Source organism: Pseudomonas sp. B14(2022) (genome assembly GCF_012030485.1).
Taxonomy (GTDB): domain Bacteria; phylum Pseudomonadota; class Gammaproteobacteria; order Pseudomonadales; family Pseudomonadaceae; genus Aquipseudomonas.
The window spans coordinates 55,334-105,953 of sequence record NZ_JAAUVM010000023.1 but is presented as its reverse complement, the minus strand read 5'-3'; the positions used below and the strand labels follow the sequence as shown (position 1 = coordinate 105,953).

Here is a 50,620-nt window from a genome sequence, read left to right as displayed (position 1 = left end):
CAAGCAATTTGACTACTCGAAAGAGCATCAGATTGCGGTGTGTGAAGACGCAATGAACCGAAAGTTCGATGCTCACAAAACACCGACAGCTGTCACATACCCAATTTGCTGAAGCGAGGCCAACTGGCCGCGACTCAGTACCCGAATTTCTTGACGACCATAGAGCATTGGAACCACCTGATCCCATCCCGAACTCAGTAGTGAAACGATGCATCGCCGATGGTAGTGTGGGGTTTCCCCATGTGAGAGTAGGTCATCGTCAAGATTAAATTCCGAAACCCCATTTGCGAAAGCAGATGGGGTTTTGTTTTGTGCGGTCGAAAAGTGCGAAGAGGCGCCTCGGGGTGGCCTTCAGTGCTAAAGTTCATGCCCTCGATTTTGCTTTTCCCAAGGAAGCCGTTATGCCGGATGCGACGTCCCTCAGCGCTGGATTCATGGTGGTTCACGGCAACCGCTTGGACGAACTGCGCAGCCTGGTGGTGAGTTGGATGCGCCGTTATCCCCTGGCCCCCCTGGAAAACGAAATCGCCCTGGTACAAAGCAACGGCATTGCTCAGTGGCTCAAACTGGCCTTGGCTGAAGACCCGGAAGACGACGATATGGGTGGCTGCGGAATCGCCGCAGCCATTGATGTACAGCTCCCCGGCAGCTTCATGTGGCAGCTCTATCGCATGGTCCTGGGACGTGACGAAATCCCTCCAAAATCCCTGCTCGATAAAGCCCCGCTCACTTGGCGTCTGATGCGCCTGCTCCCGGAACTCATCGATCAACAGCACTTCGAGCCGTTGCAGCGCTTCTTGACCCACGACTCTGACCTGCGCAAACGCTACCAACTGGCGGAACGCCTGGCAGACCTGTTCGACCAATACCAGGTTTACCGCGCTGACTGGCTGGAAGACTGGGCTGCCGGTCGCCACCAATTGCGCAACGGCCGAGGCGAGCCCAAGCCCCTCAACCCTGCCAACTGCTGGCAAGCCGAGTTATGGCGTGCGCTGTTGTTGGACGTAGGTGAAGAAGGCATGGCCGAAAGCCGCGCCGGCGTGCACCAGCGTTTCATCGAACGTATCAATGCCCTTGAGCAAGCACCAAAGGGGCTACCTTCTCGGGTGATTGTCTTCGGCATTTCTTCCTTGCCCGCCCAAGCGCTCGAAGCGCTGGCCGGTCTGTCCCGTTTCAGTCAAGTCCTGCTGTGTGTGCACAACCCGTGTCGCCACCATTGGTCCGACATCGTGGCCGACAAAGACCTGCTGCGTAACGAATACAAACGCCAGGCGCGCAAAGCCGGCATGCCCGTTACCATCGATCCACAAACCCTGCACCAGCACGCCCATCCGCTGCTGGCCGCCTGGGGCAAACAAGGTCGCGACTACATCAGCCTGCTGGACAGTTACGACGATCCCAACAGCTACCGCGCCGCTTTCCGCGATGGTCGAATCGACCTGTTCAGCGACAGCGAACCCACCACACTGCTCAACCAGCTTCAGGACGATATCCTCGAACTGCGCCCACTCAACGAGACTCGCGAACTATGGCCCGCTGTCGATCTAGAGCGTGATACATCCATCCGCTTCCACATTGCCCACAGCGCCCAACGCGAAGTCGAGATTCTCCACGACCAACTGCTCCAACGCTTCAGTGCCGACCCCATGCTTCGCCCAAGGGACATCATCGTCATGGTCCCCGACGTCGATAGCTATGCGCCGCATATTCGCGCGGTATTCGGTCAACTGGATAGAATCGACCCTCGCTTCATCCCCTTCACCCTGACCGATCAAGGCCAGCGCGGCCGCGATCCCCTGCTGATCGCCGTCGAACACCTGCTCAAACTCCCCGATAGCCGCTTTCCCGTCAGCGAGATTCTCGACCTGCTGGACGTCCCGGCCTTGCGCGAACGCTTCGCCATCAAGGAGCGCGATCTGCCGACGCTGCACCGCTGGATCGAAGGCGCCGGTATCCGTTGGGGGCTCAACGCCGAGCAACGTGCGGGGCTCGGTCTGCCGAGTAAGCTGGAACAAAACAGCTGGCGATTTGGCCTTCGCCGTATGCTTCTAGGCTATGCCGTCGGCACCGGTGCGGCCTGCGAAGGCATTGAGCCTTACGACGAAATCGGCGGGCTTGATGCGGCCTTGATCGGCCCGCTGGTCGCTTTACTCGATGCGCTCAGCGATGCCCATCAAGCGCTGTCACAACCCGCAGCGCCCCACGAATGGGGCGAACGTCTGCAACGCCTGATGCAACTATTCTTCCTGCCCAGCAGCGAGCACGACGACTACCTGTTGGGTCAGCTCGAGCAACTCAGGGAAACCTGGTTGGAAACCTGCGAGTCCGTCGGCCTGCAGGATGAGTTACCGCTTACCGTAGTCCGCGAAGCCTGGCTGGCCGGCCTGGACCAAGGCCGTCTGTCCCAGCGCTTCCTCGCCGGAGCTGTCAATTTCTGCACCCTGATGCCCATGCGCGCCATCCCCTTCAAACTCGTCTGCCTGCTCGGCATGAACGACGGCGACTACCCACGCGCCCAACCACCGCTGGATTTCGACCTGATGGGCAGCGACTACCGTCCCGGCGACCGTTCGCGCCGCGAAGACGACCGTTACCTGCTGCTCGAAGCCCTGCTGTCCGCCCGCGACCAGCTCTATATAAGCTGGGTCGGCCGTAGCATCCGCGATAACAGCGAGCGCCCGGCCTCTGTACTCATCGGCCAACTGCGGGACCATATCGCCAGCGGCTGGCACAACGCACAGGAAACACCGCTGCTGGACGCGATGACCCAGGAACACCCGCTCCAACCCTTCAGCGCCCGCTACTTCCACGAAGGTGATCCGCTGTTCAGCTACGCCCGCGAATGGCAGTTACTCCACGCCGCCCCGGATGCCGTTACACAGGAAGACCAACTGGCGCAGCACCAACAGGAGGAGCCCCTGAGCCTCGGCCAGTTACAGGATTTCCTGCGCAACCCGGTCAAACACTTCTTCAGCCAGCGTCTGAAAGTGTTCTTCGAAGCCGCCGAAGTGCCCTTGGCCGATGAAGAACCCTTCGTGCTTGACGCGCTGCAACGCTACAGCCTGAGCGATAGCCTGTTGAACGCTGCGCTGTCCCAACCCGAGCACCTCGACCAGGCCCTTAACGCCCAGGCCCTGCGGTTGCAAGGCAGTGGCCTGTTGCCGATGGTCGGTTTCGGCGAGTGCCTGCGCAACGAACTCATTGAGCCCCTGCCTGATTTGTTGCAACGCTACCAGCACTTGCTGGCTCTCTGGCCAACGCCACACACCGCTGCAGAACCGATCAGTTTCGAGCATCAAGGTATAGCGCTGGAAGGCTGGATCAGCGGCCTGCATCGCCGCAGTGACGGTGGATTGCTAAGTGTCACCACCATCCCCAATAGCATCGGATCGATCAAAACACGCAAATGGCATCGCCTGATACGTCCTTGGGTCAATCATGTGGTGGCCTGCGCCTGCGGCCTGTCGTTGAGCACAGGGCTGGTGGCCAGCGACGATACGTTGCTACTGGCCCCGCTGGATAAGCCCATCGCCCGGGAAATCCTCGGCAACCTGCTGCTGGCCTGGCACAGCGGCATGAGAGAACCGCTCCCGGTAGCCGTCAAGACCGCTTTCGCCTGGCTCAGCCAAACCGATCCGGTCAAAGCCCACGCAGCCGCGAGCAAAGCCTATGAAGGCGACGGCCTGACCACCGATGGCGAGCGCCGCGAAACCCCGGCGCTCACCCGACAGTTCTCCGATTACGCCGCACTGGTCGCCAGCGAAGAGTTCGAAGGCTGGTGCGAAACCTTATATCGACCGCTCATCAACGCCCCATGGCGATCACTCACAGGCGAGGAGGCCGGCGCATGAGCAGCAAACCCTTGGCCCTGGCCTTCCCGTTGCATGGCAGCCAGCTGATTGAAGCCAGCGCCGGCACTGGCAAAACCTTCACCATCTCCGCCTTGTACCTGCGTCTGGTCCTGGGCCACGGTGGCGATGAGTCCGGTTTCGGGCGTGAACTGCTGCCGCCGCAAATCCTCGTGGTCACCTTTACCGATGCCGCTACCAAAGAGCTGCGTGAGCGCATCCGCATTCGCCTGGCCGAAGCCGCGCGTTTCTTCCGCGAGGAGATTGAACAGCCCGACGCGCTGATCGCCGACCTGCGTGCGCAATACCTCCCCGAGCAATGGCCCGCCTGCGCCAACCGCCTGGACATCGCTGCCCAGTGGATGGATGAAGCGGCGGTTTCCACAATTCACAGTTGGTGCCAGCGCATGCTGCGCGAACACGCGTTCGACAGCGGCAGCCTGTTCACCCAGACCCTGGAAACCGACCACAGCGACCTGCTGGGCGAAGTGTTGCGCGATTACTGGCGGTTGTTCTGCTACCCCATGCATGACGATGCACTCAACTGGGTGCGCAGCAACTGGGGTGGCCCCGCGGCGTTGATGCCACGCGTGCGCGCACTGTTCGGCAGCGAACGGTCGCCGGATGAAACCCGCGAACCCGCCGAGTTGATCAACGCTTGCCTGCAAGAACGCCGCGAAGCATTGATAAACATCAAGGCTCCCTGGCAACAATGGGCCGCCGAGTTACGCGAAATCTGCCTGCAAGCGGTGGCCGCCAAAGCCGTCGACGGCCGCAAGATGCAAGCGCGTTACTTCGAGCCCTGGTTCGAAAAGATCAGCGCTTGGGCCGTTGACGAAACCCTGGAACAGTTGGACATCGGCACCGGCTTCACCCGCCTCACTCCCGACGGCATGGCCGAAGCCTGGAAGGGCGACCCGCCGCAACACCCCGGCATCGACGCCATGGCCGGCCTTAAAGCCGCCCTCGACGCGCTGCCAACCCCCGACGCTGCCGTGTTGCAACACGCTGCCGGTTGGGTGGGTAAGCGCTTCGAAGAAGAAAAACGCCGTCGTGCCGAAATGGGCTTTGACGACATGCTGATTCGCCTCAACGCTGCCCTGCAAGCCGATGGCGGCGAGCGCCTGGCCAGTGTGATCCGCGAGCAGTTCCCGGTGGCCCTGATCGACGAGTTCCAGGACACCGACCCGGTGCAATACAGCATCTTCGACAGCATCTACCGCATTGAAGAGAACCACCTCGACAGCGGCCTGTTCCTGATCGGTGACCCCAAGCAAGCGATCTACGCCTTCCGTGGCGCCGATATCTACACCTACTTGCGCGCGCGTAAATCCACGATCGGCCGTCACCACACCCTGGGCACCAACTTCCGTTCCAGCCATGCGATGGTCGAGGCAGTGAACCAGGTGTTCCAGCGGGCGGAAACGGGTCGGGGCGCGTTCCTGTTCCGGGAGTCGAATGGCGACAACCCGGTGCCGTTCCACCCGGTGCTGTCACAAGGCCGCAAGGAAAGACTGCAGGTCGACGGCCAAACGTTGCCGGCGATGAACCTTTGGCACCTGCCCACCGACCAGCCGGTTTCCAACGCGGTGTACCGTCAACAACTGGCTGGCGCCTGTGCCACGCAGATTGTCGAGTTGCTCAACGGCGGGCAGCAAGGTACGGCTGGTTTCCTGCAACCGGACGACAGCTTCAAAGGCGTACTGCCGTCGGACATCGCCATCCTCGTGCGCGACGGCAAGGAAGCCCAAGCCGTGCGCGCCGAGTTGGCCGCCCGTGGCGTGCGTAGCGTGTACCTGTCGGACAAGGACTCTGTCTTCGCCGCCCAGGAAGCCCACGATCTGCTCGCCTGGCTCAAGGCCTGTGCCGAGCCGGATGTCGAGCGGCCGCTACGGGCTGCCCTGGCTTGCGTCACCTTGAACCTGTCACTGCCGGAACTGGAGCGTCTGAACCAGGACGAACTGGCGTGGGAAAGCCGCGTGATGCAGTTCCGTGGCTACCGCGCGATCTGGCGCACCCAAGGCGTGCTGCCGATGCTGCGTCGCCTGCTGCACGACTTCAAACTGCCGCAAACCCTGATCGCCCGCAGCGACGGCGAACGTGTGCTGACCAACCTGTTGCACCTCAGCGAGTTGTTGCAACAAGCCGCGTCGGAACTGGACGGTGAACAGGCGTTGATCCGCCACCTGGCCGAACACCTCGCGTTGTCCGGTCAAGCCGGTGAAGAGCAAATCCTGCGCCTGGAAAGTGATGAGCAACTGGTCAAGGTCGTGACCATTCACAAATCCAAGGGCCTGGAATACGACCTGGTCTTCCTGCCTTTCATCTGCTCGGCCAAGCCGGTCGACGGCAGTCGCCTGCCGTTGCATTACCACGATGAACACGGCAAATCCCACGTCAGCCTGCGCCCGACCGCCGAGTTGATCGCCCAGGCCGACGATGAGCGCCTGGCCGAAGACCTGCGTTTGTTCTACGTGGCCCTGACCCGCGCCAAACACGCCTGCTGGCTCGGCGTTGCCGACCTCAAGCGCGGCAACAGCAACAGCTCGGTATTGCACCTGTCGGCGCTGGGTTACTTGCTCGGCGCGGGTGCTTCGTTGAGCGAATCCGCCGGCCTCGCGCGTTGGCTGCTGGATCTGCAGGACGGCTGCCCGGCCATCCACTACGTCCCTGTGCCCGACGCCCAAGACACCCTGTTCCACCCGCCGCGCAACACCGCCAACTTGCTCGCGTCCTTGTTACCTAAACGCAAGGCCGCCGAGAACTGGTGGATCGCGTCCTACAGTGCCTTGCGCATTGGCGACAGCATGAGCGTCGCCCACCTCGAAGCGCCCGAAAGCCCACAGGCGCAAAAGCTGTTCGATGACGAACGCCTCGATCCCGACGCACCGCGTGAAGTGGCAGCGTCCGGCGCAGACATTCACCGTTTCCCACGTGGTCCGAACCCCGGCACCTTCCTTCACGGTCTACTGGAGTGGGCCGGGGAAGAAGGCTTCAACGTGACCTCGCAAGCGATCGAACAAGCCGTAGGCGCGCGCTGCAATCGCCGTAACTGGGAAGGCTGGATCGTCACCCTCAGCGAGTGGCTGGGCCATCTGCTGCACACGCCGCTGCCGGTGGATAACGACCAGATCGCCCTGAGCAGCTTGCAGCACTACCAGATCGAAATGGAGTTCTGGTTCGCCAGTCATAAAGTCGACGTGCTCGCCCTCGACAAGCTGGTGTGCCAGTACACCCACAACGGTGTGTCCCGTGTCTCTGCCGAACCGGTGCTGCTCAACGGCATGTTCAAAGGTTTTATCGACCTGACCTTCGAACACGATGGCCGCTACTACGTGGCTGACTACAAATCCAACTGGCTCGGCCCTGACGATTCGGCCTACACCCAGGAGGCCATGGAACAGTCGATCCTCGAGCATCGGTACGACCTGCAGTACGTGCTTTACCTGCTCGCGCTGCATCGTCAACTCAAGGCACGCCTGCCGGACTACGACTACGACCGTCATGTCGGCGGCGCGCTGTACCTGTTCCTGCGCGGCACCCAGGCTGTCAGCCGAGGGGCGTTTTTCACCCGGCCTCCACGGGAGCTGATCGAAAGCCTGGACCTGCTGTTCCAGGGCAAGCCCATCCCGCCCAAGGCTGAGCCCGCCTGGGAACAAGGAGTGTTGTTATGAGCCTGTCGCCGTTACCGCTTGAGGCGCTAGCTCCCTTGAGCCGCGCCGCCGACCTGGTGCACCTGCTGGAGCGTTGGGTTGAGCGTGGTTGGCTACGGGCGTTGGACAAGGCCTTCGTGGGCTTCCTGCACGAACTCGATCCGCAGGCCGACCCTTTGGTGTTACTGGCGGCGGCGCTGACCAGCCATCAACTGGGCCACGGCCATGTGTGCCTGGATCTGTTCGAAACCCTTAACGCGCCGGATTTTGCCCTGTCCTTGCCGCCCGAAGGCGACCTGCAAACCGGCGCCATGCTGCTGCCGTCGCAATTGCTCGAAGGCCTCGACGGTGCCCATTGGTGTCATGCACTGGCCGCCAGCCCGTTGGTCGCTCTGGCGGTGGATGGCAGCGAATCGGCACACAGTCGTCCCTTGGTACTGTCGGGCAAACGCCTGTACCTGCGCCGCTACTGGACCTACGAACGGCGCATCGACACCGCCCTGCGCCTGCGTCTCGCCACCCAGGAACGCGTCGCCGCCGATTTGCCCCAGCGCTTGAATAGCTTGTTTGACCAGCCGGCGCCCGATGGCGTGATCGACTGGCAGAAACTCGCCTGCGCCCTGGCCACCCGCGGTGCATTCAGCATCGTCACCGGCGGCCCCGGCACCGGCAAGACCACCACTGTGGTGCGCCTGCTCGCGCTGTTGCAGGCGCCGGCCGTAGAGTCCGGCAGCCCGTTGCGCATCCGCTTGGCCGCGCCGACCGGTAAAGCCGCCGCGCGTTTGACCGAATCCATCAGCCAGCAAGTACTGTCGCTGACAGTGCCGCAAAGTGTGAAGGAAAAGATCCCGACCCAGGTCACCACGGTTCACCGCCTGCTGGGCAGCCGTCCGGGCACTCGGCACTTCCGCCATCACCTTGGCAATCCGTTGCCCCTGGATGTGCTGGTGGTGGACGAAGCCTCGATGATCGACCTGGAAATGATGGCTAACCTGCTGGACGCGTTACCGCCCCATGCCCGCCTGGTGTTGCTGGGCGACAAGGACCAGCTCGCCTCGGTAGAGGCCGGCGCCGTACTCGGTGATTTGTGCCGCGACGCCGAAGCCGGCTGGTACAGCCCCCACACCCGCCAATGGCTGCAAACCGTCAGCGGCGAAGACCTCAGCGCCAGTGGCCTGCACGAAGACCTCGACGGCAGCCATCCCCTGGCGCAGCAAGTGGTGATGCTGCGCTATTCGCGCCGGTTCGGCGAAGGCAGCGGCATCGGCCAACTGGCGCGCTGGGTCAACCAGCAAAACGCCGACGAGGCGCGCAAGCTGCTGGCCGCGCGCAGCCACAGTGACCTGTTCTGCCTTAGCCTCAAAGGCGAGCACGACCACGCCCTGGAGCGCCTGGTGCTGGACGGGCAGGGCGACGGCGCCCAGGGTTATCGCTATTACCTCAACCTGCTGCACAGCGCGCGGCCCGCCGTCGACACCCCGCGTGACGACCCCGCCTGGACCCACTGGGCCCAACAACTGCTGCAAGCCTTTGATGCGTTCCAACTGCTCTGCGCCGTGCGCAAGGGCCCTTGGGGTGTGGAAGGGCTGAACCTGCGCATCACGGCCGCCTTGCGCAAAGTGCGGCTGATCGAGGGGGACGAGCAATGGTACGAAGGCCGCCCGGTGTTGATGACCCGCAACGATTACGGCCTGGGCTTGATGAACGGCGACATCGGCATTGCCCTCAAACTGCCTGAAAGTGATGGCGGGCCCCAGATGTTGCGCGTTGCTTTCCCACGTAACGATGGCCAGGGTGGCGTGCGATTTGTACTGCCCAGCCGTCTCAATGATGTGGAAACCGTGTACGCCATGACCGTGCACAAATCCCAGGGTTCGGAGTTCACCCACACTGCACTGATCCTGCCGGACGCGCTGAACCCGGTGCTCACCAAAGAGTTGATCTACACCGGCATCACTCGCGCCAAGCGCTGGTTCAGCCTGATCGAACCCCGTGGCGGCGTGTTTGAAGAGGCCGTGCGACGCAAGGTCAAACGCTTGAGTGGGTTGATGCTGGAGTTGGGTCAGGAGTCAGAACTATCTGATGCTGTGCTATCGTTGCGGCATCACCCCGAAAACACCTGAGAGTATCGCTGCATGAACGTGGCCGTCTCGCCCACAGGGCGTAGTTTGAGCTGGAGACGCCTGCTGCTGGTGGCGGTTCTATGCCTGCTGGCGCCCCGCGTATTTGCCGAGGCTCCGGGCCCGGCTGACCAGCGCGCCCAGGCGGTCACCCAGGTGGTACTCGGTATCCTCAGCTATGCCCGCTGGCCAGTAGAGCCTGAGCAACTGCGCCTGTGCATCGTCGGCCCGACCCAATACACCGACGACCTGATCAAAGGCACCATCCAGGCCACCGGCCGTCCGGTCGTGGTGCGGCGCCTGCTGGCCGACCATCCCGATATCGTCAACGCCTGCGACGCCGTGTACATCGGCAAACTCAGCAATGACGAACGCAGCCGCCTGTTTGCCTCATTGATCGGCCACCCGGTGCTCAGCATCAGCGAAGGCGGCGACCAGTGCACCGTGGGCAGCCTGTTCTGCCTGCAGGTGGGGGATGAGCAAGTGTCGTTTGAGGTCAACCTCGACTCGGTGGCGCGCAGCGGCGTGCGCATTCATCCCAGCGTGTTGCAACTGTCCCGTCGCCGGGCGCCTGCGCCATGAGAGTGCGACCGACCCTGCGTTCGGTCATCGGCCGAGGGCACCTGATCCTCGCGCTGATGGCGGTGACCCTGGCCAGTGTGTCCCTGACCCTGCTCGGCGTGTTGGCGCTACGGGTCTACGCCGAACACAACCTGCACCTGATCGCCCGCTCCATCAACTACACCGTGGAGGCGGCGGTGGTGTTCAATGACAGCGCCGCAGCCACCGAAGCTCTCAGCCTTATCGCTTCAACCGAGGAAGTCGCCGAGGCCGAAGTATTCGATGCCAGTGGCAAGCTGTTGTCGTATTGGACGCGCCCGGAAACCGGGATGCTGTCGCGGGTAGAACTGGAACTGGCGCACGCCTTGCTCGAACAGCCCATCATCCAGCCGATCCTCCATCAGGGGCGCACCATCGGCAGCATTCACCTGACCGGCCACGGCGGCAGCCTGTTGCGCTTCCTGCTCAGCGGCCTGGCGGGGATCCTGATCTGCACCGCCCTCAGCGCCTGGGTTGCCCTGCACTTGGCGCGGCGTCTGTTGCGCGGCATTACGGAGCCGCTGCAAAGCCTCGCCGCCGTGGCCCACGCCGCCCGCAGCGAGCGCGACTTTGACCGCCGCGTGCCGCCGGCCCGCATCGCCGAACTCGACAGCCTGGGAAGCGACTTCAATGCCTTGCTCGGCGAGATGCAAGCCTGGCAAAACCACCTGAAAAGCGAAAACGAAACCCTCGCCCACAAGGCCAACCACGACAGCCTTACCGGTCTGCCCAACCGCGCATACTTCGAAGGCCGCCTGATTCGCGCGCTGCGCAGCGCCGCCAAAGCCAAGGAACAGGTGGCCGTGCTGTACCTCGACAGCGACCGTTTCAAAGAGATCAATGACAGCTTCGGTCATGCCGCAGGTGATGCCGTGCTGGTGGCCGTCGCCGAGCGCGTGCGTGCGCAATTGCGTGAAGATGACCTGGTGGCGCGCCTGGGCGGTGACGAGTTTGCCATCCTGCTGGCGCCGCTGCACAAGGTGGAAGACGCCCAGCGCATCGCCGACAAAATCATCGCCAGCATGGACATGCCGATTGCGGTGCCTGGCGACACCCAGGTGTTGACCTCCCTCAGTATTGGTATCGCCCTCTACCCCGAGCATGGCGTCACACCTGGCACCTTGCTCAATGCCGCCGACGCGGCGATGTACCAGGCCAAACGTTTGTCGTCGGGCGGCCAGCAAACGGCGGAGTCGGAGAGCCCCGTCGTCAACGTTCAACACAGGAGCTGATCCCTTGTTCTCTACCGCGCGTTTTATCTTTATCACCCTGCTGGTGGCGTTGCTCGCCCTTGGCGGCTGCCAGACGGTACCCTCCAAAGGCCTGACCCCGGCGCAAGTCGCCGTCCTCAAGCAACAGGGCTTCGAGCTTACCGATGACGGCTGGGCGTTCGGCCTGTCCGGTAAAGTGCTGTTTGGCAGTGACGTCGAAACCCTTAACCAACCCAGCACCGACATCGTCCAACGCATCGGCAAGGCCCTGCTGGACGTAGGCATCGAGCGTGTACGCATCGACGGCCACACCGACGCCTCGGGCACAGAGACCTACAACCAGCAACTGTCCCTGCGCCGCGCCCAAAGCGTGGCGACGGTGCTGCAAGGCGTGGGCATGAAAGAAGACAACATCCAGCTGCGTGGGCTGGGCAGCAGTAAACCCGTGGCCACCAACGACACAGCGGAAGGGCGTACCGAGAATCGACGGGTGGCGATTGTGGTGATTGCGGACTGAGCCGGCAGTCCGATTTCAATCTGAAATCCAATCAAAATGTGGGAGGGGGCTTGCCCCCTCCCACATTTGAACGATGTTCGCTTAACTGCCCGGCGTCATCGCCTGCGTCAAGTCACCCACCACGGCCTTGCCCATCTCTCAGAGACACCGCGCAGCCCAGCCCTTTAATCCGCAAACCGAATCTCCCTTGTCTCCCCCATCAACAACCCCTGGTTCTGCTCCGTCACCTCGCGGATGTAATCCCACAGCAACGTAATCCGCTTCAACTTCCTCAGATCCTCACGGCAATACATCCAAAACTGACGAGTGATTGAAATCTGCTCCCCCAGCACCGGCAGCAACCGTGGATCCTGCGCCGCCAGAAAGCACGGCAAGATCGCCATCGACCGCCCTTGCTGCGCCGCCACGTATTGCGCAATCACGCTGGTACTGCGCAGGCTGGCGCTGGCGCCGGGCACGACGTTGGCCAGGTACAGCAGCTCCGAACTGAAGGCCAAATCATCCACATAGCTGATAAACGGATGCTCGGCCAAATCGGCCGGGCGCTGGATGGGCGGGTGTTGGTCGAGGTATTCCTGGGTCGCGTACAGCTGCAGTTTGTAGTCGCACAGTTTGCAGCACACGTAGGGCCCGTGTTCCGGGCGTTCCAGGGCGATGACGATGTCGGCTTCGCGCTTGGACAGGCTGATGAAGTGGGGCAGCGGCAGGATGTCGACCGAGATGGCCGGGTAGGTGTCGACGAAGTGGCTCAACTGCGGGGTGACGAAGAAGCTGCCGAAGCCTTCGGTGCAGCCCATGCGCACATGGCCGGACAGCGCCACGCCGGAGCCGGACACCTGCTCGCAGGCCATGTGCAGGGTGCTTTCAATGGACTCGGCATACCCCAGCAAACGCTGGCCTTCGGGGGTGAGGACGAAGCCGTTGGTCCGGGACTTTTCGAACAGGAGGGTACCGAGCGACACTTCCAATGAGCTGATGCGCCGCGACACGGTGGTGTAGTCCACCGCCAGGCGCTTGGCCGCGACGCTGGCCTTGCGGGTGCGGGCCACTTCCAGGAAAAACTTCAGGTCATCCCAGTTCAGGGAACCCAGCGATGTGATGTTTTTTTGCATATTGGACCGGCTTTTATGTGCGTTCTTATTAGAGATTTGCACATCTATACTCCAAAAACAGTCCGAACGCCTCATTTCTCAAGGCGGTTTACGCGCCTTGTCTCTGCATAAATATAAGAGTTGGAGACCACATGAACGCATCTGCCGATATTTCCGTGCAACAGGTCAAGTTGCTGATCAATGGTGAGTGGGTCGAGTCCAAGACCACCCATTGGCAAGACATCGTCAACCCGGCCACCCAGCAAGTGCTGGCCAAAGTCCCGTTCGCCACGGCCGATGAAGTCAATGCTGCCATCGACGCCGCCCATCAAGCCTTCCAGACCTGGAAGCTGACGCCCATCGGCGCGCGCATGCGCATCATGCTCAAGCTGCAAGCCTTGATCCGTGAGCACTCCAAGCGCATCGCGGTGGTCCTCAGCGCCGAGCAGGGCAAGACCATTGCCGATGCCGAGGGCGATATTTTCCGTGGCCTGGAAGTGGTGGAGCACGCCTGTTCCATCGGCACCCTGCAAATGGGCGAGTTCGCCGAGAACGTCGCCGGTGGTGTTGATACCTACACCCTGCGCCAACCCATCGGCGTGTGTGCCGGCATTACCCCGTTCAACTTCCCGGCGATGATTCCGCTGTGGATGTTCCCGATGGCCATCGCCTGCGGTAACACCTTCGTCCTCAAGCCGTCCGAACAAGACCCGCTGTCGACCCTGCTGCTGGTGGAGCTGGCGCTGGAAGCGGGCGTACCGGCGGGTGTGCTCAACGTGGTGCACGGCGGCAAGGATGTGGTGGATGCGCTGTGCACCCATAAAGACATCAAGGCCGTGTCCTTCGTCGGCTCGACCGCTGTCGGTACTCACGTCTACGACTTGGCGGGCAAGCACGGCAAGCGCGTGCAATCGATGATGGGCGCCAAGAACCACGCCGTGGTGCTGCCGGATGCCAACCGCGAACACACCCTCAATGCCCTGGTCGGTGCCGGTTTCGGCGCGGCGGGCCAGCGTTGCATGGCCACCTCGGTGGTGGTGCTGGTGGGCGCAGCCAAGCAATGGCTGCCGGATCTGAAAGCGCTGGCGCAAAAGCTCAAGGTCAACGCCGGCAGCGAAGCGGGCACGGATGTCGGCCCGGTGATCTCCAAGCGCGCCAAGGCCCGCATCCTGGAGCTGATCGAAAGCGGCGTGAAAGAAGGCGCCAAGCTTGAGCTGGATGGCCGCGACATCCAGGTGCCGGGCTTCGAGCAAGGCAACTTCGTCGGCCCGACCCTGTTCTCGGGTGTGACAACCGATATGCAGATCTACACCCAGGAAATCTTCGGCCCGGTGCTGGTGGTGCTGGAAGTCGACACCCTCGACCAGGCCATTGCGCTGGTCAACGCCAACCCCTTCGGCAACGGCACCGGCCTGTTCACCCAGAGCGGGGCGGCGGCGCGTAAATTCCAGAGCGAAATCGATGTGGGCCAGGTCGGCATCAACATCCCGATCCCGGTGCCGGTGCCGTTCTTCAGCTTCACCGGTTCCCGTGGCTCCAAGCTCGGCGACCTCGGCCCGTACGGCAAGCAAGTGGTGCAGTTCTACACCCAGACCAAAACCGTCACCAGCCGCTGGTTCGACGACGACACGGTCAACGATGGCGTCAACACCACCATCAACCTGCGCTGATTCGGGAGACGACCATGAAGATTGCATTTATCGGCTTGGGCAACATGGGCGCGCCCATGGCCCGCAACCTGATCAAGGCCGGCCATGCGCTGAACCTGTTCGACCTGAACCAGACGGTGCTCAAGGAACTCGCTGAGCTGGGCGGCCGCATCAGCGACTCGCCGCGTGACGCTGCCCAAGGCGCCGAGCTGGTGATTACCATGCTGCCGGCCGCCGCCCATGTGCGCAGTGTCTGGCTGAATGAAGACGGTGTATTGGCCGGGATCGGCAACGGCGTGCCCGCAGTGGACTGCAGCACCATCGACCCGCAGACCGCGCGCGATGTCGCCGCTGCTGCCGCCAAGCAAGGCGTGGTGATGGCCGATGCACCGGTCTCCGGCGGCACGGGCGGCGCCCAGGCGGGCACCCTGACCTTCATGGTCGGCGCCACCCCGGAACTGTTCGCCACCCTGCAACCGGTGCTGGCGCAGATGGGCCGCAACATCGTGCATTGCGGCGATGTGGGCACCGGGCAAATCGCCAAGATCTGCAACAACCTGCTGTTGGGCATCAGCATGGTCGGCGTCAGCGAAGCCATGGCCTTGGGGGACGCGCTGGGCATCGACACCCAGGTGCTGGCCGGCATTATCAACAGCTCCACCGGGCGCTGCTGGAGTTCCGACACCTACAACCCCTGGCCGGGCGTGATCGAAACTGCGCCGTCGTCCCGTGGTTATACCGGTGGGTTCGGCGCCGATTTGATGCTCAAGGACCTGGGCCTGGCCACCGAGGCCGCTCGCCAGGCCAAGCAACCGGTGATCCTCGGTGCCGTGGCCCAGCAGTTATACCAATCGATGAGTCAGCGTGGGGAAGGGGGCAAGGACTTCTCGGCGATTATCAACAGCTATCGCAAACCCAAATAACCTTGTAATGGAGGCTTACTGTGGCGATCGGGCTTGCCCCGCTCGCCACAACAACGTCAAATTGCCCGCTTTGGAAGCGACTCAAGCAAACACAAAATACTTACGCACCGTCTCAACCACTTCCCATGTCCCCTTCATCCCCGGTTCCACCACGAAAATATCCCCAGCGCGCAGATGGATCGGCTCCATCCCCTCAGGGGTGATCACGCAGTAGCCTTCCTGGAAGTGGCAGTATTCCCACTTCACGTATTCCACGTACCACTTGCCCGGGGTGCAGATCCAGGTGCCCATGATCTTGCTGCCGTCTTCGCTGGTGTAGGCGTTGAGATTGACGGTGTGCGGGTCGCCTTCGAGCTTTTCCCATTTGCAGGCATCCAGGACCGGCAGGGGATGGGTGTCGCGCAATACGGTGATGGGCTTGGACATGATGACTCCGAGGCAGGGAATGGAAAGATGCACCCTAAGGCCTTGGGCGTTGCGCCAGTGGTCTGAACTCGACATCGGGATGCCCAGAAGCGCAGGTGAATGCGACTCCTCTGCCGTGTGCAGTCAATGTGGGAGGGGGCTTGCCCCCGATGGCGGAGGGTCAGTGGATACATAAGTGACTGACACACTGCTATCGGGGGCAAGCCCCCTCCCACATTAATCCTTGGTGGGAGCTCCACTGTGGCCAGGCAATACTTCTGAGCGTAAATAGGCCATTTCCTCGCAGTAAGTGCGAAAGATTTCACGCTTTACGCAGGAATTCGCAAGAAAATTCACGTCTGGCCCTCGTATCATTCACCCCAGTAACCGCCGAGAGCCTTTAAATGAACCCAATAAAAACGTGGTGGGACATCAGCCCGCCCTTGAGCACGGCGACCCCGACCTGGCCGGGCGATACGCCGTTCCAGGAAGAGCGTGTGTGGCAGTTCGGCCCGGAGTGCCCGGTGAATGTCGGGCGCATTACCTTGTCGCCGCACACCGGCGCCCATGTGGATGCGCCGCTGCATTACAGCGCGGACGGTGCACCGATTGGCGAGGTGTCGCTGGACGTGTACATGGGCCCGTGCCGGGTGCTGCATTGCCTGGACAGCGGCGCGCTGGTACAGCCGCATCAGTTGGAAGGGCGTGTGGATAACTTGCCCGAGCGCGTGCTGTTGCGTACTTATCCACAAGCACCGCTGACCGAATGGGATTCGAACTTCACCGCCATCGCCCCGCAGACCATCGAACGGCTGGCCAGCCTGGGGGTGCGCCTGATCGGTATCGACACGCCCTCCCTGGACCCGCAACAGTCCAAGACCATGGATGCCCACAACGCCGTGGCGCGGCATGGCATGGCGATCCTCGAAGGCATCGTGCTCGACGACGTACCGGAGGGCGACTACGAACTGATCGCCCTGCCGCTGCGTTTCGCCAACCTGGACGCCAGCCCGGTCCGTGCCATTCTCCGCCCGCTCAAGGAGCCCTCGCGATGAGCCAATGTCCTTTCTCTGCCGACTACCAGCCACCGGAAGAATGGCATAACGCCGAACTGAATTTTTCCGAGTCCATGAGCTATGGCGACTACCTGGACTTGGGCAAAGTCCTCAGCGCCCAGCATCCGCTGTCGCCGGACCACAACGAAATGCTCTTCATCATCCAGCATCAGACCTCCGAGCTGTGGATGAAACTGATGCTCCACGAACTCAAGGCCGCCCGCGAACACGTGCGCCTGGGCGAATTGCCGCCGGCGTTCAAGATGCTGGCGCGGGTCTCGCGGATCTTCGATCAACTGGTGCACGCCTGGGCCGTGCTGGCGACCATGACGCCGTCGGAATACAAGGCGATTCGCCCGTTCCTGGGACAGTCGTCCGGGTTCCAGTCGTTCCAGTACCGCGAGATCGAATTTATCCTCGGCAACAAGAGCGCGGCGCTGCTGCGGCCCCATGCCCATCGGCCTGAGTTGTTGCAGGAGTTGCAGGTGGCGATTGCCACACCGTCGCTGTATGACGAAGCGGTGAACCTGATGGCCAAGGCGGGCCTGGCGATTGACCCCAAGCGCGCCGAGCGCGACCCGACGGCGGCGACCGTTCACGATGAGTCGGTGGAGGCGGCGTGGCGCGAGGTGTATCGCGACCCGAGCCGGTATTGGGACTTGTACCAGTTGGCCGAGAAGTTTATCGACCTGGAAGATTCGTTCCGCCAATGGCGCTTCCGGCATGTGACCACGGTGGAGCGGATTATCGGCTTCCAACCCGGCACCGGCGGCACCGAGGGCGTGGGTTACCTGCGCAAGATGCTCGACACCGTGCTGTTCCCCGAGCTGTGGCGAGTGCGCTCCACGCTGTAAACGCAATCAAATGTGGGAGGGGGCTTGCCCCCCGATGGCGGAGGGGCAGTGGACACATAAGTGACTGACACACTGCTATCGGGGGCAAGCCCCCTCCCACATGGATATTACTGCGCAGCGGCGACCGCTTTCGTCTTACTCACTCGCAACCGGTAGGCCACATAGATAATCCCCACCCAAACCGGCATCGCATATACCGACTCGCGAATGCCAGGGATCGCCAGCATCACGCTGATGATCATCAGCATGAACGCCAGGCACAGGTAGTTGCTGAACGGGAACCAGAAGGTCTTGAACGACGGCGTCACGCCTTGCTCGCCCATGGCTTTGCGGAACTTGATATGGGTGATGCTGATCAGCGCCCAGTTGATCATCAGCGAAGCAACCACCAGCGCGAACAGCAGCTCCAGGGCACTTTGCGGTGCCACGTAATTGACCACCACGCACAGCATCGTCACCAACGCCGAGATCGCCAGGGCCCGCAGTGGTACGCCTTGCTTGTTGAGCTTCATCAGCGCTTTTGGCGCATCACCTTGCTCGGCCAGGCCGAACAGCATGCGGCTGTTGCAGTACACGCCGCTGTTGTACACCGACAGCGCCGCGGTCAGCACCACGAAGTTGAGGATGTGGGCGGCGGTGTCGTTGCCGATCAGCGAGAAGATCTGCACAAACGGGCTGCCGCTGTAGGCATCGCCTGACGCGCCGAGGGTTTGCAGGAGTTGATCCCATGGGTACAGCGACAGCAGCACGGTCAATGCGCCGACGTAGAAAATCAGGATCCGGTACACCACCTGGTTGATCGCTTTCGGAATCACCTTGCGTGGCTCGCTGGCCTCGGCAGCGGTGATACCCACCAGCTCCAGGCCGCCGAACGAGAACATGATGAAGGCCATGGACATCAACAGCCCCATGCCGCCATTCGGGAAGAACCCGCCGTGGCTCCACAGGTTGCTGATGGAGGCTTGCGGGCCGCCGGTGCCGCTGAACAGCAGGTAGCAGCCGAGCACGATCATGCCGACAATCGCCACCACCTTGATGATCGCAAACCAGAACTCGGTCTCACCAAAGAATTTAACGTTCAGGGTGTTGATCAGGTTCACCGCGACAAAGAACACCAGTGCGCTGACCCAGGTCGGGATCTCCGGCCACCAGAACTGGATGTACTTGCCCACGGCGGTCAGCTCGGCCATGCCCACCAGCACGTAGAGTACCCAGTAGTTCCAGCCGGCCAGGAAGCCCGCGTAACCGCCCCAGTATTTGTGGGCGAAGTGGCTGAACGAGCCGGCCACCGGTTCTTCGACGATCATCTCGCCGAGCTGGCGCATGATCAGGAACGCGATGAAACCGGCAATCGCGTAGCCCAGGATCATCGACGGCCCTGCCGACTTGAGTACCCCGGCCGAACCGAGGAACAGCCCCGTGCCAATCGCCCCGCCCAAGGCGATCAACTGAATATGCCGGTTCTTCAGGCCACGCTTTAGGCCTACCGGGTTAACCATGTCATCCGCCATTAACGTTCCCTTCTACTTGTTTTTCTCGGGGTAGAACCCCTCAGAAGTGCTGAGGCGTCAGATATTACTCTGCGTAAACTTTTCGTAATACAGCTGAACGCCATCAAGTGCCTGATCCGCCAGCCATTGTTGGATGGATTCGACCATCGGAGGGGGGCCGCACACGTACATATCCGCCAATCCGTCGCGCAATTCGGCCAGGTCGAAATGGTCGGTGAGGTAGCCGCGCTTGCCAGGCCACTCGGGCGACGGTGCGCTCAGCACTTCGGTGTAGCGAAAACCGGGGATTTTCGAGGCGTATTGATGGATACGCTGCGCTTCGCATAAATCCTCAGCCCCGCGCACGCCGTAATACAGGTGCACGGGCTGCTCGCAGCCCGTGGCGGCCAGTTCATCGAGCATGCCGAGCAAGGCTGACAATCCGGTACCGCCGGCCACCAGCACCAACGGTTTGCTGACATGACGCAGGTAGAACGCACCCAGCGGCGCCTCGATCAGCAACGCATCGCCGACGTGGCAACGGTCACGCAGGTAGTTGCTCATCACCCCATCCGGCAGCAGGCGGATCAGGAACTGCAGCTGATTGCCCGGCAGGTTGGCGAAAGAGTAGGAGCGCCAACCGTCCGTGCCGGGCACCGAGATGCGCGCATATTGACCCGGTAGAAAATCCAGCGACGCGTCCAACCGCACCGTCAAGATCGCCGTACTGGCCGACACCTGCTGCACCTCGCTCACCGTGCCGCGCACCTGCACCGGCCCCGGCGCATTGCACAGGCTTGAATCAAAGTCGAAGTAGAACGCTGCGTCGGACTTCACTCGGGTCTGGCAACTGAGCATCTTGCGCTGTTGCAGGTCGAGGCTGGAGAGGGCTTCCTCGTCCACATAGTCCTGGGTGTAATCCCCCGACTCGCACCGGCCCTGGCAGGTGCCGCACACGCCTTCGCGGCAATCCAGGGGGATCTTGATGCCATTGCGCAGTGCCGCATCCAACAGGATTTCATTCGCGCCCACCGGGAAAAACAGCGTCTTGCCGTCGGCAAAACTGAAGGCCACTTTGTGATTCATGTAGGGGCTCCGCATATTGATGACGTGCGCACAACCTGTGGCAAGCCCGCTCGCCACAAAGGCGTGTTCATAGGTGATAGAAATCCAGCACCGAATTGATGGTGTCGTTAAGCAGCAGCGCGTGCTTGCGGGTGATCAGCCAGCTGTCGCCATGGGGCTTGAGGCGATAGGTGGCATGCCCGTAGAACTGCTCCGAAGTCGCCAGCCGATAGAACAGCGTGTGCCAGTTCAACCGGACCTCCAACGTGCCATCCGCCTGCTCGGCGATGCGCACGTTGTTGATCAGGTGCAAGGTGCGCGGCATCGGTGTGGCAGACGCCGCTTTGCCGGTGCGCAGGCGGAACACGCGGTCTTCCAGGCCCGAACGGTTGGCGTAATAGATCAGTGACATCTCACGCTTGGGGTCGCGGGTGTAGACGTGCTCCGAGTCCCATTGCGGCAGGTGAAATTCGCTCTGCGGGTCGAACAACTGCACATAGGCGTCCCAGTCCTGGGCGTCGCACAGCTCGGATTTACGGTAGAAAAACTGCTCGATCCGGTACTGCAATGGCGCATTCATCATTTCACCTCCCGCAGTTTCAGCGCTTGTTGATCCAGGCCGTTGAGCAGAAAGTGCTGCCAGTTGCGGTGCTGGTTGACGTACAGGCCTTCATGGGTGAACTCGGTGCCGGTCATGGCCGGTTGGATGCCGATGGCCTCGCTGTTCGGCGTCGGCCCGGTTTCCCAGCGATGGCTGCCGCGTGAGATATCGCTCCAGCGTTCCAGGCGGCCCTGGAAACCACGCTGGGCTTCGCGAAACTCCACGAGGTCGTCCGGCGTGCCCATGCCCGAGACGTTGAAGAAGTCCTCGAACTGGCGAATACGGTTTTCGCGGTCGGCGTCGGATTCGCCTTTCACCCCCAGGCACTGGCTGATGATCTCGGTCTTGTTCCACGCCACCGGGCGGATGATGCGCAACTGCGAGCTGATCTGGTCGAGGAAGAACAGGCTCGGGTAGATATTCAGGTTGCGCAGGCGGTGCATCATCCACTCGGCCTTCTGCTGGCCGTGCTCTTGCACCAGGCGCGGCATGATGGTGGCGTAGCCGGAACGCACGCTGGGGTTGGGCATGTCGCTGAACAACACGCTGTGGCCATTGTTGAAGGCGAACCAACCGTCATCGGTGTTGGCGTCGCCGGCGCCGAGCTTGCTGTAGTCCAGGGTGCTGGCGGACCCGGTGCCGTTCTCGGTGTTCACCTGCTGGCGATGCTGCACCGTGGCCACGTAGTTGTAGTGCACGGTGCTGACGTGATACCCGTCCAGGCCGTTTTCGTTTTGCAGTTTCCAGTTGCCGTCGTAGGTGTAGGCAGACTTGCCCGGCAGCACCTCCAACTCACCGGTGGCAGACTGCGCGACCATCATGTCGAAGAACACTTTGGCGTCGCCGAGGAAGTCTTCCAGGCTGTCACGGCCATTCACATCCAGGCTGATGAAGACAAAGCCCTTGTAGCTGTCGATGCGCGCCTTTTTCAGGCCGCGTGTCGCCTTGTCGAAACCTTCCGGATATTCCCCCGGCGCCTTGACCTTCACCAGCCGGCCATCGCTCTTGTAGCACCAGGCGTGGAACGGGCAGGTGAAGGTCGACTGGTTGCCCTTGCCGACCCGGGTGAGGGTGGTGCCGCGATGCTGGCAGGCGTTGACCAGCGCATTGAGCCGGCCCTCGCCATCGCGGGTGATGATCATCGGCTGGCGCCCGGCACGCATCGTCACGAAGTCGTGATGATTGGCCAGTTCGCTTTCGTGGCAGGCGTAGATCCAGTTCTTCTCGAAGATCAGCTCCATCTCCAGGTCGAACAGCTCGGGCTCGGTAAACATGTCGCGGGCGATACGGAACACTGCGTCTGCCGGACGAAAATCCAGGCAGCTTTCGATAAAGCTTTTCCATTGCTCGACGCTTCTTGCACCACTCATGGGAGGCACCTTTTGATCATGGCTAAACAGGTGAGCCATTAAGAGGCTGCGACAAGGTGGCGGGCTATCCACTTAATGGGGGAAGGTGGGCCGCAAAGTTGGGCAGCAAATACCCACGGCGGTGCGGGCGGTGACGCGACGCGCTACCGTCTGGCGAGGCAAAGGGCGTCAACACCTGCGGTTTATCCACATAGTTGGCGGTTGCTATCCACCCGGTTGCAATCGGGCCGGCGTGGCGTAGAACTTGCTGTGGAACCACAACGACGCGCCGCCAGAGCGCGCAACAGCCTAACCGCCGTGGGTGCACCCTGATGAGTAGCCAGACACGCGATATTCATATTCAACGCTTCGACCTCGAAGGCGCCCGCAGCTGGATGTCCGGCATTTGCGGGCCCCATCGCCTGGCGACGGCCACGCCCGAGCGCCTGCGCTTTCATCACAGTGCCAACGTGTTCAAGTCCCGCGCCACCACCCTGGGGGTGATCGAATACGGCACCGACGTGACCATCGATATCGAAGACGCCGAGCACTTCAGCAGCTACAGCGTGAGCCTGCCGCTGGTGGGCGAACAGGCGTTGAGCAAGAACGGTGAGTGCCTGGGTTCCAACCGCGATCAGGGCGTGATCATCGCGCCCAACGAGCACCAGGTGCTGGCGATTTCCGGTGACTGCCGCAAGTTGCAGGTGGTGATCACGCGGGCGGCGATGAGCGAATCGCTGGAAGGCTTGCTGCAACGGCCTATCGAAGCGCCGCTGCAATTTGAACCGGTGATGGATGCGGTGGAGGGCGCTTCGGCGTCGTGGTGGCGCATGGCGCGTTATTTCATCGCCGAGCTGGAAGGCAGCAGTGAGTTGTATGAGCAGGCGGCGTTTACCCGTGACCTGGAAAGCTCGCTGATCAAGGGCCTGATCCTCGCCCAGCCGAACAACTACTCGGAAGAACTGCGTGACGTGCTGGGGGTGAAACTGCCCCATTACCTGATCCGTGCGCGCCAATACATTCACGCCAACGCCCGCGAGGCGCTGCACCTCGAAGACCTGGAAGCCGCTGCCGGCGTGTCGCGGTTCAAGCTGTTCGATGCGTTTCGCAAGTACTTCGCCCTGTCGCCCATGGCCTACCTGAAGAAGCATCGGCTGAATGCAGTGCGCCAGGAAATCCTTGAGCACGGTTCAATCCGCACCATCTCCGAGATCGCCCTGGGCTGGGGCTTTACCCACCTGGGGCGGTTCTCGGCGGAGTATCGAAAACTGTTCGATGAGTCCCCCAGCCAGACGTTGCAGCGCAAGCGTATGCGCAGTACTTGAACCTGATGAAGATCAACATGTGGGAGGGTTTCAGATCAGTTCTTCAACCAACTGCAGGCAATGACTAAGCCCTGGCGACTGATCATTCACCCGTCGGCTCAGAATGATCGGCGAGGTCGCCGTCGCTTCTACAACCGGTGTGTAGCCAATATCCGCGCGATGCAGCACCTGCACCGACGCCGGCACCAGCGTCACGCCCATGCCCGCACCGACCAGGCCGATGGCGGTCTGCAATTCGTTGGTCCACTGCGCCACCTTGAGGCTCAGGCCGTGGGCGTCGAACAGCGCGATCACATGGTCGGCATAGCTGGGGCGCGGGTTGCCGGGGTAGAGCACAAACGGCTCGGCGGCCAGTTGGGCGAGGGTCGCGGGGGCGCCCAACAAGGGGTGGCCGGCGGGCAGCACGGCGACCAACCGATCCTCCACCAGCACGCGCTGGACGATGGCCGGGTCGTCGATACGAATGCGCCCGAAACCCACATCGATACGCCCGGCCTTGAGCGCCTCGACCTGCTGCAAGGTGGTCATTTCCGACAACCCCAACTCCAGCTCCAACGCCTCATGGTTGCGCAGCCGCCGAATCAATTCCGGCAGCACGCCATACAAGGTCGACGGGGCAAAGCCGATGCCCAGCCAGGTCTTCTCGCCCTGGCCGATGCGTCGCGTGTTGTCGCAGACTTTGTTCAACTGCTCGAGCAATACATTGGCGTGTTCATAGAAAAACCGCCCTGCCTCGGTCAGCCGCAGCGGTCGGCCACGCTCCAGCAGAATCACGCCCAATTCCTCTTCCAATTGCTGGATCTGCCGGCTCAACGGCGGCTGGGCGATGTGCAGGCGTTCGGCGGCACGGGTGAAGTTGAGGGTCTGCCCCAACACCTGGAAGTAGCGCAGATGACGCAGTTCCATAACGGCTCCTTTCATACCTTGAGGGTATTGCTTGAGACTAATTCTATATTGGAAGCTAGGAAAAATGCGGCACAGAATCGACGTAAATCTATAAATAACCCAACGGGTATTGCCATGCCGATTCGCGCCATCGAGTCGATCGAGACCATTATCGTCGACCTTCCCACCCTTCGCCCGCACAAACTGGCGATGCACACCATGCAAAACCAGACCCTGGTGATCATCCGCGTGCGCTGCGCCGACGGCATCGAAGGCATCGGTGAATCCACCACCATCGGTGGCCTGAGCTACGGTAACGAGAGCCCCGACAGCATCAAGGTCAACATCGACCGTCACTTCGCGCCACTGCTGATCGGCCAGGACGCCAGCAATATCAACGCTGCCATGTTGCGCCTGGAGCGCAGCATTCGCGGCAACACCTTTGCCAAATCCGGTATCGAAAGCGCCTTGCTCGACGCCCACGGCAAGCGCCTGAACCTGCCCGTCAGCGAACTGCTCGGTGGGCGTGTGCGCGATGCGTTGCCGGTGGCCTGGACCCTTGCCAGCGGCAATACCGCCCAGGACATTGCCGAGGCCGAAAAGATGCTCGACCTGCGCCGCCACCGCATCTTCAAGTTGAAGATCGGTGCCGGTGAAGTTGGCCATGACCTGGCCCATGTCATCGCGATCAAAAAGGCCCTGGGCGAGCGTGCCAGCGTGCGCGTCGACGTCAACCAGGCCTGGGACGAGGCCGTGGCCCTGCGTGCGTGCAAGGTGCTCGGCGACAACGGCATCGACCTGATCGAGCAGCCGATCTCGCGCAATAACCGTGGGGGCATGGCCCGGCTCAACCTGTCGAGCCCGGCGCCGATCATGGCTGACGAATCCATCGAGTGTGTCGAAGATGCCTTCAACCTGGCCCGCGAAGGCGCGGCCTTGGTGTTCGCCCTGAAGATCGCCAAGAACGGCGGCCCCCGCGCGGTATTGCGCACCGCTGCGATTGCCGAGGCAGCCGGTATCGGCCTGTACGGCGGCACGATGCTGGAAGGGGGGATCGGCACCCTGGCGTCGGCGCATGCCTTCCTTACGGTGGACAAACTGGCGTGGGGCACCGAGTTGTTCGGCCCGCTGTTGCTTACCGAAGACATCCTTACCGAGCCGCCGCTGTACCGCGACTTCCAGCTGCATGTCTCCCATTTGCCGGGCCTGGGCCTGGCCATCGATGAAGAGCGTCTGGCGTTCTTCCGTCGTGACAAACACTAAGAGGCGCCGCCATGTTGTTCCACGTAAAAATGACCGTGAACCTGCCCGTCGACATGAACCCCGAGCGCGCCGCCAGCCTCAAGGCCGACGAAAAAGCCCTGGCTCGACGTTTACAAGAGCAAGGCAAATGGCGCCACTTGTGGCGCATCGCCGGGCTCTACGCCAACTACAGCGTGTTCGACGTCGACAGTGTGCAAGAACTGCATGACCTGCTGATGCAACTGCCGCTTTACCCCTACATGGCCATCGAAGTGAACGCCTTGTGCCGGCACCCTTCGTCGATCCATGCGGACGACCGCTAGGCCGGTTTTCACCCTGATAACTACAAGATGAGGAATGCACCATGTCCATCCGACTGTCCCAGACTGCCCATGCCCAACAGTTTCTCGAAGAAGCCAGCGGCAACCTCACTGACGGCGGCAACCCGCGCACCAAGGCGCTGATCTACCGGATCCTGCGCGATACGGTAAACATTATCGAAGACCTGGAAGTGACCCCGGAAGAGTTCTGGAAGGCGGTCAACTACCTCAATGAATTGGGCAAGAACCAGGAGGCCGGACTGCTCGCCGCCGGGCTCGGTCTGGAGCATTACCTGGACATGCTGATGGACGCCGCCGATGAGGAAGCCGGCAAATCCGGCGGTACCCCGCGCACCATCGAAGGCCCGCTGTATGTGGCCGGCGCGCCGCTGTCGAAGTACGAGGCGCGGCTGGACGATGGCAAGGACGAGGCGGTGCCGCTGTTTATGCGCGGGCAAGTGCGCGACACCGAGGGCAAGCCGTTGGCGGGGGCGATTGTCGATGTGTGGCAGGCCAATACCGGTGGCACCTATTCGTGGTTCGACCCGACGCAATCCGAATTCAACCTGCGCCGCCGCATCGAGACCGACGCCCAGGGCAACTACCGCTTTCGCAGCATCGTGCCCTCGGGCTATGGCTGCCCGCCGACCGGGCCGACCCAGCAGTTGCTCGATCAACTGGGGCGTCACGGCCAGCGGCCGGCGCATATCCACTTCTTCATCTCGGCGCCGGGGTACCGGCACCTGACCACGCAGATCAACCTGTCGGATGACCCGTACCTGCATGATGATTTTGCCTACGCGACGCGGGATGAGTTGATTGCCGAGATTCGCTTCAGCGACGATCCGCAACTGGCGCGGGAGTTTGGCGTGGAAGGGCGGTTTGCGCAGATTGATTTTGACTTTGAGTTGCAGGCCGCGGCAGCGCCGGTAGAGCAAAAACGCATGCAGCGGGTTCGTGCGTTGGAGGATTGATCAACACGGTCAAAAATGTGGGAGGGGGCAAGTCGAATCGTCGCACCGCCCCTCCCACATTCGAGCGATGGTGCTGCTCCTATTTGCGAACAACCAGATCAAGCACCTCATCCCGATCCTTGATCTTCTGCAACACAATCTCCGAGCGGATATCCATCACCCCCGCCGTGCGGTTCAGGTGGTTCACGATAAAGTCCGAAAAGTGCTTGAGGTTGCGCGCCTGCACGCGCAGTACATAATTGCTGGCGCCGGTGATCACGTAGGCGCTGGCCACTTCCGGCCAGCCCTGCACCTTCTTGATAAACGTCTCATGCCAATCCTCCACATCCTGGCGCAATGACAGGTGGACGATGGCCTCCAGTTCAATCCCCAGTTGCTCGGCATTCAACACCGCGCGGTAGCCGCTGATAATCCCTTCGCTTTCCAGCAGGCGTAAACGGCGCAGGCAGGCAGAGGGCGACAACGCGACTTTTTCCGCCAGTTCCTGATTGCTGATACGGCCATCCTGTTGCAGGAAATGCAGGAGGCGAAGGTCGGTGGCGTCGAGAATCATGATTAGAATAAATCCGCGTATTTTCGGTTTTTAGTCGAATTTCCTACAGCTTAATTAGCCTGTTACCCACCACTTTGCACGAAAATTCTCTAAATCTTCGTTCATTATTTGCTGCATCCTCACTTATAAAAACCAGGACAGCCCATGACCCCTCGCAGCCATTGCCAAGCCCTTGACACCCAGGACCCGCTGGCGCCGCTACGTCACCAGTTCGCCTTGCCCCAGGACGTTATCTACCTGGACGGCAACTCCCTCGGCGCGCGTCCAGTGGCGGCGCTGGAGCGGGCGCAGGCGGTCATCGTGCAAGAGTGGGGCAATGGCTTGATCCGCAGTTGGAACAGCGCCGGTTGGGCCGACTTGTCCCAGCGCCTGGGCAACCGCCTGGCACCGCTGATTGGTGCGCGCGACGGTGAGGTGGTGATCACCGACACCACCTCGATCAACCTGTTCAAGGTGCTCAGTGCCGCCTTGAGCGTGCAGCGCCAACGGGAGCCTGCGCGCAAGGTGATCGTCAGCGAAGCGAGCAACTTCCCCACCGATTTGTACATCGCCCAGGGCCTCGCCGAGTTGCTGCAACAGGGCTATTCCCTGCGCCTGGTCAACAGCCCGGATGAACTGCCCGAGGCCATCGACGGGGATGTGGCGGTGGTGATGCTTACCCACGTCAACTACAAGACCGGCTACATGTACGACATGCAGGCGCTCACTGCCTTGAGCCATGAATGCGGCGCGCTGAGCATCTGGGACCTGGCGCATTCGGCGGGCGCGGTGCCGATCGACCTGCACGGGGCCGGTGCCGACTATGCGATTGGCTGCACCTACAAATACCTCAATGGCGGCCCGGGCTCCCAGGCGTTCGTATGGGTCAGCCCGACCCTGGTGGACCTGGTGCACCAGCCGCTGTCGGGCTGGTTCGGGCATACCCGGCAGTTCGCCATGGAATCCAGCTACGCGCCGAGCGCCGGCATCGCCCGCTACCTGTGCGGCACCCAGCCAATCACTTCGCTGGCGATGGTGGAGTGCGGCCTGGAAATTTTTGAACAGACCGATATGGCCCGCCTGCGCAGCAAATCCCTGGCGTTGACCGACCTGTTTATCGAGCTGGTCGAAAGCCGCTGCGCCGCCCATAACCTCGTGTTGATCACTCCGCGTGAACACGCCCGGCGTGGCAGCCATGTGAGCTTCGAACACCCTGAGGGATATGCGGTGATCCAGGCCCTGATCGCCCGGGGTGTGATCGGTGATTACCGCGAGCCGCGCATCATGCGCTTTGGGTTTACGCCGCTGTACACGAGCTTTACCGAGGTGTGGGATGCGGTGGAAATCCTCGGTGAGATTCTCGATAACAACACTTGGGACCAGCCGCAATTCAAGGTCCGACATAGCGTCACCTGAGTAAACGCTGGACCCTGTGGGAGGGGGCTTGCTCCCGATAGCGGCGGATCAGTAAACATTTAAGTGACTGACACACTGCCATCGGGGGCAAGCCCCCTCCCACAGGGGACCTGTGACAACCGTTAGATAGTGCAACCACAATAATAAAGGGGCACACCACGTGACCACGCCAGACAACGGCTTTGCCGATATCACCCACCGCGAACTGGGCCTGAGGCGCCAGCTCACTTCCGGCCAGATGAGCATGATCGCTATCGGTGGCGCCATCGGCACCGGGCTGTTCATGGGCAGCGCCTATGCCATCGGCTATGCCGGGCCCAGCGTGCTGGTGAGCTACGCGATCGGCGCGTTGATCACCTTGTTGCTGATGGGCTGCCTGGCGGAGATGACGGTGGCCCACTCCACCTCGGGTTCTTTTGGCGCCTATGCCGAGTTCTACATCAGCCCGCTGGCCGGGTTCCTGGTGCGTTATGCCTACTGGGCGGCGATTGTGCTGGCGGTGGGCGCCGAGGTCACGGCGGTGGCGATGTACATGAAGTACTGGTTCGCCAACGTGCCGGAGTGGGTATGGATCGTATCGTTTTCCAGCGTGCTCATCCTGCTCAACGCCATCAGCGTCAAGACGTTCGGCCACTTCGAATACTGGTTTTCGACGATCAAGATCAGCGCCATCGTCGGCTTCATCATCCTTGCGGTGTACGTGGTGTTCGGCTCCGGCAATCCGGACTATGGCGTGCAGCACTACACGGCTCACGATGGCTTCTTCCCCCATGGCCTGAGCGGCATGTGGATAGCGGTGATCGTGTCGATCTTCAGCTACTTGAGCGTCGAGATGATCGCCGTGGCTGCCGGTGAAGCGGCGGACCCGGAGCAGGCCGTGAAGAAAGCCTTTCGCGCGACCATCGTGCGGCTGGTGGTGTTTTACCTGCTGACCCTGGCGCTGATGCTCGCCATCGTGCCGTGGAACCAGGCCGGCCAGACCCAGAGCCCGTTCGTCACGGTGATGCAGACCATCGGCATTCCCGGCGCCACCGGGGTGATGAATTTCGTCATCCTGATCGCGGCGTTGTCGGCGATGAACAGCCAGCTCTACATCACCACGCGCATGATGTTCAGCCTGTCCCGCGCTGGCTTTGCGCCCAAGTCCATGGGCGCGTTGAGCAAAAGCGGCATTCCGCTGAATGCCTTGCTGTTGTCCAGCTCGGGCATCGCCCTGGCGACGCTGTTGAACGTGGTGTACCCGCAAAGCTCGTTCACCCTGATGATGGCGATCTCGATGTTTGGCGCGATCTTCACCTGGTTCATGATCTTCCTCACGCACCTGTTCTTCCGGCGCTATCGCAAGCGTCATGGCGGCGCGAAGCTGTCGTTCCAGTTGCGCCTGTTTCCCTACAGCACGTTACTGGGCCTGGTACTGATGGGGGCGGTGATGATCACCACGTACTTCACCGAGGCGTTCAAGATGACCCTGGTGTTTGGCGTGCCGTTCCTGCTGATCCTGTCGGCGGTGTATTACGGGTTTTTCCGCAAGGGTAGGGCCAAGGCGTCGAACAAGGCCCTGGCGTAACCCGGCAAGTGTTCGAACGAGCGCGCGCATAACAGCAGCGTTCGCCGAGCCCACTCTTCCTGCAACGGTTGGGCGGTGAAGGGATGTGGCGCTGGCCAGCGCGCCAACGCCGCCTGGGGCACGATGCCCAGGCCGGCGCCGCGGGCGACCATGCGCATCAGCCCGTCAAAACCCTCGGCGCGGATGCGCGTCTGCACACGAAAGCCCGCGTGCAGTGCCTGTTCTTCCAGGTACACCGAGAGTGCGCTGGCGGCGCCCAAGCCGACGAAGTCGAATTGCAGGCTGTCGACAAAACTCACCTTGCCGCCTGCCAGGGGATGGTCGCGCGGCATGATCAGCACCAGTGGGTCGTCGCGAAACGGCAGGGTCTGCAAGCCGTGGGTGTCCACGGCGTCGGAGATGATCCCCAGCTCCGCCGTACCCTGGCGCAAGGCCTGGGTAATGCGCAGGCTGGGCAATTCCTGCAGGTCGATATCGAGGTTGGGGTGTTCGCGCAGAAAGTCCGCAAGCAGTTCCGGCAGGTATTCGCTGAGTGCGGTGGTATTGCACAGCAGGCGCACCTGGCCTTTGACGCCGTTGGCGTATTCCGCGAGGTCCTGTTGCAGGTGATCGGCTTGTTGCAACAACAGGCGAGCGTGACGGGCTAAGGCCTTTCCCGCCGGTGTGGGGGTGACGCCTCGACGCCCACGGTCGAGAAACTCGATGCCCAACGAGGCTTCCATCGCCCGGATGCGTGCACTGGCGGCGGCCAGGGATAAATGGCTGCGGGCCGCGCCGGCGGTGATATTGCCGGTGTCGAGGATGTGCAGGTAGAGGCGCAGGTCGATCAGGTCAAAGTGCATGGCTGGTTGCTCGGGTGACTGGACTGGCATCGTCAGCCTCACGCAAAACAAGAGGCTGCCTCAGTATATGGCGAATTTTCGGGCGCATCGAAAAGTCGCACACTCGGCCCATGAACACCTTCCTCGCGTTTTACCAAAACCTCGGCCCCGCCCTTACCTTGCTGGTGATCGGCACCTTTCTGTTGGCCGGTACGGTCAAGGGCGTCATCGGCCTGGGCCTTCCCACCGTTGCCATGGGCATGCTCGGCCTGGCTATGCTGCCGGCGCAGGCTGCGGCGTTGCTGATCATTCCTTCGACCGTCACCAACCTGTGGCAATTGGCATTCGGCGGGCACCTGAGTGCTTTGCTCAAGCGGCTATGGCCGATGTTGCTGCTGATTTTCCTCGGCACCGGGCTGGGCACGTTGTGGCTGGGGATGGACGGCGGGCAATGGGTGGTGCGCGCACTGGGCGCGGCGTTGCTGGTGTATGCACTGAGCGGACTGTTCCTGCCCGCGTTCAAGGTCAAGGTCCAAATCGAACGCTGGCTGGGCCCGTTGTGCGGGCTGATCACCGGCATCATCACCTCGGCCACCGGTGTGTTTGTGATTCCGGCCGTGCCGTACCTGCAGGCGCTGGGTTTGAACCGCGATCAACTGGTGCAGGCGTTGGGGCTGTCGTTCACCGTGTCGACCCTGGCGCTGGCCGCCGGTTTGGCCTGGCGCGGCACGTTGGGCGGTGGCGAAATCAATGCATCGTTGCTGGCGCTGGTGCCGGCGCTGCTGGGCATGTGGCTGGGCCAGGTGGTGCGCCAGCGCATCAGTGCGGTGCTGTTCAAACGGGTGTTTTTTATCGGCATGGCGCTGCTGGGCGGGCATCTGCTGATCAGTGGTTGACGGCGCTGCGGTGTAAGCTGCTGTGAACCGATAACGAGGACCGCCCGTGAAAGCCCGATCCGATGAGCTACAGATTTTCGTCAGCGTGATTGAGTGCGGCTCGATTTCCGCTGCCGCGGAGCAGGTCGGGCAGACGCCGTCGGCGGTCAGTCGCACCCTGTCGCGCCTGGAAGCCAAGCTTGAAACCACACTGATCAACCGCACCACGCGGCGCATGGACCTGACCGAGGAGGGCAAGTACTTCTTCGAGCAGGCCAAGCTGATCCTGGCACAGATGGACGCGCTGGAAGAGCGCCTGTCGTCACGCCAGAAAAACCCTGCCGGGCGGCTGCGCATCAATGCCGCCGTGCCGTTCATGCTGCATGGGATCGTGCCCTACATCGCCGAATTCCGCCGTTTGTACCCGCAGATCCAGCTGGAGTTGAACAGCGATGACCTGATCATCGACCTGCTGGAGCAGAGCACCGATATTGCGATTCGCATCGGTGCCCTGGCCGACTCCACCCTGCATGCGCGCTCCCTCGGCTGGTCGCCGCTGCATATCCTCGCCAGCCCCGACTACCTCAAGCAGTACGGCACGCCGACGACGGTCGCCGAGTTGGCTGACCACACCTTGCTGGGCTTTACCCAGACCGAAACCCTCAACCATTGGCCGCTACGCCATGTGGAAGGCGACCGCTGGCTGATCCAGCCCAGCGTGGCCGCGTCCAGTGGTGAAACCCTGCGCCAGCTGGCGTTGGAAGGGCAGGGCATTTGCTGCCTGTCGAACTTCATGACCTCCGAAGACATCAATGCCGGACGCCTGGTGCCGGTGCTGGAGGCGTTCAACAGTGGGTATCGCCAACCCATCCATGCGGTGTTCTACCGCAACTCGCAATTGGCGCTGCGCATCCAGTGCTTCCTGGACTTTATCCAGGCCAAGCTGGCGCGGTATGCCTGCTGATTCGTGACCGTCACGCAAGAGTGAATTGGGCGGTACGGGCTTATTCGTCAGGGATGAGTCCGTAACAATGGACCCATCACTTACCCCGTCAGGAGCACTCTCCATGAACGTATTCATTACCGGCGCAGCCGGTTTTATCGGCGGTTCCATCGCCACTGGCCTGGTCAAGGCCGGTCACACCGTTACCGGCCTGGTACGCAGCGCCGAGCAAGCGGCTGAAATGACCGCCCTGGGCATCAACCCGGTGATCGGCACCCTCGATGATGCCGCTGTGTTGACCGAGCAAGCGCAGAAAGCCGATGCGGTGATCAATGCCGCGAGCAGCGACCATCGCGCTGCGGTGGAAACCCTGCTGGCCGCGCTGAAAGGCTCGAACAAGCCATTCCTGCACACCAGCGGTTCGAGCATCGTGGGGGATGCCTCGGGCGGTAAGGCCAGCGATGTCATCTACTTCGAAGACAGCTTGCCGGAGCCGACCGTCGACAAGGCTGCCCGCGTGGCCATCGACAACCTGATCCTGGCAGCGGCCAAAGACGGGGTGAATTCGGCGGTGATCTGCAACACCCTGATCTACGGCCACAGTCTTGGCGTGAAGCGCGACAGCGTGCAACTGCCGCGCTTGCTCAAGCAGGCACGCAAGAGCGGTGTGGTGCGCCATGTCGGCACCGGGCAGAACATCTGGTCCAACGTGCACATTGACGACGTGGTGGCGCTGTACCTGCTGGCACTGACCAGGAACGTGCCGGGCACTTTCTACTTTGTGGAAAGCGGCGAGGCCTCGTTTATCGACATGACCACGGCTATCGCCCACGCCCTGAACCTGGGCCAGCCACAGGATTGGCCATTGGCCGAGGCTGAAGCCGAGTGGGGCTATGAAATGGCCAACTATGGCCTGGGCTCCAACAGCCGCGTGCGCGGCAAGCATGCCCGCGAGTTGCTGGGCTGGGTGCCGAAGCGTACGTCGGTGGTGGAGTGGATTCGCGACGAGATGGTGTGATGTTCGCTTGAAACCCAGGTGCTGCTATCGGGAGCAAGCCCCCTCCCACATTTGACTGAGTTCCAACGCTGGAATGCAGTCAAGTGTGGGAGGGGCGGTGGGACGATTCGACTTGCCCCCGATTGGGGCCACTCGATCTTTCAGACTGGCCCCACCGGGCTCAATTCCGTACCATTCCCCGCCTTATCCCCCGCAATGCCCTGGTACCTCATGAACCTCACCCGCCTACGCGCCGATGCCTTGGCCGGCCTCACCACGTCCTTTGCGTTGCTGCCCGAATGCATCGCCTTTGCCCTGGTGGCTCACCTCAACCCGCTGATGGGGCTCTACGGCGCCTTTATCATTTGCACCCTTACCGCCTTGTTCGGCGGCCGGCCCGGCATGGTGTCCGGGGCGGCAGGCTCGATGGCGGTGGTGATCGTCGCGCTGGTGGTGCAGCACGGCGTGGAATACCTGCTCGCCACGGTGCTGCTGGGCGGGCTGATCATGGTCGCGTTCGGCCTGTTGCGCCTGGGCAAGCTGGTGCGCATGGTGCCGCACCCGGTGATGCTGGGGTTCGTCAACGGCCTGGCGATCATCATTGCCCTGGCCCAGTTGGAGCATTTCAAGAGCGGTGAAAGCTGGCTCAGCGGTACGCCGTTGTACGTGATGACCGGCCTGGTGCTGGTGACCATGGCCATCGTCTACCTGCTGCCGCGCATCACCCGTGCGGTGCCGCCGGCCCTGGTGGCGATCCTTGGCGTGGGCCTGGCCGTGTACCTGCTCGGCCTGCCGACCCGTACCCTCGGCGACATGGCCCACATCGCCGGCGGCCTGCCAACCTTCGCGCTGCCGCAGATCCCCTGGACCCTGGAAACCCTCGGCATCATCGCCCCCTATGCATTCCTGATGGCCATGGTCGGTCTGCTGGAAACCCTGCTGACCCTGAACCTCACCGACGAAATCACCGAGACCCGTGGCTACCCCGACCGCGAAAGCGTGGCCTTGGGCGCGGCGAATATGCTCTCGGGCCTGTTCGGCGGCATGGGCGGTTGCGCAATGATCGGGCAAACCGTGATCAACCTTAGCTCCGGCGGGCGCGGGCGTTTCTCCGGGGTGTTCGCCGGGGTGATGATCCTGCTGTTTATTCTGTTTCTGTCACCGCTGATCGAGCGGATCCCGCTGGCGGCGCTGGTCGGGGTGATGTTTGTGGTGTCGCAGCAGACCTTCGCCTGGGCGTCCCTGCGGGTGATCAACAAGGTGCCGCTCAATGATGTGCTGGTGATTATCGCGGTGACCGTGATCACGGTGTTCACCGACCTGGCCACCGCCGTGCTGTGTGGCATCGTGATCGCGGCGCTGAACTTTGCCTGGCAACAGGCCCGTGAGCTGTATGCCGATGAGCATCTGGAAGCGGATGGCAGCAAGCTCTATCGCCTGCACGGCACCTTGTTCTTTGCCTCGACTACGCCGTTCCTGAACCAGTTCGATCCGGCGAACGACCCCGCCCAGGTGACGTTGGATTGCCGTCACCTGAGCTTTGTCGACTACTCGGCGATTGCCGCGCTGATGACCCTGCGCGAGCGCTACAGCAAAGCTGGCAAGCATCTGCGGGTGCTGCATTTGTCTGAGCGCTGCAAGCAGTTGCTCAAGCGTGCCAAGGTTCGCCACGACTGATTTTTACGGTCCGACCAGGTCTTCCAATTCCTGGGCGCGGGTCTGCGTCATGTCCAGCACGCAGCCGGTGCCGTTGACCTGGTCGATGGTGCCGCCGGTGGCGGAGCCGGCGAAGGCGCAATTGGCGTCACGGTATTTGATCCACAGGCGCTGCAGGTCCTGCAGTTGCTGTTTGCGAGTGCCTTCCTGGGCGGCGAGGGCGGTCTTGTAGGCTGTGTTCAGGCGCGTGTCTTGCACCTTGGTTTCCTTGACGTTGCAACTGACCATGTCGGCAGTGGTATTGGCGCCGTCCATGCATTTTTTCAGGGCCGGGTTGTCGGCGGCGGCGGCAGTGCCGCACATGGCGAGAAGCAAGGCGCCGGCGGCGAGTGTCGTGCGAGTCATAGTCGATTTTCCTGGCATCAATGGATGTGCATTCTATGACTCAAGCTTATTCGTCGAGTTTCCAGCCTTCTCTGATCTTGATGTAAGAACATCCCTCGAATTTTCATACACGGCCCTTGGGCTTATCCCAACGCGACAGCGCTTATCCGTAAGCGAAAGTTACTTTCATACAGTTTGAAAATACGCCTCGGTAATGATTTATGAGTTTCACAACCCATTCGACGTGACCCTTTCCGAGGAGTACCGCATGGCCGCATCACCGGGCTTCGGGCTGTTGGCATACGCTGCCATCGCCATCATTGCTTTGATCGTGCTGATCGCACGTTACCGGCTCAACCCGTTTATCGTCATCACCCTGGTGTCCATCGGCCTGGCGCTGATGGCCGGGATGCCGGCAGACACCATCATGGGTTCCTACGAGGCCGGCGTCGGCAAAACCCTGGGGCATATCGCCCTGGTGGTGGCGCTGGGCACCATGCTCGGCAAGATGATGGCCGAGTCCGGTGGCGCCGAGCAGGTGGCCCGCACGCTGATCAACCGTTTCGGCGAACGTAATGCCCATTGGGCCATGGTGTGCATCGCGTTCCTGGTGGGGCTGCCGCTGTTTTTCGAAGTGGGCTTTGTGCTGCTGGTGCCGATCGCCTTTACCGTGGCGCGGCGCGTGGGGGTGTCGATCCTGATGGTCGGCCTGCCGATGGTCGCCGGCCTGTCGGTGGTGCATGCGTTGGTGCCGCCGCACCCAGCGGCGATGATGGCCGTGCTGGCGTATAACGCGTCGGTGGGGCAGACCGTGCTCTATGCGATTCTCATCGGTATTCCGACGGCGATCATTGCCGGCCCGCTGTACGCCAAATTCATCGTGCCGCGTATTCACCTGCCGGCGGAAAACCCGCTGGAACGCCAGTTTATCGAGCGTGAACCTCGCGAGCGTTTGCCGAGCTTTGCCCTGACCATGGGCACTATCCTGTTGCCGGTGGTGTTGATGATGATCGGTGGCTGGGCCAACGTGATTTCCACCCCGGGTACGGGCTTCAACCAGTTCCTGCTGTTTATCGGTAACTCGGTGATCGCGCTGCTGGTGGCGACCCTGGTGAGTTTCTGGACCCTGGGCCTGGCGCAGGGCTTCAACCGCGAGTCGATCCTCAGGTTCACCAATGAATGCCTGGCGCCGACCGCGAGCATCACCTTGCTGGTGGGCGCGGGTGGCGGTTTGAACCGGATATTGGTGGACGCTGGCGTTACCAACGAAATTCTAGGCCTGGCGCATGCCTTCCACCTGTCACCGCTGGTGATGGGCTGGCTGTTCGCTGCGTTGATGCGGATTGCGACGGGCTCAGCCACGGTGGCCATGACTACGGCTTCGGGCGTGGTGGCCCCGGTCGCCCTGGGCCTGGGTTATCCACACCCGGAATTGCTGGTGCTGGCCACTGGCGCGGGTTCGGTGATCTTTTCCCACGTTAACGACGGTGGCTTCTGGCTGATCAAGGAATACTTCAATATGACGGTGATCCAGATCTTCAAGACCTGGACCGTATTGGAGACGCTGATCTCTGTGGTTGCCTTCGGTCTGACTTACGGCCTGTCCTGTATTTTGTAACCCGGAGCCCCCATGGACATCCTCTACCAGATCCGCGCCCGCCAGGATTCCTTCAGCGCCGGCGAAGGGCGTATCGCCAGGCTGATGCTGGAGGATGTGGGCTTTGCCGCCTCGGCCAGTCTGGAAGAGCTGTCCCAACGGGCCGAGGTCAGTACCGCCACCTTGTCGCGCTTTGCCCGCAGTGTCGGTTGCCGGGACTTGCGCGATCTGCGCCTGCAACTGGCCCAGGCCAGCGGCGTCGGCAGCCGCTTCCTGGACCCGGCGGGGTTGCCTGAACAGTCGGCGTTTCATCGGCAGATTCTCGGCGACATCGAAGCGACGTTGCGCCAGCACTTGTCCGGTTTCAACCAGGCCAGTTTTGTCGATGCGGTCAACCTGCTGGGTAAGGCGCGGATGATCCACGCGTTTGGCATGGGCGGGCCATCGAGCTTGTGCAGCGATGAACTGCAGGTGCGCCTGGTACGCCTGGGCTATCCGATTGCCGCCAGCCACGACCCGGTGATGATGCGCGTCACAGCTGCAACCCTGGGGCCGGAACACGCGCTGATCGTCTGCTCGCTCACCGGCCTTACCCCCGAGTTGCTCGATGTGGTGGCGCTGGCACGCAACTACGACGCGCGCATCGTCGCCATCACTCTTGCCGACTCACCCCTGGCGCAGTTGGCGGATGTGCTGCTGCCGCTGCAACCGGCGGAAACCAGTTTTATCTACAAACCCACGGCGGCGCGTTACGGCATGCTGCTGGCCATCGACCTGCTCGCCACCGAACTGGCGCTGGCCCTGCCCGACGACAACCAGGAACGCCTGCGCCGGATCAAGCTGGCCCTCGACGATTATCGCGGCGGCCCTGACAGCCTGCCGCTTGGAGATTGATATGACGTACGACACGCTGATTCGCCAGGCGCTGATCATCGATGGCAGCAACACCCCGGGTTATGTCGCCGATGTGGGGCTGCGTGACGGGCGCATCGAGACGATCGGCGACTTGTCGACGGCGGCGGCCGTGCATGAAATCGATGCGACAGGCCGTGTGCTGGCGCCGGGCTTTATCGACGTGCACACCCACGACGACACGGTGGTCATCCGCCAGCCGCAGATGCTGCCCAAGCTCAGCCAGGGTGTGACCACGGTGATTGTCGGCAACTGTGGCATCAGCGCCTCACCGGTGAGTTTACGCAGCGATCCGCCCGACCCGATGAACTTGTTGGGCAGCGCTGCGGCGTTTGTTTATCCCCGTTTCAGCGACTATCGCAGCGCCGTTGAACGTGCTCATCCAGCGGTCAATGTCGCAGCATTGATCGGCCACACGGCGCTGCGCAGTAACCACATGGACGATCTGCATCGCACCGCCACACCGGATGAAATCGTCGCCATGCGTGTGCAGTTGCACGAGAGTCTTGAGGCCGGCGCCCTCGGTTTATCCACAGGCCTGGCCTACGCCAGCGCGTTCAATGCCGAGACCGATGAGGTGCTGCAACTGAGTGAAGAACTCACGGCCTTCGGTGCGGTGTACACCACCCATTTGCGCAGCGAATTCGAACCGGTGCTGGAGGCGATGGACGAGGCTTTTCTGATCGGCCGGCACTCACAGGTACCGGTGATTATTTCCCACCTCAAATGTGCGGGAGCGGGGAACTGGGGGCGTAGTCCGCAGCTGTTGGCAGCGTTGGAATCGGCGGCGAAAACCCGCCCGGTGGGGTGTGATTGTTATCCCTATGCGGCCAGTTCTTCTACCCTGGACCTCAAGCAGGTGACCGACGCGTTTCGTATCACGATCACCTGGTCGACGCCGCACCCTGAAGTGGGGGGGCGCGACTTGCAGGACATCGCTGGCGAATGGGACGTCTCCCTGATGGACGCCGCCCGTCGTCTGCAACCTGCGGGGGCGGTGTACTACGGGATGGATGAAGCGGATGTGCGACGTATCCTCGCGCATCCGTTGTCGATGGTGGGGTCGGATGGCTTGCCTGAAGATCCGTTTCCGCATCCTCGCTTATGGGGCGCGTTCCCACGGGTGCTGGGGCATTTCAGCCGGGATGTCGGCTTGTTCCCGTTGCACACCGCCGTGCACAAGATGACCGGCTTGTCGGCAGCGCGTTTTGGGTTATCCGAGCGGGGCGAAATTCGCGAAGGGCACTGGGCCGACCTGGTGTTGTTCGACCCTGTGCGGGTGCGCGATGTGGCGGACTTCAATGAACCACAGCGGGCAGCGCAAGGCATTGATGGCGTGTGGGTCAACGGCGTGTTGAGCTACAGCGATGGCCAGGCGAACGGTCAGCGACCGGGGCGGTTCCTGGCGCGCAGTGGGGATTTGCGTGGTGGGTTTTCGACTCTATAGTGGGCGCTTTCATACACGGAGCGATTGCCATGCACTTAGGAAAAGTCACCCCCATCCTGCGGATTTTCGATGAGGCCAAGGCGCTGGAATTCTACGTCGACTTCCTGGGCTTCAAGGTCGATTGGCAGCACCGCTTCGAGGCGAATTATCCACTGTATCTGCAGGTGTCGCTGGGCGATTGCGTGCTGCACCTGTCCGAGCATCATGGCGACGCCTCTCCGGGCACGGCGTTGCGGATCCAGGCGCAAGGGGTGGATGCGTACCAGCAGCAGTTGCTGGGCAAGGATTACCGTTACGCCAAGCCTGGGGTTGAGGAAACGCCTTGGGGATCGCGGGAGATGAGCATCAAGGATCCGTTTGGGAATCGCGTGGTGTTTGTTGAGGAAGGCGAGGGCTGAGCGGCAAATCGCAGGCAATAAAAAACCGCCTTGGTAGGCGGTTTTTTTTTGCAACCCCAGTTAGTGGCTGGGGTTGCATTCTTACAGGAAGCGCTGACCCGCCTAAGGGATACTAATGCCGGTTATCGTCTCGCGCAAGGCTTGACGAGGGGCGTTGCTTTTTATCTGTCGACTTTATTTCTATTTAGAGTTGGTGGCAAAAATTTGCAACATATCAGTTGATCTTTCCAGCAGGTTTATCGTCGCCTGTCACACCTTTGATTCGGATGTTGATTAGTATCACCCCCGTTCCAAGTATGTCGTTTTGTAGGTGGCTGGGTATGCGCGCGGAATTATGGACCGAACGCCACGGGCTAGTAATCCGTGCCGGATTCATGCGGGAGGAACCAAAGCCCGGCCGCCTCACAGGAAGCGTTGACCCGCATCCAAAGGCTCACGTGTTCCGGTAAGTGTGCTGGAGGTAAGGCCCAACTCACGGAGGGCCGAGTATGTCTAAGTTTGCACGACGTACATGGAACCTCGTAGTGAATGCCGTACGTGTTTATCACGTGTGGACATTCCTGCGGGACAGCTTCGATGACCTGTAAGGTCTGAGAAGTGGAGCCGCTTCGGTTAATACCGAAGCGGCTTTTTGGTTTCTTAAACCCGGAAGTGACTGACCATCTGCTGCAACTGGCTACCCAAACGTGCCAGTTCCACGCTCGATTTTGCCGTCTCGTCGCTCGCGGTGGCGGTCTGCTCGGACACATCACGCACATTCACGATGCTGCGGCTGATCTCTTCGGCCACGGCGCTTTGCTGTTCGGCGGCGGCGGCGATCTGCTGGTTCATCGACTGGATGTTCGACACTGTGCGGGTGATGTTTTCCAGTGACACACCGGCCTTGCGCGTCAGTTCGACACTGCTGTCGGTGAGGCTGCGGCTGTTGTTCATTACGTTGGCAACTTGCTGGGTGCCGTTCTGCAAACCGGCGACCAGGCCTTCGATTTCCTCGGTGGATTTCTGCGTGCGCTGGGCCAGGCCACGCACTTCGTCGGCGACCACGGCAAAGCCGCGCCCGGCTTCACCGGCACGCGCCGCTTCAATCGCTGCGTTGAGGGCCAGCAAGTTGGTCTGTTCGGCCACAGCCTTGATCACATCCATCACGCTGCCGATCTTGTTGCTCTCTTGTTGCAGGTGCGCCATGGCGTCGGTGGAACGCGCCACTTCGGCGGCCAGGCGTTCGATCTGGGCGATGGCCTCGGCTACCACTTTGTCGCCAGCGCGGGCTTGGCCGTCAGCGTCGGCGGCGGCCAGAGAGGCTTGCTCGGCGTTGCGTGCGACTTCCTGCACGGTGGCGGTCATTTCGTGCATCGCCGTGGCGACCTGATCGGTCTCGATTTTCTGGCTGTTCACGCCGGCGCTGGTCTGCTCGGTGACGGCCGACAACTCTTCGGCGGCGCTGGCGATCTGGGTCACGCCGTCGCGAATACCGCTGATCAATTCACGCAGGGTCGTGCCCATGCGCTGAATACCTTGTTGCAATACGCCCAGCTCATCGCGACGGGTGACCTGGATATTGTGGCTCAGGTCGCCGGAAGCGATGCGTTCAACCACGGCCAGGGTTTCCTGCAGTGGACGCGTGATCTGGCGGGTGATCACCAGTGCCGCAATGATACCGACCAGCAGTGCCAGCAAGGTGCTGATCAACTGCAGGCTGCGGGCCTGGGCGCTTTCAGCGTCGCGACGATCCAGCTGGATGTCGTACAGCTTGTCACTGATCGTGACGATATCGGCGCCTTGGGTGGTCATTTCGGCACGGGCAGCCACGATATTGGCGTTGGCGGCCTTGTAGTTCTGCACGGCGCTGCGATAGGCGCCAAGGGCGGTTTCCAAGGAGCTCAGGGCGCTTTGCTGGCTGGCGCCGAAGGCGGCGCTGAGGCCTTTCAAGCCACTGATGGCTTTTTCGATTTGTGCGGCAGCGCGGGCTTCGGTGTCCGGGTTGACGTTGCCGGTGTAGCCGCGCACTTCGTAGCGGGCCAACTGGAACTGCATCTTGGCGTCGGCCACGGCCTGGAACTGTGCAAGGTGCTCCGCGCTGTCGGGCATTTGCCTCACGCTGGCGTCCAGCGCGTCGATTTGGGCATTGGCGATATCGGCCTTGTCGCCCATTACTTGGCGAGAGGCATTACCGTTTCGGTAAGCCTCGCGCATTTTGTTCAGGGATTGCTGATAAGCCGTGATGATGGCTTTCTGCTCGTTGAGCAGCTTGACGTTTTCCGGGCTCTTGAAGCTGTTCAGGAGTTTCTGTTGCTGGGCAGTAAAGGCGTCCAGGTTGGTCTGTACGTTTTGTGCCACGGCTTCGTCGCCGTTGGCCAGCATGTATTGCAGACGCACGATACGCAGTTTGGTCAGTGAGGCATTGAGCTGGGTGATGTCGCTCATCCAGTTACTGCGGTCGATCAGACCGCCCAGGCTGGTCCAGCCGGTGAGGGCCAGGATCGAGGTGAGGACCAGTACCAGGCCGAAGCCCAGGCCCAGTTTGAGGTTGACGCTGATGTTACCGAACCAGCTGTTCATCTAATGCTCCGCAAAGGTGATGTCTGTCTGCTGGACGGTGTTGTTATTTGAGCCAGCCAAAGTGTGTAGCGCTGTATCGGCGACGGGCTGTGAATCTGAAGTGCTTTTATTGCGTGTGCGACGAAGGGTCGCGATCCCGGTGCCGCGCTGCCGTGCAGGGCTCATCACGAGCAGGTCTTGTGTGCTAGTCTGCTGGCCCTTTTAGTTCTGGGCGGTGCGGGAAACCGGTGTTTTCAGCGCTGCCCTATAGCGGAGCCTCTTCATGTCCGAAGTTAATCTGTCCACCGACGAAACCCGCGTCAGCTACGGTATCGGCCGTCAGTTGGGCGACCAACTGCGCGACAACCCACCGCCAGGTGTGAGCCTGGATGCGATCCTGGCTGGCCTGACCGACGCGTTCGCCGGCAAACCAAGCCGTGTTGATCAAGAGCAAATGGCTGCCAGCTTCAAGGTCATTCGCGAAATCATGCAAGCCGAAGCGGCTGCCAAGGCTGAAGCGGCTGCAGGCGCTGGCCTGGCTTTCCTGGCTGAAAACGCCAAGCGTGATGGCATCACCACCCTGGCTTCCGGCCTGCAATTTGAAGTGCTGACCGCCGGTGACGGCGCCAAGCCGACCCGTGAAGACCAGGTTCGCACCCACTACCACGGCACCCTGATCGACGGCACTGTGTTCGACAGCTCCTACGAGCGTGGCCAGCCTGCAGAATTCCCGGTGGGCGGCGTGATCGCCGGCTGGACCGAAGCCCTGCAACTGATGAATGCCGGCAGCAAATGGCGCCTGTACGTGCCGAGCGAGTTGGCTTATGGCGCTCAAGGCGTTGGCAGCATTCCGCCGCACAGCGTGCTGGTATTTGACGTCGAACTGCTCGACGTTCTGTAAGACCTGCTTTTGATTACCTGTAGGAGCGAGCTTGCTCGCGAAAAACGTCAACGATGACGCGGGCATCCTGGATGAGCGCGTTGTTTATGCGGTCTTCGCGAGCAAGCTCGCTCCTACAGTGTTTTGCTGGTTTTCTCATGGATGGAACTTGCCACTGAGCTCCGTGGCCGGGCGCAACGCTCGGGCATAGCAGAACAGAAACAGATTGCGCACAACCTCCTTCAGTACTCCAGGTTCACTCGAACTCAGGCCGTTGACGTCCAGGTCGCCCTGGTCCTGCAGCTCATTCAACGCTTCTTCTTCCAGCACAGCACAGACTTCACCGGTTTCCCGATGGAGGATGCGTAGGTAAGGGTGTGGGCGGTCGAGCCAGGCATCTATCAAATAAGTCATGGTTGCATCTCCTTGATGGGTTTCAATGAGAATAATTCTTATTCGTAGAATAGCAAGTGCCTATTGGCAGTTTCCTGGTTTTTCTGTGTGGATATTGAGAGGGGTCAACGGGGAGGGCAAAACGCCATCCCGCGCGGGCGCGGGATGGATGCAGCAGGTTCAGACTTTGCGCACGAATTCGGACTTGAGTTTCATCGGGCCGATACCGTCGATCTTGCAATCGATATCGTGGTCGCCGTCGCACAGGCGGATGTTCTTGACCTTGGTGCCGACCTTCACGACCAAGGACGTACCCTTGACCTTGAGGTCTTTGATCACGGTGATGGTGTCGCCGTCCTGCAGGACGTTGCCCACAGAGTCTTTCTTCACGGTTTCATCGCCGGCCACTTCGGCCTCGCCATTGGCGGACCACTCATGGGCGCATTCCGGGCAGATCAGCTGGGCGCCGTCTTCGTAGGTGTATTCGGAATTGCATTTCGGGCAGGGTGGCAACGTGCTCACTAAAGCTCCTTAACGGTCAGGATGGCTAAAAGTCGCACATTATATAGGGAATTGTGGTCTTGCAGGTTTTATCAAATCCGAATGTGGGGGGGGCAAGCCCCCATCCCACATGGGTATGCGTTTGCAGGTAGGACCTAGTGCGTCCGCGCGACCGCAAATTCACTCAGCTCAACCAAGGCATCCCGGTACTCGCTGGCCGGAAGGGCTTCCAGGCACTTGATCGCACGGGCCACGTAGTCACGTGCCAGTTGCGCGGTGTAGTCCAGCGAGCCCGAGGCTTCCACAGCCTCACGGATGCTTTCCAGGTCCTCGATCCCGCCTTTCTGGATCGCCTTGCGCACCAGGGCCGCCTGTTCCGGCGTGCCTTCGCGCATGGTGTAGATCAGCGGCAAGGTCGGTTTGCCTTCGGCCAGGTCGTCACCGACGTTCTTGCCCAGGGTCTCTGCATCGCCGCGGTAGTCGAGCAGGTCGTCCACCAGTTGGAACGCCACGCCCAGATGGTCGCCAAAGGTACGCAGGGCTTCGGCCTGTTCGGCGGTCGCGCCACAGAGCGCGGCGGCACTGTGTGTGGAGGCTTCGAAGAGCATCGCGGTCTTACCGCGAATCACTTCCATATAGGTTTCTTCGGTGGTGCTGGCGTCGCGGACCTTGGACAGCTGCAGCACTTCGCCTTCAGCGATGATGCGCGTGGCCTGGGAAAGAATCTTCATCACCGGCATCGAGCCCAGCTCGACCATCATTTCGAACGAGCGCGAGTACAGGAAGTCGCCGACCAGCACGCTCGGGGCATTGCCCCACATCGCATTGGCGGTCTCGCGGCCACGGCGCATGCCGGACATGTCGACCACGTCGTCATGCAGCAGGGTGGCGGTGTGCAGGAATTCGATGGTGGCAGCCAGCAGGCGCAGGTCATCGCCTTCGCGGCCCAGGGCCTTGCCACACAGCAGCACTAATAAAGGACGCAGGCGTTTACCGCCTGCCGACGTAATGTAGTCGCCAATTTTTGAGACCAGCGGCACCTTAGACGTCAGCTGCTGCTTGATGATGCCGTCGACGGCGCTAAAATCGTCCGCGACCGCGCGGTAGAAAGCTTGGGGTTGCATCAGCGACAGTCGCTCCAGAAGGGTTGCGCGGCATGCTAGGACCCTGACCCCGTAGTGTCAAGGCGCGATAGACAGCCACTTGCAACACCCATTTACCTTGCGTACAATCGCGCACCCTGAACTTCCTGGGCAGCACCTGCCTTACGCAATTGCATTCGGGACGTCCATCCCATGCAGCCATGCCAGCCAATACCTCTTCTTATAAAGCGCTGGGTGAGCAGGATTATCGGAGAAATACCATGTCGTACGCAGTAATTGTTACTGGTGGCAAGCAATACAAGGTCGCCCCAGGTGAATACCTGAAGATCGAAAAACTGGAAATCGCTACCGGCGAATCCGTTACCTTTGATCGCGTTCTGTTGGTCGCCAATGGCGATGACGTGAACATCGGCGCTCCAGTTGTTGCTGGCGCTACCGTTGTGGCTGAAGTGATCTCCCAAGGTCGTCACGATAAAGTCCGCATCATCAAGTTCCGTCGTCGTAAGCACCACATGAAGCGTATGGGCCACCGCCAGTGGTACACCGAGATCAAAATCACCGGTATTCAGGCTTAATTTCAGCCTAATTCCTCACTAGGAGAATTGACTCATGGCACACAAAAAAGCTGGTGGTAGTACCCGTAACGGTCGCGACTCAGAAGCCAAACGCCTTGGCGTGAAGATGTATGGCGGCCAGAAAATCATTCCGGGCAACATCATCGTGCGTCAGCGCGGCACCCAATTCCACGCCGGTTACGGTGTTGGCATGGGTAAAGATCACACCCTCTTCGCGAAAATCGAAGGCGTGATCAAGTTTGAAGTAAAAGGCGCGTTCAACCGCCGTTACGTGAGCGTTGTCGCCGCTTAATTGCGCGATCGCTGGAAAAGCCCTGTCTTGCGACGGGGCTTTTTCGTTTGTGGAGTGAGTCTCTTGCAAAGCTGTTTGTAATGGGCTCGAGCAGCTGGATTTGCGGCTGTTGATTGAGGTCGCTGCGCTCATTTTTGCAAGAGTCTTATGTCTTGGTTTCTTAAGCTCGTCCGTGCGGCGAGAGGCGTTTTGTTATGAAGTTCGTTGATGAAGTTTCCATCCGAGTAAAAGCAGGCGACGGCGGTAACGGTTGCATGAGTTTCCGTCGCGAAAAATTCATCGAAAACGGTGGCCCCAACGGCGGTGACGGCGGTGACGGCGGTTCCATCTACATGATGGCCGACGAAAACCTCAACACCCTGGTCGACTACCGTTACACCCGGCACTTCGATGCCGAGCGTGGCTCCAACGGCGGCAGCACCGACTGCACCGGTAAAAAAGGCGAAGACCTGGTACTGCGTGTACCGGTCGGCACCACGATCATCGACTCCGCGACCCAGGAAGTGATCGGCGACCTGACCAAGGCCGGCCAGAAGCTGATGGTTGTGCAGGGCGGCTGGCACGGTCTGGGTAACACCCGATTCAAGTCCAGTACCAACCGTGCGCCGCGCCAGACCACGCCGGGCAAGCCGGGCGAGCAGCGCGACCTGAAGCTGGAAATGAAAGTATTGGCTGACGTGGGCCTGCTGGGCCTGCCGAACGCCGGCAAGAGTACCTTCATCCGCTCGGTATCGGCCGCCAAGCCGAAAGTCGCCGACTACCCGTTCACCACCCTGGTGCCAAACCTGGGCGTGGTCAGCGTCGACCGCTGGAAAAGCTTCGTGATCGCCGACATTCCCGGCCTGATCGAAGGCGCTTCCGACGGCGCAGGCCTGGGGATTCGCTTCCTCAAGCATTTGTCCCGTACCCGTTTGCTGCTGCACCTCGTCGACATGGCGCCATTGGATGACACCAGTGCACCGGACGCCGCCGAAGTGATCGTCAGCGAGCTGACCAAGTTCAGCCCGGCCCTGGCCGAGCGTGATCGCTGGTTGGTGCTGAACAAGTGCGACCAGATCCTCGAGGAAGAGCACGAGGAGCGCGTCAAGGAAATCGTCGATCGCCTGGAATGGACGGGTCCTGTCTACGTGATCTCGGCCATCGCCAAAGAAGGCACCGAGCGCCTGACCCGCGACATCATGCGCTACCTGGAAGACCGCGCCGACCGCCTGGCGGCCGACCCGGTATTCAAGGCCGAACTCGCCGAACTCGACCAGCAGATCGAAGACGAAGCCCGTGCCCAGCTGCAAGCCCTAGACGACCAGCGTGCCCTGCGCCGCAGCGGCGTGAAGTCGGTCCATGACATCGGCGACGATGATTGGGACGAAGAAGACGTGGATGATGAAGACGGTCCGGAAATCATTTACGTGCGCGACTGATCCGTTGCGATAAACTTGAACGCCGCTCCCTGGAGCGGCGTTTTGGTATCCGGGTATAACGTTATGGGCGGCGCTGGGTCGCGTGGCCCTCAATCTAAGGTTGAAGATGATGCGGAGCAAAGTGACAGGTGCGCAGCGCTGGGTCGTAAAGATCGGAAGTGCGCTGCTGACGGCAGACGGCAAAGGCCTGGATCGCGCAGCCATGAGCGTCTGGGTCGAGCAGATGGTGGCCTTGCATGAGGCGGGCGTGGAGTTGGTGCTGGTGTCGTCCGGGGCGGTTGCCGCCGGGATGAGCCGCCTCGGTTGGACCGCGCGACCCAGCGCGATGCACGAACTGCAAGCCGCCGCCGCCATCGGTCAGATGGGCCTGGTGCAAGCCTGGGAGTCCAGCTTTGCAGAGCACGGCCGTCATACGGCGCAGATCCTGCTGACCCACGATGACCTGTCCGACCGTAAGCGCTACCTAAACGCCCGCAGTACTTTGCGTGCGCTGGTGGAGCTCAAGGTTATCCCGGTGATCAACGAGAATGACACCGTGGTCACCGACGAAATTCGTTTCGGCGACAACGACACCCTGGCCGCGCTGGTGGCCAACCTGGTGGAGGCCGACCTGCTGGTGATCCTCACCGACCGCGACGGCATGTTCGACGCCGACCCACGCAATAACCCCGATGCCCAACTGATCTACGAAGCGCGCGCCGATGACCCGGCGCTCGACGCCGTGGCCGGCAGCGTTGGCGGTGCCCTGGGCCGTGGCGGCATGCAGACCAAGCTGCGCGCAGCACGCTTGGCCGCACGTTCCGGGGCTCACACCATCATCGTCGGTGGGCGCCTGGAGCGTGTGCTGGATCGCCTCAAGGCCGGTGAGCGCATCGGTACGTTGCTGTCGCCCGAGCGCGGCATGCTCGCGGCGCGCAAGCAATGGCTGGCCGGGCACCTGCAAACCCGTGGCACCCTGGTGCTCGACGATGGCGCGGTGTCGGCGTTGTCTCAAGGCAACAAGAGCCTGCTGCCGGTGGGCGTCAAGTTGGTGCAGGGCAGCTTTCGCCGTGGCGAGATGGTTGTGTGCGTAGCGCCCGACGGTCGTGAGATCGCCCGCGGCCTGGCCAACTACAGTGCCCTGGAAGCGCAGAAAATCATTGGACAATCGTCTGACGCGATTGTCGGACTATTGGGTTACATGGCAGAACCGGAACTGGTTCACCGCGATAACCTGATCCTGGTCTAAACAAAGGGAATACACGATGCGCGTGATGAAGGGATTGCTCGGCCTGCTGCTGGCCATGCCGCTGCTGGCTTCGGCCGAAGAAATTGGCCAGGTGTCGACGGTGTTCAAGTTTGTCGGCCCCAACGACCGGATTGTGGTCGAAGCGTTCGATGACCCCAAGGTCGACGGCGTGACCTGCTATTTGTCGCGCGCCAAGACCGGCGGCGTGAAAGGCGGCCTGGGCCTGGCCGAAGACCGTGCTGAAGCATCTATCGCTTGCCGCCAGGTCGGCCCGATCCGCTTCAAGGGCGAACTCAAGGACGGCGACGAAGTGTTCAAGGAGCGCACCTCGCTGGTGTTCAAGACCATGCAGGTGGTGCGCTTCCTCGACAAGAAGCGCAATACCCTGGTGTACCTGGTCTACAGCGACCGCTTGATCGAAGGCAGCCCGCAGAATGCGGTGACGGCGATTCCTGTTCTGCCGTGGCCGACCGCTCAGTAATTCGCAGGCGGATTTTGCAATCGGCGTCTATGATTGCAGGCTTGCGGGTTGTAATCTCGAAGCGCTGCAACGCAAAGTACATGGAAAATCTGGAGTTCGTCATGAGTGCTTTCCACGACCTGAAACTCAAAGCTTTGGACGGACAAGAGCTGCCGTTGGCGCCCTTCAAGGGGCACGTTGTGCTGGTGGTCAATGTCGCCTCCAAATGTGGCTTGACCCCGCAGTACGCGGCGTTGGAAAACCTTTATCAGCAGTACAAGGACCAGGGATTTACCGTGCTTGGCCTGCCGTGCAACCAGTTTGCAGGCCAGGAACCGGGCACCGAGGAAGAAATCCGCGAGTTCTGCAGCCTGAACTACGGCGTGACCTTCCCCCTGGGCAGCAAACTCGATGTGAACGGTCCTGAGCGTCACCAGCTGTACCGTTTGCTGGCGGGCGAGGGCGCGGAGTTTCCTGGGGATATCACCTGGAATTTCGAGAAATTCCTGC

44 protein-coding genes, 1 rRNA gene and 2 pseudogenes (1 of these 47 only partly in view) are annotated in these 50,620 nt (G+C 61.4%); 32 read left to right on the top strand and 15 right to left on the bottom strand.

What is annotated here, in order from left to right; all coding sequences use genetic code 11:
* The first annotated feature begins 149 nt into the window (after window positions 1-149).
* From rrf to HCF10_RS25930, 7 genes are all read left to right on the top strand, one after another.
* Window positions 150-265 (top strand): 5S ribosomal RNA (gene rrf, locus HCF10_RS25960).
* 136 nt (window positions 266-401) lie between these two features.
* A complete protein-coding gene (recC, locus tag HCF10_RS25955) occupies window positions 402-3,851 on the top strand; it encodes an exodeoxyribonuclease V subunit gamma (protein ID WP_167656701.1) in 3,450 nt (1,149 codons plus the stop codon).
* Window positions 3,848-7,522 (top strand): exodeoxyribonuclease V subunit beta, encoded by a 3,675-nt coding sequence (gene recB, locus HCF10_RS25950; RefSeq protein WP_167656700.1) that lies wholly within the window; start codon window positions 3,848-3,850, stop codon window positions 7,520-7,522. The genes recC and recB overlap by 4 nt, the downstream gene beginning before the upstream one ends.
* Window positions 7,519-9,624: an exodeoxyribonuclease V subunit alpha gene (gene recD, locus HCF10_RS25945; protein WP_167656699.1), complete on the top strand. Its 2,106-nt coding sequence runs from the start codon at window positions 7,519-7,521 to the stop codon at window positions 9,622-9,624. Before recB ends, recD begins: the two co-directional genes overlap by 4 nt.
* Window positions 9,625-9,636: 12 nt before the next feature.
* Window positions 9,637-10,203: a YfiR family protein gene (locus tag HCF10_RS25940; RefSeq protein WP_131700220.1), complete on the top strand. Its 567-nt coding sequence runs from the start codon at window positions 9,637-9,639 to the stop codon at window positions 10,201-10,203.
* Window positions 10,200-11,453: a diguanylate cyclase domain-containing protein gene (locus tag HCF10_RS25935; protein WP_167656698.1), complete on the top strand. Its 1,254-nt coding sequence runs from the start codon at window positions 10,200-10,202 to the stop codon at window positions 11,451-11,453. The genes HCF10_RS25940 and HCF10_RS25935 overlap by 4 nt, the downstream gene beginning before the upstream one ends.
* A gap of 4 nt (window positions 11,454-11,457) precedes the next feature.
* Window positions 11,458-11,949: an OmpA family protein gene (locus HCF10_RS25930; RefSeq protein WP_145338526.1), complete on the top strand. Its 492-nt coding sequence runs from the start codon at window positions 11,458-11,460 to the stop codon at window positions 11,947-11,949.
* Between the two features lie 164 nt (window positions 11,950-12,113).
* Here the strand turns inward: HCF10_RS25930 and HCF10_RS25925 are convergent, their stop codons facing one another.
* Complete coding sequence (locus HCF10_RS25925; protein ID WP_053134031.1) at window positions 12,114-13,061, bottom strand: LysR family transcriptional regulator; 948 nt, start codon at window positions 13,059-13,061, stop codon at window positions 12,114-12,116.
* A 131-nt stretch (window positions 13,062-13,192) separates the two neighbouring features.
* Between HCF10_RS25925 and HCF10_RS25920 the strand changes: the two genes are divergently transcribed.
* Window positions 13,193-14,710 carry a CoA-acylating methylmalonate-semialdehyde dehydrogenase gene (locus HCF10_RS25920; protein WP_131700223.1) on the top strand — a complete coding sequence of 506 codons (1,518 nt, stop codon included), beginning with the start codon at window positions 13,193-13,195 and terminating at the stop codon, window positions 14,708-14,710.
* 14 nt (window positions 14,711-14,724) lie between these two features.
* The gene (gene mmsB, locus HCF10_RS25915; RefSeq protein ID WP_131700224.1) at window positions 14,725-15,612 is read left to right on the top strand and encodes a 3-hydroxyisobutyrate dehydrogenase; all 888 of its coding nucleotides are present in this window, start codon (window positions 14,725-14,727) and stop codon (window positions 15,610-15,612) included.
* Between the two features lie 81 nt (window positions 15,613-15,693).
* Here the strand turns inward: mmsB and HCF10_RS25910 are convergent, their stop codons facing one another.
* Window positions 15,694-16,038, bottom strand: a complete 345-nt coding sequence (locus tag HCF10_RS25910; RefSeq protein WP_003230905.1) for a cupin domain-containing protein — start codon at window positions 16,036-16,038, stop codon at window positions 15,694-15,696.
* Between the two features lie 383 nt (window positions 16,039-16,421).
* On the opposite strand from HCF10_RS25910, the gene kynB reads away from it, so the two are divergent.
* Window positions 16,422-17,072 carry an arylformamidase gene (kynB, locus tag HCF10_RS25905; RefSeq protein WP_167656697.1) on the top strand — a complete coding sequence of 217 codons (651 nt, stop codon included), beginning with the start codon at window positions 16,422-16,424 and terminating at the stop codon, window positions 17,070-17,072.
* Window positions 17,069-17,926 carry a tryptophan 2,3-dioxygenase gene (kynA, locus tag HCF10_RS25900; protein WP_167656696.1) on the top strand — a complete coding sequence of 286 codons (858 nt, stop codon included), beginning with the start codon at window positions 17,069-17,071 and terminating at the stop codon, window positions 17,924-17,926. Before kynB ends, kynA begins: the two co-directional genes overlap by 4 nt.
* 107 nt (window positions 17,927-18,033) lie before the next feature.
* On the opposite strand, the gene HCF10_RS25895 is transcribed toward kynA, so the two are convergent.
* The 4 genes from HCF10_RS25895 to antA form a co-directional block, all read right to left on the bottom strand.
* Complete coding sequence (locus HCF10_RS25895; protein ID WP_131700227.1) at window positions 18,034-19,437, bottom strand: amino acid permease; 1,404 nt, start codon at window positions 19,435-19,437, stop codon at window positions 18,034-18,036.
* A 57-nt stretch (window positions 19,438-19,494) separates the two neighbouring features.
* The gene (antC, locus tag HCF10_RS25890) at window positions 19,495-20,502 is read right to left on the bottom strand and encodes an anthranilate 1,2-dioxygenase electron transfer component AntC (protein WP_145338521.1); all 1,008 of its coding nucleotides are present in this window, start codon (window positions 20,500-20,502) and stop codon (window positions 19,495-19,497) included.
* Between the two features lie 67 nt (window positions 20,503-20,569).
* Window positions 20,570-21,061, bottom strand: coding sequence for an anthranilate 1,2-dioxygenase small subunit (gene antB, locus HCF10_RS25885; RefSeq protein WP_053131958.1), 492 nt, complete (start codon window positions 21,059-21,061; stop codon window positions 20,570-20,572).
* The gene (gene antA, locus HCF10_RS25880; RefSeq protein WP_167656695.1) at window positions 21,061-22,452 is read right to left on the bottom strand and encodes an anthranilate 1,2-dioxygenase large subunit; all 1,392 of its coding nucleotides are present in this window, start codon (window positions 22,450-22,452) and stop codon (window positions 21,061-21,063) included. Before antA ends, antB begins: the two co-directional genes overlap by 1 nt.
* Before the next feature lie 311 nt (window positions 22,453-22,763).
* Here antA and HCF10_RS25875 point away from each other — a divergent pair, with 311 nt between their 5' ends.
* A complete protein-coding gene (locus HCF10_RS25875; protein WP_131700230.1) occupies window positions 22,764-23,756 on the top strand; it encodes an AraC family transcriptional regulator in 993 nt (330 codons plus the stop codon).
* 30 nt (window positions 23,757-23,786) lie between these two features.
* Here the strand turns inward: HCF10_RS25875 and HCF10_RS25870 are convergent, their stop codons facing one another.
* Window positions 23,787-24,662: a LysR family transcriptional regulator gene (locus tag HCF10_RS25870; protein ID WP_131700231.1), complete on the bottom strand. Its 876-nt coding sequence runs from the start codon at window positions 24,660-24,662 to the stop codon at window positions 23,787-23,789.
* Between the two features lie 114 nt (window positions 24,663-24,776).
* On the opposite strand from HCF10_RS25870, the gene HCF10_RS25865 reads away from it, so the two are divergent.
* Genes HCF10_RS25865 through catA form a run of 3 tightly spaced genes read left to right on the top strand, consistent with a single transcriptional unit; the run spans window position 24,777 to window position 27,177 of the window.
* Complete coding sequence (locus HCF10_RS25865; protein ID WP_167656694.1) at window positions 24,777-25,904, top strand: muconate cycloisomerase family protein; 1,128 nt, start codon at window positions 24,777-24,779, stop codon at window positions 25,902-25,904.
* A gap of 11 nt (window positions 25,905-25,915) precedes the next feature.
* Window positions 25,916-26,206, top strand: coding sequence for a muconolactone Delta-isomerase (gene catC, locus HCF10_RS25860; RefSeq protein WP_131700233.1), 291 nt, complete (start codon window positions 25,916-25,918; stop codon window positions 26,204-26,206).
* A 41-nt stretch (window positions 26,207-26,247) separates the two neighbouring features.
* On the top strand, window positions 26,248-27,177 hold the full coding sequence (catA, locus tag HCF10_RS25855) for a catechol 1,2-dioxygenase (protein WP_167656693.1): 930 nt from the start codon (window positions 26,248-26,250) through the stop codon (window positions 27,175-27,177).
* Between the two features lie 79 nt (window positions 27,178-27,256).
* On the opposite strand, the gene HCF10_RS25850 is transcribed toward catA, so the two are convergent.
* Window positions 27,257-27,730 (bottom strand): Lrp/AsnC family transcriptional regulator, encoded by a 474-nt coding sequence (locus HCF10_RS25850; RefSeq protein WP_003176072.1) that lies wholly within the window; start codon window positions 27,728-27,730, stop codon window positions 27,257-27,259.
* Between the two features lie 144 nt (window positions 27,731-27,874).
* Between HCF10_RS25850 and kynU the strand changes: the two genes are divergently transcribed.
* Together kynU and HCF10_RS25840 are read left to right on the top strand one after the other, a co-directional pair.
* Window positions 27,875-29,125 carry a kynureninase gene (gene kynU / locus HCF10_RS25845; protein WP_167656692.1) on the top strand — a complete coding sequence of 417 codons (1,251 nt, stop codon included), beginning with the start codon at window positions 27,875-27,877 and terminating at the stop codon, window positions 29,123-29,125.
* Window positions 29,126-29,285: 160 nt separating this feature from the next.
* Window positions 29,286-30,692: an amino acid permease gene (locus HCF10_RS25840; RefSeq protein ID WP_167656691.1), complete on the top strand. Its 1,407-nt coding sequence runs from the start codon at window positions 29,286-29,288 to the stop codon at window positions 30,690-30,692.
* Here HCF10_RS25840 and HCF10_RS25835 read toward each other — a convergent pair.
* Window positions 30,638-31,534: a LysR substrate-binding domain-containing protein gene (locus tag HCF10_RS25835; protein ID WP_131700293.1), complete on the bottom strand. Its 897-nt coding sequence runs from the start codon at window positions 31,532-31,534 to the stop codon at window positions 30,638-30,640. The two genes, HCF10_RS25840 and HCF10_RS25835, sit on opposite strands and share 55 nt — an antisense overlap.
* A 110-nt stretch (window positions 31,535-31,644) precedes the next feature.
* Between HCF10_RS25835 and HCF10_RS25830 the strand changes: the two genes are divergently transcribed.
* From HCF10_RS25830 to HCF10_RS25815, 4 genes are all read left to right on the top strand, one after another.
* Window positions 31,645-32,409, top strand: coding sequence for a sulfite exporter TauE/SafE family protein (locus HCF10_RS25830; protein ID WP_167656690.1), 765 nt, complete (start codon window positions 31,645-31,647; stop codon window positions 32,407-32,409).
* Between the two features lie 46 nt (window positions 32,410-32,455).
* Window positions 32,456-33,352: a LysR family transcriptional regulator gene (locus HCF10_RS25825; protein WP_167656689.1), complete on the top strand. Its 897-nt coding sequence runs from the start codon at window positions 32,456-32,458 to the stop codon at window positions 33,350-33,352.
* Between the two features lie 103 nt (window positions 33,353-33,455).
* Window positions 33,456-34,349, top strand: coding sequence for an NAD-dependent epimerase/dehydratase family protein (locus HCF10_RS25820; RefSeq protein WP_167656688.1), 894 nt, complete (start codon window positions 33,456-33,458; stop codon window positions 34,347-34,349).
* 210 nt (window positions 34,350-34,559) lie between these two features.
* A complete protein-coding gene (locus HCF10_RS25815; RefSeq protein ID WP_167656687.1) occupies window positions 34,560-36,005 on the top strand; it encodes a SulP family inorganic anion transporter in 1,446 nt (481 codons plus the stop codon).
* 3 nt (window positions 36,006-36,008) lie between these two features.
* Here HCF10_RS25815 and HCF10_RS25810 read toward each other — a convergent pair whose 3' ends face one another.
* On the bottom strand, window positions 36,009-36,389 hold the full coding sequence (locus tag HCF10_RS25810; RefSeq protein WP_167656686.1) for a lysozyme inhibitor LprI family protein: 381 nt from the start codon (window positions 36,387-36,389) through the stop codon (window positions 36,009-36,011).
* A 247-nt stretch (window positions 36,390-36,636) separates the two neighbouring features.
* Between HCF10_RS25810 and HCF10_RS25805 the strand changes: the two genes are divergently transcribed.
* Genes HCF10_RS25805 through HCF10_RS25790 form a run of 4 tightly spaced genes read left to right on the top strand, consistent with a single transcriptional unit; the run spans window position 36,637 to window position 40,722 of the window.
* Entirely contained in the window at window positions 36,637-37,986 is a 1,350-nt protein-coding gene (locus HCF10_RS25805) for a GntT/GntP/DsdX family permease (RefSeq protein WP_237683182.1), read from the top strand.
* Between the two features lie 12 nt (window positions 37,987-37,998).
* Window positions 37,999-38,859 carry a MurR/RpiR family transcriptional regulator gene (locus HCF10_RS25800; protein ID WP_065925967.1) on the top strand — a complete coding sequence of 287 codons (861 nt, stop codon included), beginning with the start codon at window positions 37,999-38,001 and terminating at the stop codon, window positions 38,857-38,859.
* Between the two features lies 1 nt (window position 38,860).
* Window positions 38,861-40,324, top strand: a complete 1,464-nt coding sequence (locus HCF10_RS25795) for an N-acyl-D-amino-acid deacylase family protein (RefSeq protein ID WP_131700243.1) — start codon at window positions 38,861-38,863, stop codon at window positions 40,322-40,324.
* A gap of 29 nt (window positions 40,325-40,353) precedes the next feature.
* On the top strand, window positions 40,354-40,722 hold the full coding sequence (locus tag HCF10_RS25790) for a glyoxalase superfamily protein (protein ID WP_167656684.1): 369 nt from the start codon (window positions 40,354-40,356) through the stop codon (window positions 40,720-40,722).
* A gap of 639 nt (window positions 40,723-41,361) precedes the next feature.
* On the opposite strand, the pseudogene HCF10_RS32180 reads toward HCF10_RS25790, so the two are convergent.
* Both HCF10_RS32180 and HCF10_RS32175 read right to left on the bottom strand, forming a co-directional pair.
* Window positions 41,362-41,955 (bottom strand): annotated as a pseudogene (locus HCF10_RS32180) (methyl-accepting chemotaxis protein); the annotation flags it as partial.
* A 261-nt stretch (window positions 41,956-42,216) separates the two neighbouring features.
* Window positions 42,217-43,281: pseudogene (locus HCF10_RS32175) on the bottom strand (methyl-accepting chemotaxis protein); the annotation flags it as partial.
* 262 nt (window positions 43,282-43,543) lie between these two features.
* Here HCF10_RS32175 and HCF10_RS25780 point away from each other — a divergent pair.
* Window positions 43,544-44,161 carry an FKBP-type peptidyl-prolyl cis-trans isomerase gene (locus tag HCF10_RS25780; protein WP_003176055.1) on the top strand — a complete coding sequence of 206 codons (618 nt, stop codon included), beginning with the start codon at window positions 43,544-43,546 and terminating at the stop codon, window positions 44,159-44,161.
* Window positions 44,162-44,296: 135 nt separating this feature from the next.
* Here the strand turns inward: HCF10_RS25780 and HCF10_RS25775 are convergent, their stop codons facing one another.
* The 3 genes from HCF10_RS25775 to HCF10_RS25765 form a co-directional block, all read right to left on the bottom strand.
* The gene (locus HCF10_RS25775) at window positions 44,297-44,554 is read right to left on the bottom strand and encodes a PA4570 family protein (RefSeq protein ID WP_057724031.1); all 258 of its coding nucleotides are present in this window, start codon (window positions 44,552-44,554) and stop codon (window positions 44,297-44,299) included.
* A 159-nt stretch (window positions 44,555-44,713) separates the two neighbouring features.
* Window positions 44,714-45,055 carry a zinc ribbon domain-containing protein YjdM gene (locus tag HCF10_RS25770; RefSeq protein ID WP_003230858.1) on the bottom strand — a complete coding sequence of 114 codons (342 nt, stop codon included), beginning with the start codon at window positions 45,053-45,055 and terminating at the stop codon, window positions 44,714-44,716.
* 134 nt (window positions 45,056-45,189) lie between these two features.
* Window positions 45,190-46,158: a polyprenyl synthetase family protein gene (locus HCF10_RS25765; protein ID WP_053132020.1), complete on the bottom strand. Its 969-nt coding sequence runs from the start codon at window positions 46,156-46,158 to the stop codon at window positions 45,190-45,192.
* 239 nt (window positions 46,159-46,397) lie between these two features.
* Between HCF10_RS25765 and rplU the strand changes: the two genes are divergently transcribed.
* From rplU to HCF10_RS25735, 6 genes are all read left to right on the top strand, one after another.
* A complete protein-coding gene (gene rplU, locus HCF10_RS25760) occupies window positions 46,398-46,712 on the top strand; it encodes a 50S ribosomal protein L21 (protein ID WP_003176051.1) in 315 nt (104 codons plus the stop codon).
* Between the two features lie 34 nt (window positions 46,713-46,746).
* On the top strand, window positions 46,747-47,004 hold the full coding sequence (gene rpmA, locus HCF10_RS25755) for a 50S ribosomal protein L27 (protein WP_003176049.1): 258 nt from the start codon (window positions 46,747-46,749) through the stop codon (window positions 47,002-47,004).
* Between the two features lie 194 nt (window positions 47,005-47,198).
* Window positions 47,199-48,422, top strand: coding sequence for an Obg family GTPase CgtA (cgtA, locus tag HCF10_RS25750; protein WP_015885843.1), 1,224 nt, complete (start codon window positions 47,199-47,201; stop codon window positions 48,420-48,422).
* Window positions 48,423-48,531: 109 nt separating this feature from the next.
* Window positions 48,532-49,650 carry a glutamate 5-kinase gene (gene proB, locus HCF10_RS25745; protein ID WP_026013771.1) on the top strand — a complete coding sequence of 373 codons (1,119 nt, stop codon included), beginning with the start codon at window positions 48,532-48,534 and terminating at the stop codon, window positions 49,648-49,650.
* 16 nt (window positions 49,651-49,666) lie between these two features.
* Complete coding sequence (locus HCF10_RS25740; protein WP_131700246.1) at window positions 49,667-50,131, top strand: CreA family protein; 465 nt, start codon at window positions 49,667-49,669, stop codon at window positions 50,129-50,131.
* Window positions 50,132-50,232: 101 nt separating this feature from the next.
* Window positions 50,233-50,620, top strand: partial view of a glutathione peroxidase gene (locus HCF10_RS25735; RefSeq protein ID WP_027607649.1) — the 5' portion only. The gene runs 95 nt beyond the window's last position; only the first 388 of its 483 coding nucleotides appear in the window; the start codon lies at window positions 50,233-50,235; the stop codon falls past the right edge of the window.

Excerpts from the sequence above, each read along its gene's own strand:
- recC (WP_167656701.1), top strand. The coding sequence starts at position 402 with ATGCCGGATGCGACGTCCCTCAGCGCTGGATTCATGGTGGTTCACGGC.
- recB (WP_167656700.1), top strand. The coding sequence starts at position 3,848 with ATGAGCAGCAAACCCTTGGCCCTGGCCTTCCCGTTGCATGGCAGCCAG.
- recD (WP_167656699.1), top strand. The coding sequence starts at position 7,519 with ATGAGCCTGTCGCCGTTACCGCTTGAGGCGCTAGCTCCCTTGAGCCGC.
- HCF10_RS25940 (WP_131700220.1), top strand. The coding sequence starts at position 9,637 with ATGAACGTGGCCGTCTCGCCCACAGGGCGTAGTTTGAGCTGGAGACGC.
- HCF10_RS25935 (WP_167656698.1), top strand. The coding sequence starts at position 10,200 with ATGAGAGTGCGACCGACCCTGCGTTCGGTCATCGGCCGAGGGCACCTG.
- HCF10_RS25925 (WP_053134031.1), bottom strand. The coding sequence starts at position 13,061 with ATGCAAAAAAACATCACATCGCTGGGTTCCCTGAACTGGGATGACCTG.
- HCF10_RS25920 (WP_131700223.1), top strand. The coding sequence starts at position 13,193 with ATGAACGCATCTGCCGATATTTCCGTGCAACAGGTCAAGTTGCTGATC.
- mmsB (WP_131700224.1), top strand. The coding sequence starts at position 14,725 with ATGAAGATTGCATTTATCGGCTTGGGCAACATGGGCGCGCCCATGGCC.
- HCF10_RS25910 (WP_003230905.1), bottom strand. The coding sequence starts at position 16,038 with ATGTCCAAGCCCATCACCGTATTGCGCGACACCCATCCCCTGCCGGTC.
- kynB (WP_167656697.1), top strand. The coding sequence starts at position 16,422 with ATGAACCCAATAAAAACGTGGTGGGACATCAGCCCGCCCTTGAGCACG.
- kynA (WP_167656696.1), top strand. The coding sequence starts at position 17,069 with ATGAGCCAATGTCCTTTCTCTGCCGACTACCAGCCACCGGAAGAATGG.
- HCF10_RS25895 (WP_131700227.1), bottom strand. The coding sequence starts at position 19,437 with ATGGCGGATGACATGGTTAACCCGGTAGGCCTAAAGCGTGGCCTGAAG.
- antC (WP_145338521.1), bottom strand. The coding sequence starts at position 20,502 with ATGAATCACAAAGTGGCCTTCAGTTTTGCCGACGGCAAGACGCTGTTT.
- antB (WP_053131958.1), bottom strand. The coding sequence starts at position 21,061 with ATGAATGCGCCATTGCAGTACCGGATCGAGCAGTTTTTCTACCGTAAA.
- antA (WP_167656695.1), bottom strand. The coding sequence starts at position 22,452 with ATGAGTGGTGCAAGAAGCGTCGAGCAATGGAAAAGCTTTATCGAAAGC.
- HCF10_RS25875 (WP_131700230.1), top strand. The coding sequence starts at position 22,764 with ATGAGTAGCCAGACACGCGATATTCATATTCAACGCTTCGACCTCGAA.
- HCF10_RS25870 (WP_131700231.1), bottom strand. The coding sequence starts at position 24,662 with ATGGAACTGCGTCATCTGCGCTACTTCCAGGTGTTGGGGCAGACCCTC.
- HCF10_RS25865 (WP_167656694.1), top strand. The coding sequence starts at position 24,777 with ATGCCGATTCGCGCCATCGAGTCGATCGAGACCATTATCGTCGACCTT.
- catC (WP_131700233.1), top strand. The coding sequence starts at position 25,916 with ATGTTGTTCCACGTAAAAATGACCGTGAACCTGCCCGTCGACATGAAC.
- catA (WP_167656693.1), top strand. The coding sequence starts at position 26,248 with ATGTCCATCCGACTGTCCCAGACTGCCCATGCCCAACAGTTTCTCGAA.
- HCF10_RS25850 (WP_003176072.1), bottom strand. The coding sequence starts at position 27,730 with ATGATTCTCGACGCCACCGACCTTCGCCTCCTGCATTTCCTGCAACAG.
- kynU (WP_167656692.1), top strand. The coding sequence starts at position 27,875 with ATGACCCCTCGCAGCCATTGCCAAGCCCTTGACACCCAGGACCCGCTG.
- HCF10_RS25835 (WP_131700293.1), bottom strand. The coding sequence starts at position 31,534 with ATGCACTTTGACCTGATCGACCTGCGCCTCTACCTGCACATCCTCGAC.
- HCF10_RS25830 (WP_167656690.1), top strand. The coding sequence starts at position 31,645 with ATGAACACCTTCCTCGCGTTTTACCAAAACCTCGGCCCCGCCCTTACC.
- HCF10_RS25820 (WP_167656688.1), top strand. The coding sequence starts at position 33,456 with ATGAACGTATTCATTACCGGCGCAGCCGGTTTTATCGGCGGTTCCATC.
- HCF10_RS25815 (WP_167656687.1), top strand. The coding sequence starts at position 34,560 with ATGAACCTCACCCGCCTACGCGCCGATGCCTTGGCCGGCCTCACCACG.
- HCF10_RS25810 (WP_167656686.1), bottom strand. The coding sequence starts at position 36,389 with ATGACTCGCACGACACTCGCCGCCGGCGCCTTGCTTCTCGCCATGTGC.
- HCF10_RS25805 (WP_237683182.1), top strand. The coding sequence starts at position 36,637 with ATGGCCGCATCACCGGGCTTCGGGCTGTTGGCATACGCTGCCATCGCC.
- HCF10_RS25800 (WP_065925967.1), top strand. The coding sequence starts at position 37,999 with ATGGACATCCTCTACCAGATCCGCGCCCGCCAGGATTCCTTCAGCGCC.
- HCF10_RS25795 (WP_131700243.1), top strand. The coding sequence starts at position 38,861 with ATGACGTACGACACGCTGATTCGCCAGGCGCTGATCATCGATGGCAGC.
- HCF10_RS25790 (WP_167656684.1), top strand. The coding sequence starts at position 40,354 with ATGCACTTAGGAAAAGTCACCCCCATCCTGCGGATTTTCGATGAGGCC.
- HCF10_RS25780 (WP_003176055.1), top strand. The coding sequence starts at position 43,544 with ATGTCCGAAGTTAATCTGTCCACCGACGAAACCCGCGTCAGCTACGGT.
- HCF10_RS25775 (WP_057724031.1), bottom strand. The coding sequence starts at position 44,554 with ATGACTTATTTGATAGATGCCTGGCTCGACCGCCCACACCCTTACCTA.
- HCF10_RS25765 (WP_053132020.1), bottom strand. The coding sequence starts at position 46,158 with ATGCAACCCCAAGCTTTCTACCGCGCGGTCGCGGACGATTTTAGCGCC.
- rplU (WP_003176051.1), top strand. The coding sequence starts at position 46,398 with ATGTCGTACGCAGTAATTGTTACTGGTGGCAAGCAATACAAGGTCGCC.
- rpmA (WP_003176049.1), top strand. The coding sequence starts at position 46,747 with ATGGCACACAAAAAAGCTGGTGGTAGTACCCGTAACGGTCGCGACTCA.
- cgtA (WP_015885843.1), top strand. The coding sequence starts at position 47,199 with ATGAAGTTCGTTGATGAAGTTTCCATCCGAGTAAAAGCAGGCGACGGC.
- proB (WP_026013771.1), top strand. The coding sequence starts at position 48,532 with ATGCGGAGCAAAGTGACAGGTGCGCAGCGCTGGGTCGTAAAGATCGGA.
- HCF10_RS25740 (WP_131700246.1), top strand. The coding sequence starts at position 49,667 with ATGCGCGTGATGAAGGGATTGCTCGGCCTGCTGCTGGCCATGCCGCTG.